The 57,671-nt window shown below is 73.1% G+C and carries 37 protein-coding genes and 1 pseudogene (2 of these 38 running past the window's edge); 24 read left to right on the forward strand and 14 right to left on the reverse strand.

What is annotated here, in order from left to right; all coding sequences use genetic code 11:
- A protein-coding gene (pglW, locus tag ACFYT9_RS13150; protein ID WP_389163044.1) for a BREX system serine/threonine kinase PglW crosses the window boundary here: on the reverse strand, positions 1-2,730 show its 5' portion. Its footprint begins 1,911 nt before the window's first position; only the first 2,730 of its 4,641 coding nucleotides appear in the window; its start codon is at positions 2,728-2,730; its stop codon lies off the left edge, out of view.
- Positions 2,731-2,982: 252 nt separating this feature from the next.
- Between pglW and ACFYT9_RS13155 the strand changes: the two genes are divergently transcribed.
- The 4 genes from ACFYT9_RS13155 to ACFYT9_RS13170 are packed head-to-tail and all read left to right on the forward strand — an operon-like array spanning position 2,983 to position 11,151.
- Positions 2,983-4,536 carry a TIGR02677 family protein gene (locus tag ACFYT9_RS13155; RefSeq protein ID WP_389163361.1) on the forward strand — a complete coding sequence of 518 codons (1,554 nt, stop codon included), beginning with the start codon at positions 2,983-2,985 and terminating at the stop codon, positions 4,534-4,536.
- A complete protein-coding gene (locus tag ACFYT9_RS13160; RefSeq protein ID WP_389163047.1) occupies positions 4,533-5,780 on the forward strand; it encodes a TIGR02678 family protein in 1,248 nt (415 codons plus the stop codon). The genes ACFYT9_RS13155 and ACFYT9_RS13160 overlap by 4 nt, the downstream gene beginning before the upstream one ends.
- Positions 5,777-9,922: a TIGR02680 family protein gene (locus ACFYT9_RS13165; protein WP_389163049.1), complete on the forward strand. Its 4,146-nt coding sequence runs from the start codon at positions 5,777-5,779 to the stop codon at positions 9,920-9,922. The genes ACFYT9_RS13160 and ACFYT9_RS13165 overlap by 4 nt, the downstream gene beginning before the upstream one ends.
- Entirely contained in the window at positions 9,919-11,151 is a 1,233-nt protein-coding gene (locus ACFYT9_RS13170) for a TIGR02679 family protein (protein WP_389163052.1), read from the forward strand. The genes ACFYT9_RS13165 and ACFYT9_RS13170 overlap by 4 nt, the downstream gene beginning before the upstream one ends.
- A 274-nt stretch (positions 11,152-11,425) precedes the next feature.
- On the opposite strand, the gene ACFYT9_RS13175 is transcribed toward ACFYT9_RS13170, so the two are convergent.
- The 3 genes from ACFYT9_RS13175 to ACFYT9_RS13185 all read right to left on the reverse strand — a co-directional run bounded on the left by ACFYT9_RS13175 (position 11,426) and on the right by ACFYT9_RS13185 (position 20,405).
- Positions 11,426-14,770 (reverse strand): ATP-binding protein, encoded by a 3,345-nt coding sequence (locus tag ACFYT9_RS13175; protein ID WP_389163055.1) that lies wholly within the window; start codon positions 14,768-14,770, stop codon positions 11,426-11,428.
- An 89-nt stretch (positions 14,771-14,859) separates the two neighbouring features.
- Positions 14,860-17,802, reverse strand: coding sequence for an FG-GAP repeat domain-containing protein (locus ACFYT9_RS13180; protein WP_389163058.1), 2,943 nt, complete (start codon positions 17,800-17,802; stop codon positions 14,860-14,862).
- A complete protein-coding gene (locus tag ACFYT9_RS13185; RefSeq protein ID WP_389163059.1) occupies positions 17,802-20,405 on the reverse strand; it encodes a S8 family serine peptidase in 2,604 nt (867 codons plus the stop codon). The genes ACFYT9_RS13180 and ACFYT9_RS13185 overlap by 1 nt, the downstream gene beginning before the upstream one ends.
- Before the next feature lie 559 nt (positions 20,406-20,964).
- Between ACFYT9_RS13185 and ACFYT9_RS13190 the strand changes: the two genes are divergently transcribed.
- The 3 genes from ACFYT9_RS13190 to ACFYT9_RS13200 are packed head-to-tail and all read left to right on the forward strand — an operon-like array spanning position 20,965 to position 23,148.
- Positions 20,965-21,429 (forward strand): hypothetical protein, encoded by a 465-nt coding sequence (locus tag ACFYT9_RS13190; RefSeq protein ID WP_389163062.1) that lies wholly within the window; start codon positions 20,965-20,967, stop codon positions 21,427-21,429.
- Between the two features lie 13 nt (positions 21,430-21,442).
- Positions 21,443-22,831 carry a hypothetical protein gene (locus ACFYT9_RS13195; RefSeq protein WP_389163065.1) on the forward strand — a complete coding sequence of 463 codons (1,389 nt, stop codon included), beginning with the start codon at positions 21,443-21,445 and terminating at the stop codon, positions 22,829-22,831.
- Between the two features lie 14 nt (positions 22,832-22,845).
- Positions 22,846-23,148, forward strand: a complete 303-nt coding sequence (locus tag ACFYT9_RS13200) for a hypothetical protein (protein ID WP_389163067.1) — start codon at positions 22,846-22,848, stop codon at positions 23,146-23,148.
- A 151-nt stretch (positions 23,149-23,299) separates the two neighbouring features.
- Here the strand turns inward: ACFYT9_RS13200 and ACFYT9_RS13205 are convergent, their stop codons facing one another.
- Positions 23,300-24,094 carry a MerR family transcriptional regulator gene (locus tag ACFYT9_RS13205; protein WP_389163070.1) on the reverse strand — a complete coding sequence of 265 codons (795 nt, stop codon included), beginning with the start codon at positions 24,092-24,094 and terminating at the stop codon, positions 23,300-23,302.
- Between the two features lie 137 nt (positions 24,095-24,231).
- On the opposite strand from ACFYT9_RS13205, the gene ACFYT9_RS13210 reads away from it, so the two are divergent.
- The 8 genes and pseudogenes from ACFYT9_RS13210 to ACFYT9_RS13245 all read left to right on the forward strand — a co-directional run.
- The gene (locus ACFYT9_RS13210; protein ID WP_389163072.1) at positions 24,232-25,455 is read left to right on the forward strand and encodes an erythromycin esterase family protein; all 1,224 of its coding nucleotides are present in this window, start codon (positions 24,232-24,234) and stop codon (positions 25,453-25,455) included.
- Positions 25,456-25,659: 204 nt separating this feature from the next.
- Positions 25,660-26,166: a hypothetical protein gene (locus ACFYT9_RS13215; RefSeq protein ID WP_389163075.1), complete on the forward strand. Its 507-nt coding sequence runs from the start codon at positions 25,660-25,662 to the stop codon at positions 26,164-26,166.
- 413 nt (positions 26,167-26,579) lie between these two features.
- Positions 26,580-27,689 carry a GHMP kinase gene (locus tag ACFYT9_RS13220; protein WP_389163078.1) on the forward strand — a complete coding sequence of 370 codons (1,110 nt, stop codon included), beginning with the start codon at positions 26,580-26,582 and terminating at the stop codon, positions 27,687-27,689.
- Between the two features lie 5 nt (positions 27,690-27,694).
- The gene (locus ACFYT9_RS13225) at positions 27,695-28,906 is read left to right on the forward strand and encodes a PLP-dependent aminotransferase family protein (protein WP_389163081.1); all 1,212 of its coding nucleotides are present in this window, start codon (positions 27,695-27,697) and stop codon (positions 28,904-28,906) included.
- Between the two features lie 112 nt (positions 28,907-29,018).
- Positions 29,019-29,462, forward strand: a complete 444-nt coding sequence (locus tag ACFYT9_RS13230; RefSeq protein ID WP_376595303.1) for a cell division protein SepF — start codon at positions 29,019-29,021, stop codon at positions 29,460-29,462.
- Positions 29,463-29,985: 523 nt separating this feature from the next.
- On the forward strand, positions 29,986-31,230 hold the full coding sequence (locus ACFYT9_RS13235) for an ATP-binding protein (protein WP_389163363.1): 1,245 nt from the start codon (positions 29,986-29,988) through the stop codon (positions 31,228-31,230).
- A 134-nt stretch (positions 31,231-31,364) separates the two neighbouring features.
- Positions 31,365-31,751 carry a nucleotide pyrophosphohydrolase gene (locus ACFYT9_RS13240; RefSeq protein ID WP_389163366.1) on the forward strand — a complete coding sequence of 129 codons (387 nt, stop codon included), beginning with the start codon at positions 31,365-31,367 and terminating at the stop codon, positions 31,749-31,751.
- Between the two features lie 127 nt (positions 31,752-31,878).
- A pseudogene (locus ACFYT9_RS13245) lies at positions 31,879-32,349 on the forward strand (DUF6099 family protein); the annotation flags it as partial.
- A 542-nt stretch (positions 32,350-32,891) separates the two neighbouring features.
- Here ACFYT9_RS13245 and ACFYT9_RS13250 read toward each other — a convergent pair.
- Entirely contained in the window at positions 32,892-33,104 is a 213-nt protein-coding gene (locus ACFYT9_RS13250; protein WP_389163083.1) for a hypothetical protein, read from the reverse strand.
- A gap of 251 nt (positions 33,105-33,355) precedes the next feature.
- On the opposite strand from ACFYT9_RS13250, the gene ACFYT9_RS13255 reads away from it, so the two are divergent.
- Both ACFYT9_RS13255 and mmuM read left to right on the forward strand, forming a co-directional pair.
- Entirely contained in the window at positions 33,356-34,279 is a 924-nt protein-coding gene (locus tag ACFYT9_RS13255) for an LLM class F420-dependent oxidoreductase (RefSeq protein ID WP_389163086.1), read from the forward strand.
- A 7-nt stretch (positions 34,280-34,286) separates the two neighbouring features.
- Positions 34,287-35,231: a homocysteine S-methyltransferase gene (mmuM, locus tag ACFYT9_RS13260; protein WP_389163369.1), complete on the forward strand. Its 945-nt coding sequence runs from the start codon at positions 34,287-34,289 to the stop codon at positions 35,229-35,231.
- Here the strand turns inward: mmuM and ACFYT9_RS13265 are convergent.
- Positions 35,228-35,752, reverse strand: a complete 525-nt coding sequence (locus tag ACFYT9_RS13265; RefSeq protein WP_389163089.1) for a hypothetical protein — start codon at positions 35,750-35,752, stop codon at positions 35,228-35,230. The genes mmuM and ACFYT9_RS13265 overlap by 4 nt on opposite strands.
- A gap of 10 nt (positions 35,753-35,762) precedes the next feature.
- Here ACFYT9_RS13265 and ACFYT9_RS13270 point away from each other — a divergent pair, with 10 nt between their 5' ends.
- From ACFYT9_RS13270 to ACFYT9_RS13290, 5 genes are all read left to right on the forward strand, one after another.
- Entirely contained in the window at positions 35,763-37,244 is a 1,482-nt protein-coding gene (locus ACFYT9_RS13270) for a 3' terminal RNA ribose 2'-O-methyltransferase Hen1 (protein WP_389163092.1), read from the forward strand.
- 53 nt (positions 37,245-37,297) lie between these two features.
- Positions 37,298-39,889, forward strand: a complete 2,592-nt coding sequence (locus ACFYT9_RS13275; protein ID WP_389163372.1) for a polynucleotide kinase-phosphatase — start codon at positions 37,298-37,300, stop codon at positions 39,887-39,889.
- A 176-nt stretch (positions 39,890-40,065) separates the two neighbouring features.
- A complete protein-coding gene (locus tag ACFYT9_RS13280) occupies positions 40,066-41,298 on the forward strand; it encodes an arginine deiminase (protein ID WP_389163094.1) in 1,233 nt (410 codons plus the stop codon).
- A gap of 178 nt (positions 41,299-41,476) precedes the next feature.
- Positions 41,477-42,490 carry an ornithine carbamoyltransferase gene (argF, locus tag ACFYT9_RS13285; RefSeq protein ID WP_389163096.1) on the forward strand — a complete coding sequence of 338 codons (1,014 nt, stop codon included), beginning with the start codon at positions 41,477-41,479 and terminating at the stop codon, positions 42,488-42,490.
- Positions 42,491-42,602: 112 nt separating this feature from the next.
- On the forward strand, positions 42,603-44,054 hold the full coding sequence (locus ACFYT9_RS13290) for an amino acid permease (RefSeq protein ID WP_389163099.1): 1,452 nt from the start codon (positions 42,603-42,605) through the stop codon (positions 44,052-44,054).
- Here the strand turns inward: ACFYT9_RS13290 and ACFYT9_RS13295 are convergent.
- From ACFYT9_RS13295 to ACFYT9_RS13305, 3 genes are all read right to left on the reverse strand, one after another.
- Entirely contained in the window at positions 44,008-44,490 is a 483-nt protein-coding gene (locus tag ACFYT9_RS13295) for an ATP-binding protein (protein WP_389163102.1), read from the reverse strand. The two genes, ACFYT9_RS13290 and ACFYT9_RS13295, sit on opposite strands and share 47 nt — an antisense overlap.
- Positions 44,491-44,723: 233 nt before the next feature.
- Positions 44,724-45,548, reverse strand: a complete 825-nt coding sequence (locus ACFYT9_RS13300) for a PaaX family transcriptional regulator C-terminal domain-containing protein (RefSeq protein WP_389163105.1) — start codon at positions 45,546-45,548, stop codon at positions 44,724-44,726.
- Positions 45,549-45,552: 4 nt separating this feature from the next.
- Positions 45,553-47,331, reverse strand: a complete 1,779-nt coding sequence (locus tag ACFYT9_RS13305; RefSeq protein ID WP_389163107.1) for an AMP-binding protein — start codon at positions 47,329-47,331, stop codon at positions 45,553-45,555.
- Positions 47,332-47,827: 496 nt separating this feature from the next.
- Here ACFYT9_RS13305 and ACFYT9_RS13310 point away from each other — a divergent pair, with 496 nt between their 5' ends.
- Positions 47,828-49,387: an MFS transporter gene (locus ACFYT9_RS13310; protein ID WP_387270018.1), complete on the forward strand. Its 1,560-nt coding sequence runs from the start codon at positions 47,828-47,830 to the stop codon at positions 49,385-49,387.
- 10 nt (positions 49,388-49,397) lie between these two features.
- Here the strand turns inward: ACFYT9_RS13310 and xdhC are convergent, their stop codons facing one another.
- The 4 genes from xdhC to ACFYT9_RS13330 form a co-directional block, all read right to left on the reverse strand.
- Positions 49,398-50,207, reverse strand: coding sequence for a xanthine dehydrogenase accessory protein XdhC (gene xdhC / locus ACFYT9_RS13315; RefSeq protein ID WP_387270053.1), 810 nt, complete (start codon positions 50,205-50,207; stop codon positions 49,398-49,400).
- A gap of 1 nt (position 50,208) precedes the next feature.
- The gene (gene xdhB / locus ACFYT9_RS13320) at positions 50,209-52,599 is read right to left on the reverse strand and encodes a xanthine dehydrogenase molybdopterin binding subunit (protein ID WP_389163110.1); all 2,391 of its coding nucleotides are present in this window, start codon (positions 52,597-52,599) and stop codon (positions 50,209-50,211) included.
- Complete coding sequence (locus ACFYT9_RS13325; RefSeq protein ID WP_389163112.1) at positions 52,596-54,056, reverse strand: xanthine dehydrogenase small subunit; 1,461 nt, start codon at positions 54,054-54,056, stop codon at positions 52,596-52,598. Before ACFYT9_RS13325 ends, xdhB begins: the two co-directional genes overlap by 4 nt.
- Positions 54,057-54,604: 548 nt before the next feature.
- Complete coding sequence (locus tag ACFYT9_RS13330; protein WP_387270021.1) at positions 54,605-55,996, reverse strand: class II 3-deoxy-7-phosphoheptulonate synthase; 1,392 nt, start codon at positions 55,994-55,996, stop codon at positions 54,605-54,607.
- Between the two features lie 230 nt (positions 55,997-56,226).
- Between ACFYT9_RS13330 and ACFYT9_RS13335 the strand changes: the two genes are divergently transcribed.
- Positions 56,227-57,671, forward strand: partial view of an anthranilate synthase component I family protein gene (locus tag ACFYT9_RS13335; RefSeq protein WP_389163115.1) — the 5' portion only. 109 nt of this gene lie beyond the right edge of the window; only the first 1,445 of its 1,554 coding nucleotides appear in the window; the start codon lies at positions 56,227-56,229; the stop codon falls past the right edge of the window.

Consider the following 57,671-nt stretch of genomic DNA (forward strand, 5'->3'; position numbering starts at 1 on the left):
CTGGACCTCGCTGCGGGTCTTCGCACCCAGACCGGGTGCGTTGAGGAGCTTACGGCGGCTGTAGTCGAGGAGCTCCCCGACCGTCGTGACGCCCAGCCCGTACAGGAACGCCTCGGCGGCAGGGGTGAGGCCGGCGGCCGACAGGTGGGTGTCGCGGGTGACCTCCGCCGCGAGCTGCTCGCGCTGCTGCTCCGCGGTGAGGGGCTCGGCGTCCGCGATGGTGGCCTGGCCGGCGTCGAGGGACGGAGTCTCGGAGGGTTCCGGGTGGCGGGAGCGGTGGCTGGACGGGACGGCCTGCGTGGCGTCCAGGAAGATCTTCTTCCAGGCATCCCGCATCGGCTTCAGCTCGGGGAAGCGCTGGACGGCGTCCCGGTGCAGGGCCTTCTCGAAGAAGGCGACCAGGCCGTCGCGCACCCCGGGTTCGAAGGCGTCCTTCGCGATGATCGGGTGCGGGTGCTTCTTCGGGTCCGTCATCCGGGGCGGTACCGAGCCGTCGCCCCACTTGGGCAGCTCGCCGGAGGCCATCTGATGCAGGGTGACCGCGACCGCGTACCGCTCGGCGTGCGAGTCGTAGGCGGTCCGGGTCAGGGTCCCGATGAACGGGTCGAGGTAGCCCTCGGTGCCGGCCTCGTAGTCCTTCGCCGGATATCCGGCCAGGGAGAAGTCGATGAGGACGAGCTCGCGGGTGCGGTTCGGGCGGATGCGGATGGCGATGTTGTCGGGCTTGATGTCGCGGTGCCAGACGCTCTCGCCCTCCAGGAAGTCGACCGCGCCGAAGAGGTAGTCGCCGTACGCCTCCAGCTGGTCGATCTGGAGCCGGCCGCTCTCGCGCAGCTGGCGGGCGACCGTCTCCTCGCGGCGGCGGGTACGGGGGGTTCCGGACTCCTCGCCCTCGCCGGTCTCCTCCCGCTCGTCGCCCACGTACTCCAGGACGAGCACCGTGCGGTCGGCGATCTTCAAAGGCTCCGGCTCCACGAGACGGATGACGCGGGAGTCGGCGCGCAGGCGCCCCATGACCGCGGCCTCGTGGGCGAGGATCTCGCCCCGGCTGTCGGAGAGCGCCACCTTGAGGACGGCGAGCGGGCGCGTCTTGCGCGCCACGTGGTCCTGGTCGTACACGAGGTAGGCGCGGCTGGTCGAGCCGGTGCCCAGGCGGCGGCGGACCTGCCAGCGGCCGCCCAGTACGTCGCCGGCCACGGCTTCGAGCGGGTCCTTCTCGGGGGCTTCCGGTACCGGGGGCGCGGCGGGGGTCGTGAGGGAGTCCTCGACGAGTTCCAGCATTTCGAGGAACTCGTCGATGCTGGAGAGGCGCTGGCCGGGCCGGTAGGCGGTGGCCGCCTGCACGAGGTCGTCGATGTCCTCCGAGAGGCCGTCCACCAACGAGCTGGGACGCAGGCCCTCACCGGCTTCGAGGCGCGTGAGCAGCTCCGCCTGGCTCGCGGCCGGTGCCTTGCCCGTCACCAGGAGGTAGGTGAGGACGCCGAGGCCGTAGACGTCGAGGTAGACCGGGTCGGCGTTCAGGGCGGTCAGCTCGGGCGCCAGGTACGGGTCGGAGCCCTCCGCCAGGTGCATCGCGGACAGCGCGGTCGGGGCGAACCGGGTCGCCCCTTCCCCGGAGCCCGTGCCACTGCGCTGGGTGGCGATCTGCCAGTCGGAGATCTGCAGGTGCGGGGAGAGCCAGGCCGCGTCCTCGCCGACGGCCTGACCCTCGCGGCCCCGGTTGCGTGGCAGCACGTGGACGGAGCGGGCGGCCAGCGCCCGGTGGTGGATGCGGCTGGAGTGCGCGGAGCGCATCGTCTCGGCGAGCTGGCGGACGAGCGCCATGCGGCCGAGGATGTCGAGCTTCTCCCCGTACTGGAGGAGGTACTCGTCGAGACGCAGGGTGTGCGGGTGGTAGTCGAAGATCAGGGCGGGGCCGGAGGAGTGCCCGGACGGGTCGTACTGCTTGAGCTGGACGACGCCGGGGTGCCGGAAGCGGCGCAGGACCGCGGCCTCGCGCCGGGCGGCGTTCTCCACGGACTGCCGGATCGAGGTGTCCGAACCGCGTTCGCGCAGGTAGATGCGGACGCGGGCCACCTCGGGCAGCTCGGTGTGCTCGGCGAGGTAGTCGGCCCAGGTCTCGCCGGAGTCGAAGGCCTTCCGCTTCAGCTCGTACGGGCCGACCTTGTACTTGGCATCGCTGGGGCGGACGCCGACCCGCTCCAGGGCGGCCTTGATCTCGCGGGAGTCGACGGCGGTGATGCGCCGGCGCTCGTCACGCGGGGGCTGCTGCAGCATCGCGACCAGTTCGGAGACGGTGTAGACGCCGTTCTCGTCATGGGCGGGCAGTCGGATGCGCAGGCCGTCGTCCGTGAAGCAGACGGCTTCGGCGACCCAGACGCGCTTGCCGTTCTGGCCGAGCAGTCCGGCGAGCTCCTTGGCCTTCTTGTTGACAAGGTGCAGCGGGTTGCCGTGCAGGACGCGACGACCGTTGGGCGCGGTCTGGACCCAGGTGCCGTTCTCGCTGGTCACGGAGCCGTGCCAGTTCTTCAGCTCAATCATGCAGACGCCGCCGGGGGCGATGACGAGGAGATCGATCTCGCGGACGTGCCCGGTGTTCGCGGTGAAGGTGAAGTTCGACCAGGCCCGCCACGGATCAGAGTCCGGCAGCTTCTCGCGGATGGCTTCCAGGCCGCGGTGCTCGTGCTCGTACTCGGACTCGGTGACCGTGGTCCACCGGCCTTCCCGCATGTGCGGCCCCCGCTTCGTCGCTGCGTGCTGAAGAGCTGATTGACTCGGCCATCCGGCGGTAGACAAAGCTCTTGGGAGATCCTAACGGTGGGGCCTTGACATCAGGGGGCACCTGCGACGAAGCGGGCAGCGCCCGGGCTTGCGGATGCCGCGAGTGCAGGGCAGGCGCGATCAAGAGCGGTGCGAATCGGTCAAGTACTTAAGTCCCTGCCGATCACGGAGAACGGTCCGGGAGGATTGCAGGCGATGGACATGACTTCTTCCCGGTCGGAGGGCCCTCCGACCGGCTACGGGCCCTTCGCGCATCTCACCGCCCCGAACGTGCTGCTCTACCGCTCGGTGATGCGCGCCTTCCTCGTGGCCAAGGAGCGGTTCGCCGTACACCTGCGGCCCGAGGACGTCTACGCCGGGCTGCCCGCCGCCGTACGGCCCGGCGAGTTGGAGGGTGTCGTCGGCGCACTGGACAAGCTGGTCGAGTGGGGGAACCTGCGCGCCGACCCGGACACCGGGCGGGTCACGGCCGTCGAGGACTTCTACCGCAAGCGGTACATCTACCAGCTCACCCGGGAGGGCGAGGCGGCCGAGGAGGCCCTGTCCGCCTACGATGAGGCGCTCGGGCGGCGGGGTGCGCTCCAGGCCGTCGCGCTGCACGACATCGTCACCCAGCTCCGCGCCCTCCTTGTGCTGGCGGCCGAGGAGGCGCCGGATCCGGCCAAGACGCATCTCGCGCTGGACGGGCTCGCCAGTCGGTTCGGGGCGCTGGCCGACAACGCCCGGGCCTTTATGGGGTCCCTGCAGCGGACCATCGACCTCCACGACGTGGGGGAGGAGGTGTTCCTCGCCTACAAGGACCAGCTCATCCAGTACCTGGAGCGGTTCATCCAGGACCTCATCACCCTCGGCGGCCGCATCGCCCGACTGATCCTGGAGCTGGAGGAGGGTGGCAGCATCGAGGCGCTGCTGTGGGCCGCTGCCGCCCGTGAGGCCGCCGATGCCACCCCGCAGGAGGCCGCATACGCCGAGCAGGCCGCGTACGAGCGGTGGGCCGGCCGGTGGGCCGGGCTGGCGGCCTGGTTCCTCAGCCGGGACGGCCGGGAATCGCAGGCCCGGCTGCTGCGCGGCCGTGCGCTCGGGGCCGTACCCCAGCTGCTGGCCGTCGTACGGTCGCTGAACGAACGCCGAGCCGGGCGTTCCGATCGCTCCGCCGACTTCCGTACGCTCGCCCGCTGGTTCGCCGAGGCCCCCGACGACGCCCGGCACCGGCTTTGGCGCACCGCCTTCGGGCTGTACCCGGCCCGGCACCTCACGGTCGACGCCGAGACGCTGGCCGCCCGTGCCGCGCGTCCCGAGCCCGCGTCCACCCCATGGGCCGACGCCGAGCCGCTGCGCATCAGCCCGCAGCTGCGCCGTACCGGCAGCTACGAGCGGCGCGGCAAGACCCGCAAGGTGGAGGACCGGCAAGAAGCGCGCCGCAGGCTCGCCGAGGTGGCCGTCAAGCAGGCCGCGGAGATCGCGGCCGCGCGGGCCCGGCTCGTCACCGACGGCATCACCCGCCTGTCCGGGCTCGGCGAGCTCGACCCCGTCAGCTTCCGGCTCTTCCTCCAGCTCCTCGGGGACGCCCTGGCCACCTGGCGGCCCGGTATGACGCACACGGTGGCCACCAGCAACGACGGGTCCATGGAGATCCGACTCACCGCCTTGGCCGATGGATCCGCGGCCGAGGTCCGCACGCCGGGCGGCGTCTTCCGCGGCCCTGACCACACCATCGAGATCATCGATCTGGCGGAAGGAGACGACGGACTGTGAGTACTCCGCTCGCCGAAGTGCTGGACGGGCAGCATGCCGCGGAACTGCGCAAGGCCGCCCGCGCTCTGCTGAAGCAGCCTCTGCTGCTCGCCGTCGGCGCGTACGCCGACGAGTTCCGTCTCGTCCGGCGGCACGCCTCCGACCTGCGAGAGTGGTTCGACCGCAACACCGGCTGGTCCCTCCAGGTCGACGCCGAGACCGCCCGGCTGGGCAAGATCCCGGCCCACCTCGCCGATGCCACCCACCCCGCCCGCGAGGCCACGCGCAGCGCCGCCCCCTTCACCCGCCGCCGGTACGTCCTGCTCTGCCTCGCCCTCGCCGCCCTCGAACGCGGCGAGGCGCAGATCGCGCTCGGCCGCCTCGCCGACCAGGTCGTCCTCGACGCCACTGATCCGCAGCTGGCCGCGACGGGTGTCCAGTTCACCCTGGACCGCCGCGACGAGCGCCTCGACCTCGCCGCCGTCGTACGCCTCCTGCTCAGCCTCGGAGTGCTGCGGCGCGTCGCCGGCGACGAAGAGGCGTACGTCAGCGGCGCCGGAGACGTCCTGTACGACGTCGAACGGCGGGTGCTCGCGGGGCTGCTCGCGACCCGACGCGGCCCGTCCACCATCCGGGCCGCCACCCTGGACGAGCGGCTCGTCGGGCTCACCGCCGAAACGGCGCTCGACAGTGACGAACTCCGGTTCCGGGCGATGCGCCGCTCGCTGACCCGCCGACTGCTGGACGACCCCGTGCTCTACTACGACGAACTGACCGACGCCGAGCTGGGCTACCTCACGCGGCAGCGCGGTTTCCTCACCACACGCATCACCGAACTGACGGGCCTGGTGGCCGAGGTCAGGGCCGAAGGCATCGCCATGGTCGACCCCGATGACGACCTCACCGACCTCCGCATGCCGGAATCCGGCACCCACGGTCACGTCACCCTGCTGCTCGCCGAGTACCTCACGAGTGCCGAAGGTCCGGTCGTCTCCACGGCAGACCTTGAACGCCGTGTCGCCGCACTGGCCGCCGAACACGGAGGCTTCTGGGCGAAGTCGGCCCGTGAGCCGGGAGCCGAGGGGGAGCTGGTGGAGCAGGCCGTCAGTCGGCTCGCCGCCCTCGGCCTGGTCTCCCGTACTCCTGACGGGGTGGTGCCACGCCCGGCGCTCGCCCGGTACGCGGTCGGCGAGACCGTCGTACTCGAACCCCGCACAGTCGGCACCGCTCAGGTGCCCGCGCAGCGAAAGGCTCATCAGCGTTGACCCCCCGTGCCGTACTCCCGGTCCCCGCGCGCGCCCGCTGGCAGCCCCTGCGGATCGGTCTCGTCGATCTTTTCCACTACGACGTGGAGGAATTCCACTTCCGCGACGGGCGGCTGCTGCTCCGGGGGAACAACGGCACAGGCAAATCCAAGGTGCTCGCCCTGACCCTGCCCTTCCTCCTGGACGGGGACCTCAGCGCGCGCCGGGTGGAGCCCGACGGAGACGCCGGAAAGAGGATGGAGTGGAATCTGCTGCTCGGCGGAGAGCACCCCCACTCCGAACGGCTCGGCTACACCTGGGTGGAGTTCGGCCGCCGCGACGAGGTGAGCGGCGAGGAGCAGTTCCGTACGCTTCTCTGCGGGCTCAAGGCCGTCAGCGGGCGCGGCGTCGCCCGGCACTGGTGGGCGGTGACCGCCCAGCGGATCGACCACGCACCGGCCGGGGCGGTGTCGGAGGGGTCGCTCAGCCTCCTCGACACCACCGGCACGGTGCTGTCCCGGGACCGGCTCATCGAGGCGGTCGCGGGACACGGAATGGTCTACGACCAGGCCAAGACCTATCGCCGGGCCGTCGACGAGGCGCTCTTCGGGCTCGGGGAGCAGCGCTACGGCGCCCTCGTGGACCTGCTCATCCAGTTGCGCCAGCCCCAACTGTCCAAACGCCCCAACGAAGCCGCCCTCTCCCGCGCGCTCACCGAAGCGCTTCCGCCCATGGACCAGGCCGTCATCGCGGATGTGGCCGAGGCATTCCGCTCCCTGGACGAGGAGAAGGAGGAGCTACGGGCCGCCGGCGCGGCCGAGCGCGCGGCCTCCGCGTTTCTCGACCACTACCGGCGCTATGCCCGCATCGCCTCCCGCCGGCGCGCACGCCTCCCGCGCAGCGAGCACTCGAAGTACGAGCACCTGCTGCGCGACCTCGCCGAGGCACAGGCCGAGAAGGCCGCGGCCGAGGAGGAGCGGGCGGCGGCCGACGAGCGGATCGCCGCGCTCACCGAGACGCAGGCCCGACTGGAGGCCGTCGACGCGGCTCTGCGTGAGGGCCCGGAAATGCGCAGCGCTCATGAACTGGAAAGGGCCGCAAAGGCGTTGGAACGGTGCGGGCAGGACAGCGCACGCGCACGCGCCGACCGGGAGGAGGCCGCGCTGCTGCACACACGGGCGCTCGGGCGCCTCGCGGCGGCGGAGAACCGGTTCCAGGCCGCCGGGCACCGAGTCGAGGACACGCTGCGCCTCGCGCGGGAAACCGCCGAGGCGGCCCGGCTGGACCTGCCCGGGGACGAGGGGCTGACGGCGGCCGAACTGCGCGCCGCTGTGACCGAGGCGACCGACCGCCGACACCGCACCCTCGCGCACGTCGAGGAGCTCGCGGACCGCGCCGAGGCGGCAGCGGCCGAGCGCCGGGCCGCCGCACTGCGGCTCGACGAGACGGAAACCGACCTGGCACACGCCGCCGAGGAACAGGGCGCGGCCGACGAGACGGTGACGGCCGCGGGCCGGGCCCTGGTGGACGCCGTGCGCGAGCACGCGGGCCGGTGCGAGGAGCTCGCGTACGCCGACCCGGTCGGACTGTTGGACGAGCTCCAGGAGTGGACCCGGCACCAGGACGGGCCCTACCCGGCACGCCGGCACGGATCGGACGCGCACAGCGCCACGGCAGCGGTACTCGCCGACCAGGCGGCGCAATCAGCGCAGCGCGGGGCGGCCCTGGCGGCCCGTGCCCGAGACGCGGAACAGGAACTCGCCGAGCTGGAGGCCGGCGGCCGCCGTGGACCGCAGGCTCCCTACACCCGGAACCCCGGTCTGCGCGATCAGGCACCCGGCGCCCCGCTGTGGCGGCTGGTCGACTTCCGCGACGAGGTCGCGGAACGGGAGCGCGCCGGCCTGGAGGCGGCCCTGGAGGCGGCCGGGCTGCTGGACGCGTGGGTGCGCCCCGACAGCGCGGCCCTGACGGCGGACGGTCACGACGTACTCATCGACGCGCGGACGGGTCCGGTCGACGGGCCGTCGCTCGCCGACGTGCTGCGCCCGGCCGTCGACCACGGCGATGCCCAGGCGGCCCACGTGGGTGAGGAGACCGTGGGCCGACTCCTCTCGGCGATCGGCCTGGGCGCGGTCGCCGGGGACGCGGAGGCGGGTGCCGGGCCAGGGGGCACCGAGCCGACAGCGGGCACATGGGCGGCTCCGGACGGCTGCTACCGCGTAGGCGTCCTCATCGGTCGGTGGGCCAAACCTGCGGCCGAGTACATCGGCGCGGGCGCCCGGGAAGCCGCGCGGCGCAGCCGTATCACCACCTTGCGCGCCGAACTCTCCCTTCTCCGTGGAGAGGGGGCAGCCGAGGCCGTGCACGCGCAGGCTCTGGAGACCCGGCGCCGTACGCTCGACGCCGAACTGGCCGCGGTGCCCGACGACGGGCCGCTGACCCGGGCGCACGCCCGCGCGGCGGCTGCCGCCGATACCGCGCGCCGGGCCAGGTCCCGTCGTGAGGGACGGGCCGCCGACGCGCTGGCCGCAGCCGAGCGGTCGGAGCTGGCGAGCGCCGAGCTCCAGGAGACCGCCGCCGATCTGGGGCTGCCCCCGGACCGGCCGGCGCTGGCCGTCGTACGGCAGGCCCTCGTCGAACTCGCGGCCGTCCTGGCCGCACTCTGGCCCGCCCTGCGCGAACGAACCGAAGCGGCACGGCAGGCACAGGAGGAGCGTGACGAAACCGGCCGGGCAGGGGAGCGCACCGCCGAACTCGCCCTGCGCGCGGAGGAGGCCGCCCGCGAGGCGGCAGCCGCGGACGAGCGGCTCACCACGCTGCGCTCGACCGTTGGCGCGGCCGTGGCCGAGCTGGAACGGCGGCTGGCGGAGACCGCGGAGGCCCTGCGCGGCTGCGCTGCCGATCAGTGGTTGTCCCAGGACCGCCGCACGGAGGCGGACCGGCGGGCCAACCGGGCCGAAGGCCGGATCGAACAGCTGGAGAAAGCCGTCACCGAGGCTGCCTCCGCGCGCTCCGAGGCCATCGCCGCGCTCCAGCGCTTCACCGCCACCGGGCTGATCACGGTCGCGCTTCCCGAACTCGCCGTACCGGCCGCCGCCGACGGCCCGTGGGCGGCCACCCCGGCCATCGCCCTCGCCCGTTCCCTCGAAGCGGAGCTGTCGACGACGGACGACTCGGACGGTGCTTGGGAGCGCGTACAGCGGCGTCTGAGTGAGGAGCTCAAAACCCTTCAGGACGCGCTGTCCCGGCACGGCCATACCGCCTCGGCCCGGATGGTCGAGGACGGGATGATCGTCGACATCGTCTACCAGGGCCGCGAACGCGCCGTACCCGAACTCGCCGAGGCGCTGGCGGTCGAGGTCGGCGAACTCACCCGCATCCTCTCCGCGAATGAACGCGAGATTCTCGAAACCCACCTCATCACCGAGGTCGCGGGCACTCTTCAGGAGCTGATCGCGACCGCCGAACGGCACGTGCTCGCCATGAACGCCGAACTGGAGGACCGTCCGACCTCCACCGGCATGACCCTGCGCCTGGTGTGGCGGGCCTCCCGCAAGGCACCTGCCGGCCTTGCCCAGGCCCGTGGCCGACTGCTCCAGACCGCCGACGCCTGGACTCCCGAGGACCGGGCCGCGGTCGGGGAGTTCCTGCAGACGCAGATCGCCCGCCAGCAGACCGAGGACGCGGCCGGCAGCTGGCTGGAACACCTCACGGCGGCGCTCGACTACCGTTCCTGGCACGAGTTCGCCGTCGAGCGGCAGCAGCACGGTCGCTGGGTGCCTGCCACCGGCCCCGCGTCCGGAGGCGAACGCGTCCTGGCGGTCTCCGTGCCCTTGTTCGCCGCGGCCTCCTCGCACTACGCGAGCGCGGCCAGCCCATACGCACCACGACTCGTCACCCTGGACGAGGCGTTCGCGGGCGTCGACGACGACTCGCGCGCCAAGTGCCTCGGCCTCCTGCACGCCTTCGACCTGGATGTGGTCATGACCAGCGAACGGGAATGGGCCTGCTATCCGCAGGTACCGGGCATCGCCATCGCCCAGCTGTCCCGGGTCGACGAGGTGGCCGCCGTTCTGGTCACCCGCTGGGAATGGGACGGCACGGCTCGTACCCGTCACGAGGACCCGGTGCGCACGCCGGACCCGGAGCCCCTGTGGACGTGAACAGGCCTCCGGTCGACGAAGCCCGCCTGCGCCGCCTCCTCGGCGGGCCCGATCTGGCCTGGCTGCTGGAGCGCGTACGCCGTCGGCTGGAGCGCGGACAGTCCCTCACCGGACCCGTCTCCCTGGCCGCGCCGACCCCGGCCCAACGGTCCGCGGCCGAGCGGCTGCTGGGCCGGGCCCCGGGTGATGGCAAGGCGCTGACGGTCCGGCTCGACGCCGTGGACGCCGTGCTGGTCAGATCAGGCGTCAGCCCCGAGGGCCTGACGGTGGCCGTGACGACGCTCACCGGGCCCGTCGTCCCTCTCGAAGAGGTCCGCCGGCGTGAGGACCAGGCCTGGGCGGAGGCCTACGCTCCGCTCACCGGGCTCGCCGGAGAGGTTCCGTCCCTCGAGGAATGGGTCGGCCGGGTACGCGAAGACGGCCTTGTGCGGCGTCTCGCCCGTACGCCTGAGGCCGCCCGACCGCTACTCGATCAGGTGGCTCGCGTCCTGCGGGAACTGCCGGCCGAGCCGTCGCGCTCCCTCTCCGTGTTCGCCGCGGACATCCTGGGCAGCGCCCACGCACTGGACGACGGCACACCCCCGGCGACGCTCTGCCTCTCCGGCATCCGTGCCCTCACGGGACATCCGGACGGGGCGGGCGCAGCCTGGCGACGGGCCGCCTGGGCCTCCGCCGGCCTTCTCCGTGACGACGTCTCTTCCACGGTCCTCACCCTCAACCTCCGGGGGACCCCCGCTCTGGACTGGATGGCCGACATGGGGGAACCGTGCGTACTCACCCTTCGCCAGCTCGCCCACCGTCCGCTCCGGACCACACCGCCGGTGGTCCACATCTGTGAGAATCCGGCCGTCCTGTCGGCCGCGGCCGACACCTACGGCCCGGGTGCCCTCCCGCTGGTCTGCCTCCAGGGCCAGCCGTCGGCTGCCGCCCTGGCCCTCCTGGCGCACCTCCACGAGCTCCGTGCCGAATTCCGCTACCACGGCGACTTCGACTGGGGCGGCCTGCGCATCGCCACGACGCTGCACCAGCACGTGCCGTGGCAGCCATGGCGCTACACAGCCGAGGAATACTGTGCGGCGGTGACCGCTGCCGGTTCTACTCCCCTGCCTCTGACCGGGATGTCGGCGCTGTCGCCATGGGATCCGGATCTGGCGACTGCCCTCGCTGAGCACGGTGTGCGTATAGAGGAGGAGGCTGTTCTGGACCCGTTGCTGGCAGACCTCGGGTAGGACGTGCGGCTGGTGAGACATGCGACGTGCCGAGACCGGGACCGACGCCAGGACCAGTGACGCTCGTTTGACGCACGGACCCTCACGAAGGGCTGTGAATGGTGATCCATGTGGCCTTTGACCTGCTGCTTTGCTGGCCGGCCTCGATTCGTACGTGCTCTCGATGACCCACCACGTGGAGTGCGTCGCGATTCTGGAGCCGGCTGACAAGGGGCGCTGACCTGGCGTTTCTCCGGGGGCTACGTGCCTTGGGTGCGAGATCTTGACGCGTCGGTCAGCTCGGTGAGGTGTCGCCGAGCAGGTCCTGTGCCCAGGTCGCACGTCGGGTTCCCGCCGGGTACGGGAGGGTCTCGGCGGATGCCACGGCTCGGGTCAGTTCGGTGGTGCCTTCCGGGGTTCTGCCGAGGTGGTGCAGGGCCGTTCCCAGGGCGATCCGGGCCTCGACCTCGGCGAGCCGTTCACCCGTGCGTTCGGCTCGGGCCGCCTCGGCCCGCGCCCGTCGCATCGCGATGCCGGGGCGTCCCGACATGAGTTCCGCCCAGGCCACCAGGACCGGCGCGTCGTCGGCGTGGCCGTCCAGGGCCCGCAGGGCCTCGTCCGGGCGGCGCGCGTACAGCGCCAGTTCGGCACGTGCCGTGCGCACCTCGTGCCCCGCCTGCCGGTCGCCGAGCGCGGTGGCGACCACCTCGGCACGGTTCACCACGGCCGCCGCCCGCGCCGCCTCGCCCAGGAACGCCCGCACGCGCGCCATCGTCGCGAGGGCGTGCGGAAGGCACCAGGCGTCGTACGCCTCCGCGCCCGACACGGCCTGCTCGGCCAGGGCCAGGGCCGGCTCGGGTTCTTCGAGCAGGAGACGGAGCTCCGCGAGGTTCGCCCGCTCGAAGGCGGCGGCGATCGGATCGCCGGACTGTTCGGCCAGGGCGAGTGCCCGGCCTCCGATCCGGACGGCCTCGCGCAGGCGGCCGGAGCGCCGCGCGTTCTCGCGCAGGGTCGACAGGACCGAGCCGAGCAGCGTCGGATCCCCGTACGCCTCGGCCGGTGCCAGCGCCTGGTCACCGGCCTCGCGTGCCTGGTCGAGGCGTCCGGCGAGGCCGAGACTCGCGGCCTGCAGGGCGAAGGCGCGGGCCGTCAGCCCCTGCCCCCGTGTCCCCGGGACCTTCCGCGCGGCCGTCAGGGCGTGCCGGGCGGCCTCCGCTCCGGCCGCGTACCGTCCCTGGGTGCAGCGGACGACGGCCAGGGCGAGGCAGTGGGCGGCCGCCGGTTCCGGCGCGGTGCCGGCGGTCACCGGGTGCTCGCGCAGCGTCCGGCGGGCGGCGCCGGGGGCCCGGGTCTTGGCGAGGGCCTCGGCGAGCAGGGCCGCCGTGAGGACCGTGTCGTCGTGGTCGCCGCGGCGCGCGAACTCGGTCAGGGCGAGCCGGAGGGCCTCGGCGGCCTCCTCGAAGTGGCCCATCCTGCGCAGGACGTGGCTGTGCGCGAGCCGTGCGCGGGCGGCGTCGACGTCGAGGCGGGCGACGAGGTCGCGGTAGTAGCGGTCGGCGGTGTCGTTGGCGTACAGCGCGGCGGCGCGTTCGGCGGCGCGGCGCAGGTAGGCGGCCGCGCGGGGGTCGTCCGCGCGCGCGAAGTGCGAGGCGAGGGCGTCGACGGCGTTCGGCCGCCGGCGCAGGACCGCCTGGGCGAAGGCGGTGTGCAGCCGGCGGCGGCGGACCGCGGACAGCTGCTCGTAGCAGGTGAGACGGACGAGGGGATGGCGGAAGGCCACCCCCGCCTCGGGGCGTCCGGCCACGACCACCCGCCGTTCCTCGACGAGCGAGGCGGCGATGGCGCGTTCCAGGGCGTCGGTGGCGGCGGCGCCGGACACCGGGGGGTGCAGCGCGTGTGCGGCGACGTCGAGCAGCTCGGTCAGCGCGGCCTCCCCGCCGGCCACGGAGAGCGCCTCGACGACCCGGCGCGTGTCCGTGTCGAGCCGGAGGAGCCGGTCGGCGACCAGTTCCCGCACGCTGTCGGGGGCAACGTTGTCAGACGGGCCGTCGCAGGGCAGGCCGCGGGCGAGTTCGAGGGCGAACAGAGGGTTGCCGAGGGAGAGTTCCCACACCCGGTGGGCCCGTTCGTCGTCGGGGACCTCGGCGGTCGCGTCGCGCACCACCGCCAGGCACGCCTCCTTGCCGAGCCTCCCCAGCTCCTCGCGCGCCGAGAGCCGCTGGCGCGTGAGCGAGGCGATGACCGAGCGGCGCGCGTCGCCGTCGGGGAGTTCCTCCTCCCGGTACGTCACCAGGAACCGCAGCGCCGTTCCGCGTTCCGCCGCCCGCCGGGCGAGATGGCCGAGGAGCTGGTACGAGCCGGTGTCGGCGGCGTGCAGGTCGTCGAGGACGACCAGCACCGGGCGGACCGCGGCCAGGTCGCCGAGCAGGGCGGTGCTCGCCCGGAACAGCCGGTCCCGCTCCTCCTCCGGGCTCCGTTCGTCCTCCGCCCGCAGACGCCCCAGCGACGGCAGGAACGCCGCCAGCTCGGGGTACTCGGCGCCGACCCGGGCGCGCTCCGCGGCGTCCCGTTCGGCCAGCCAGCCGTCCAGGGCCTCGGCGAACGCCCCGTACGGCGTGTGCCCCTCCGCGTCGTGTCCGCCGCCCCACAGCACGGCCGTGCCGGACCGCGCGGCCCGCCGCGCCGCCTCGCGGGCCAGACTGGTCTTGCCGACGCCGGCCTCGCCGGTGAGCAGGGTCACCGGTGGCCCGGCGGCCGAGAGCAGCCGCTCCAGCACCTCGTCGCGGCCCCGCAGCGGCGCCGCTGCGGGGGCCCGCAGGGGCGCGGGCAGGGACGGAGCGGACAGGGCGGGCGCGGGCGCGTCGGTGAGGGCCAGCCGGTGCAGCCGTTCCGTCTCGGGCCTCGGCCGCACCCCCAGCTCCGTGTCCAGCGCCTCGCGGCACAGGTGGTACTGGCGCACCGCGAGCCTGCGCAGCCCCCGGCGCAGGAACGACTCCATCAGGATCCGGTGGGCGGCCTCCTCGGCCGGGTTCGCCGCGAGCACCCGTTCGACGGTGGAGGCCGCCTCCTGATGCTCGTCCGCCGCGAGCTGGGCCGTCGCGAGCGCGAGCAGCACCAGTTCCCCGAGTCCCGCGAGCCGGTCGCGGCGGGCCGCCGCCCACTGCGCGTAGCGGTCCTCCGGCAGCAGCTCGCCGGTGAAGTGCCGTGCCGCGTCGGCCAGCGCGGCGGTGTCCCCGGAGGCGAGCGCGGCGAGGGCCGTCTCCTCCGCGTGATCGGTGTCGATCCACACGGTCCGCGGATCGAGCAGCAGCAGTGAGCCGTCGGAGACCAGGTACGACGAGGCGGCGCGGGGAGCCAGCTCCGGTTCCAGCGCGTGGCGTGCGGCGTGCAGGGCGACGCGCAGACTGCGCAGCCCGGCCTGCGGATCGGCGTCGGGCCAACAGATGTCCACGGCCTGATCGCGGTGCAGGCGGTGGCCGGGTGTCACGGCGAGCAGCTTGACCAAGGCGCGGGCGCCGGGCCGCGGCCAGCGTTCGGCGGGGGCGGGGCCGTGGTCACGTGTGGCGCGAAAGCCGCCGAAAAGGTGCAGACGGAGCAGTGGAGCGGCGGATTCCCGCCGGTTCGACTGTCGCTCGCTCATGTGGGCGCCACTGTAACCGAGCATGCCGAGGCCCCCCTGGGCGGTGGGCCCAGGGGGGCCTCGGATCAGCGGTTCACGTCAGCGGGAGCTCAGGAGAGCTTGTACGTGGTGACCTGGTGGATGCCGTTGTCGGTGACGAAGTACCCGCCGCCGAACAGCGCGGCGGCACGGTCCCGCCCGTGGTCGTCGCTGTTGAGGGTGAGCATCTCGTCGACGCCGTCGCCGTCGAGGTCGCCCGCGAAGTAGTTGCGGGCGCCCATGAGGCTGCCGATGCTGCCGACGGACGGCGCCCAGGAGTCCTCGGAGTCGAGGATGCTCGGGTCCCAGAGGTACATGCCGGCCTCGGAGCCCGCTCCCAGGAGCTCACGCCCGCCGGGACCGGTCACGAAGCCACCGCCGTACGACTGCGGCGTGACGAACTGCGTCGTGTCGTCGCCGTTCGCCCGGTAGCGCCGGAACGAGGCCGTACCGCCCTCGTACAGCACGCCGTCCTTGGCGAAGTAGCTGTTGTGCGTCCACAGACCGCCCGCGAGCCCGGAGTGGAGCACCTCGCCGGTGCGGCCGTCGCGGATCTCGAAGAAGTTCTGCGGGCTGAGCGCCGTGGTGTCCCACTTGACGGGCGCGCTGACGGCCCACAGGTAGATCACCGCGTGCCCGTCGGCGTACGGGATCTCCTTCGAGGCGAAGACGCCCTCGGTGGGGATGGCGGTGCGGACGCCGCCGACCGCCGTGGCGGGCGCCGTCGGCGCCACGGACCAGCGGACCTTTCCGGTGCCGGCGTGCAGCGCGACCGCGTTCGTCACCGGGGCGTCGAGGTCGTACGCGTTCAGGCTCGCGTACGAGGCGTACACCCGGCCGTCGTTCACCGACGGGTCGGCGAACCGCACGTCGCCGGCCCCGGTGGGAGCGCGGTACGTCCACAGGGCGTGGCCGTCGCCGTGGTAGGCGCGGAGCGCGTCCGTCGGGACGAGGAGGTCCAGCTCGCCGTCGCCGTCGAGGTCGGCCAGCGTCGTCGAGCGGACGAACTGGCCCTCGGGGGCCTCGACGGTGGTGAGCGTGCGGCCCGTCCGCCCGTCGAGGACGACCGTCGCGGTGTCGGCCGCGACCACGATCTCGGTCCGGCCGTCACCGTTCACGTCACCGGTCCTGATGTCGTGGACCGCGCCGGGGACGGTGGCCCGCCACAGCTTCCGCGGCTTGCCGCCGTCGACGAGCGACGGGCCCGAGTAGGCCCACACGCCGTTGGACGAACCGCCCATGATCAGGTCGGCCGCGCCGTCCTTGTTCAGGTCGGCGCTGTCGGCGTAGGCGATGTCGCCCTGCAGCGGGGTGACGTTCTCCGCCTTGCCGTTGCCCAGTTTGAACGTACGGACGTTCTGCGCCTGGTCGACGACGCGCACGTGCGTGCCCCGGGCGTCGGTGAAGACGTCCTGGTACATGGGCGCCGCGGCGACGCCCTTCGACTGCCACCTGACGGCGCCCTTCCCGGAGTACACGGTCAGCGAGGCGTAGCGCAGGCCGCCGCGGTTCTCGGCCTCGTCCATGGCACGGTCGTCCTGGGCGGAGGCGATCAGGGATCCGCCGGCCACCCGCAGTCCCCAGACGCTGGGCGCGTCCTTGCCGTTGGCGGCGTTCCGCTTGATCGTGCTCGACCACAGGACCCGGCCCGCGTCGGTGCCGTCGACGGCGCGGACGGTACTGGCACTGATCCACAGGTTCTCGTCGAGCGAGGACTCCGCGACGGCGTACTCGTCCCCGGCCTTCGCGCCGAGGTCGCCGACCGCGAGGGCGGTGGGCACCACGTTCTCGCGGCTGTCCAGCGTCGAGCGCAGACCGGCCTTCAGGTCGTACGCGGCGACCTCGTAGCGCACGGCGTCGGTGGTGTCCGCCTGCTCGACGGCGACGAGCCGCTTGCGGCCGGTGTCCACCCGCAGCTGACGGGCGTACAGCATGCTGTCGGTCTGCCAGGTCACCGAGCCGTCCGCCGTGTCGAGCACGAGGACGCGGCCCCGGCCCGCGACACCGGCGGCCTTGGCCAGGTTCCAGGACACGGCGACCTTGCCCCTGCCCAGGTCCTGGATGTCGCCCCAGTTGGCGCGCCGGGCCTCGCCGGTGTCGTACGTCCAGGTCTGTGCCGGGGCGAGTGTGCCGTCGGCGGCCGCGGAGAAGCGGATGCCGGTCAGGGTCATGGTGGCGGCGGCCGGGACGCGCGGGTCGCCGCTCATCCGGGGCGCGTCGGCGACCAGCAGGGTCCCGTCGACGATCTTCACCAGGGAGGCGCGGTGGTACAGCTTCGACCACAGCGTCCGGCCGGTCCGTCCGTCGAGGACGGTGACGAACGTGCCGGTGTTCAGCGTCGAGCCCGGGACGGTGAAGGGGCGCGGGTAGGGGTTCGTGCCGACCTGCGCGGAGAACACCAGGTCCGGGCTGCCGTCCCCGGTCAGGTCACCGGTGGAATAGCCGGAGTCGGAGTTGGCCGAGAACGGCGAGACCGCGTTGTAGCCCATCAGGATCTGCGCCGGATACGGCTCCACCCGCCACACCTGGGTCGGCTTGACCTGCCAGTCGGTGAAGAAGGAGCTGCTGGTGCGGGCCCACGTCTCGGCGCCGTCGGCGGCGTGACGCTGCACGTACCCCATGCTGTTGACGGTGAAGTACTCGCCCTTGGTGCCGATCGGCACCGTGGCGCCCATGCCGCGCACGCCCTCCAGCGTGGACTTCGCGGTCATGGTGACCTGGGTGGCCGGGTCGACGGCGCTCGTCGACGCGCCGCCCGTCGCGGTGCCGCCGGCGGCCGTGGCCTCCGGGGAGCCGTCGGCCTCCGGGGCGATCGTGTTGTCGGCGGTGGCGCCCTCGTACGGGTCGAGCGCGGCGCGGGCGGCCAGCGACTCGGCCTCGGTGCTGCTCAGCCTCATCGCCGAGCCGCTGTCGTCGGCGGCGGCCGGGGTCGTCGGGGCGACGCTCAGGCACAGGCCCGCCGCGACCAGGGCGGAGGCGAGCCGGATGCCCCGCCGCGAGAGGTGTGTGCTCATCACTTGGCTCCCTGCGAGAAGCGGACGGCGGTGCCCGCGGTGAGGACGGGCTGGTTGTACGCGTACTGGAGGGCGTCGGCACCCGACTGGTCGGCGATGCCGACGGTGGCGCCCGCTCCCTTGTCCGCCACCGCCTTGTACTGGAGGGTCACCGCGCCGGTGGCCTCCTCGAAGACGATCTCGAAGGTGGAGCGGCCCGGGGTGCCGTCGGCGTAGGCGGCGTCGTTCCAGACGACGGCGAACCTGCGGTTGCCCGTGCTGCCGGTGGTGGCCGTCTGCACGGACGACTTCCTGTCCAGCGTCAGGTCGTCCCACAGCGGGGCGACGATGCCCTTGACGCCGTTCGCGCCGGTCGTCGGCAGGGCGGTGTTGTGGTAGTCGCCGACGCGCGGGGAGAGGAAGTTGAGCAGGCCGTCGGTGGTGACCGAGGCGGAGGTGTACGAGACGCCGTAGTGCTTCACCGGGAAGGGCAGGGTGATCCTGGCGGAGTCCTCGTCACCGGTGAGCGCGACCTTCTTGGAACCGGCGATCCAGGAGTACCCCGCCGGGGCGCAGCTGTTGCCGGTGGCGTCCGTGCGGTTGGGGACCCGGACGTTCTGCTGCAGATCGGCGGTGCCGACGGTCACGGTGCCGTGGTGGACGCCGTTGCACAGGACCGGCGCGGCGGGCCTCACGATCAGGCTGTAGGAGCCCTCGGCGACCTTGGCGAAGTCGTACGCGCCCTTGGCGTCGGTGGTGACGGTGGCGAGCGGCGAGCCGTTCAGCTCGACCGTCGCGCCCGGCAGCGCCTTGCCGGTGACGTCGAGGACGGTCCCGGTGACCCGGTGCGAGGGGGCCGCGGTCAGGGCGACGTCCTGGGTGAGCGGCGTGCCGGTGGTGAGCTGGACGCCGGTGACCGTACGGGGCGCGTAGCCGTAGCCGCTGAGCGCGAAGTCGTACGTGCCGGGGGCGAGGGAGAGACGGTAGGCGCCGTCGGGGCCGGTGCTGACCGAGCGTACGCCGGTGGCGGTGCTCGTGGCCTTGACGGTGACGCCGGAGACGGCGGCGCCGGTGTCCTTGTCGGTGACCTTGCCGGAGACCGTGACGGCGGTGTGCGGGGCCTTCTCGACGGAGGCGAGGATGTCGAGCCTGCCCTCGCCCCAGACGTTGTTCGTGCCGGCGGTGCCGCCGCAGTGGGTGTCGTCGACGTCGCGGGCGCCCTGGTTCAGGAGCGCGCGGGTCGCGTCGATGTCGCCGATGAGCGAGGGGGCCGCCGACCAGAGCAGCGCGACCGCGCCCGCGACGTGCGGCGTCGCCATCGACGTGCCGTTGATGGTGTTGTAGGACGAACCCGGCCACGTGGACCGGATGTTGACGCCGGGAGCCGAGATGTTCGGCTTCATCGAGCCGTCGACGAGGGAGGGACCGAAGCCGGAGAAGTTCGCGATCTTCCCGGAGGCGTCGTACGCGCCGACGCCGTAGGCCGGGGCCTGCGCGCCGGGGGCGCGGGTGGTGGAGCAGGTCCTGCCGTCACCGTCGTTGCCGGCGGCGAAGGCCTCGAAGATGCCCGCGGCGTTCCACGCTTCGACGATGTCCTGGTAGAACGTCGTGTTGCCGCCGCCCCAGGAGTTGTTGACGATGTGCGGCGCGAGGTCCGGGCGCGGGTTCTGGCCGTTGCGGTCGGTCGGCGCGAGGATCCATTGGCCGGCGGCGAGGAGCGACTCGTCCGAGCAGGAGGACGACTCGCAGCCCTTCGCGGCGATCCACCGGGCGTTCGGAGCGACACCGACGCCGTTCGCGCCGACCATCGTGCCCATGGTGTGGGTGCCGTGGCCGTTGTTGTCGCAGGGGACGCCGCCGGTGCCGCACTGGCCGGTCGGGTCGTACCAGTTGTAGTCGTGCGTGAAGCCGCCGTTGCCGTTGTTGCCGCGGTACCCGGCGACCAGGTCCGGGTGGTCGTACTGCACGCCCGAGTCGACGTTGGCGATGACGATGCCCTCGCCGCGGTCGTCGTACCCGTTCCAGACGTCGTCGGCGTTGATGTCGGCGACGCCCCACTCCGGGGTGACGGCAGCGCCGCCGGCGGCGGCCGTGCCGGAGGAGGCCGTGCCGGTGGCGGCGGCCGTGCCGGAGGTGGCCGTACGCGTCGTGGTGATCCGGTCGTCGGCGGCCTCGACGTCGTCGAGCGCGTAGTGCTGCTCCTTGACGATCGAGGCGACGTCCGAGCGCTTCGCGAGCCGCTCCACGAGCTCCTGGCCGCCGCGCACCTTGACGGCGTTGGCGATCCAGTACTCCTCGTGCCCGACCTTCTCCCGGTCGAGGAAGGCCGTCAACGACCGCTGGGAGGCGTCGGCGTGGGCGCGCAGCTCCTTGTACGCGGCCTTGGCCTTCGCCGCGTGCGTCCGCTGCTTCCTGACGTCGGACAGGTCGGCCTGGTCCTTGAGGACGACGAAGAACGACGCCTCACCGCCCTCGTCCACGGCGTCCAGCAGGGCGGCGTCCACCGTGGCGGACGGCGCGGCGTCGGCCGCGACGGCGGGCGGGCCGGCCAGTACGGCTGCGGCGACCAGGGCGGCCGCCGCCCAGGCGGCGGATCCGCGCAGGGGCGATCGTGGCAGGTGCATCGGGATGCTCCTCGGAGAAGGTTCGGGGAGCCCGGACGCTAGACAGCCGCCGTTACTCGGGAATTACAGCCCACCGGCCGGGCCGCCCGGCCTGCGCGGAGGCCAGGGGGCCTCGCGCCGGACCGAGTCGGCCGCCCGGGAAGAGCGCCGGTCGCGTGTCGACGGTGCCGGCCGGCGGCGCACCTGTGCGGACGACTCTCGTGATCGTGTCGCCCGCCCCTCCGAAGCCCCCCGCCGCACAGTTCCGCGTCGGCGCGGGACTGTTTGACGTCGGCCTTCTTCGGGGGAGCGAGGGAGACACCGGCCTCCTTGAAGTCCGGTCCGAGGGTGAGCTTCATCAGCTGGTCCTCGGGGGCGTTCGCCGTACCGGATTTCAGTGCCGCGGCGGGCAGGCCCATGAGGTCGGCGAGTTTGCGGGCTTGGCCGGCCTGGTTCGGTGCGTACTCCAGTGTCGTCGTGGACACGTCGGCCGGCGGCCGTGTCGCCGCAGCCGCTCCCGCCCTCATGTCAAGTATCTTGGCTCGAATAATAGTTCGGAGTGCGGTGAACGGGGGCAACTTTGGCCTGGAACGAGTGGGAGCAACTGAAGGCAGCCGCGGCCGAGCGGCATGCGGCCGCCGCGGCGGATCCCTCGATGCGGCTGAACGAGGCGCCGTCGGGTCCGGGAGGTGCCGGGACGGGCGGAGGGTCGGGTGACGGCTTCCGCGTGAAGCACCAGTCCCTCGACGGCAGTTCGCATCTGCTGATCGAGCTGGCGGGGCTGCTCTACCAGGGGCGCCCGGACGGGGAGCTGTGCACGACGGCGCGGGCGCCTCGCTCGCATGCGGCCGTGGCCGAGAAGGTGGACCGGTTCGCGCGGTTCGCGGACGACCAGTTCCAGGATCTGACCTCGCTGCTCGCGGCGCTGTCGACGCGGCTGCGGGACACCAAGAGCAACTACGTCGCGTACGACGGCGAAGTGGCGGGCGGACTGATGAACGCCCTTCTCGAGACGGGCGTCTACGTTCCGCCCGAGAAGCGGTGAGGGGGAGATATCCGTGGCGTACACCTATCGTGCCGATGTGGAGTTCCTCGAAGGGTGCAATCCGGCGCTCGTCGAGCGGAACGCCGATGAGTTCCGGCGGCTGCGCGACCTGTTGCTGAGCGTCGAGCCGTCGGTGTCCAGGGCGGCCAAGAAGACCGACTGGGTCAGCGAGAACCGCAAGCCCTACGACGACCGGCTGCGCGAGGCGAACGAACTCGTCACCCACCTGTCCGGCGGATACGACAAGGCACAGAGCGCGCTCCTGCACTACGCGCGTGCCCTCGAGATCGCCAAGTCGCACTACTCGGACGGCCTGCGCGCGGAGGCGACGCTGAAGGGCCTGGTCGCGCAGGTGGCCGACGCCGTCACGGAGACGGCACAGCGGGCCGAGCCGATGCGGCAGTGGGAGGACCTGCGCGGTACGACGGGATTCCTGGACTGGATGGCGGAACTGACCGTCGACATCGACGACATCAAGGACGAGGCGAACCGCGCGCACGACGACGCGAGCGCCGCGTTCGGCCGGGCGCAGCGCGCCGAGAAGGAGGCCAGGGACAGCTGTACGGCCTCGCTCGACGCCGCGTACAAGGCGCTGCCCGACTTCCGCGGCGGCGGCTTCGGGGACGCGAAGGACCTGCTCGGGTCGATACCGGCGCTGCGGGCCGAGGCCGCACAGGCCGAGGGCGATCCGCTGGCGAAGCTGGCGGGCAGCGGCCCGAAGGCCGAGTTCACCCGGCCGGTGGGCAAGGACGACGAGTCGGCGGCCCTGCGGGACATCCGACTGCGGCTCACGCAGCTGCCGGAGGCCGAGGACGCGTACTGGTCGACGCCGTCGGACGCCCAGGACCGGCGCGAGTGGATCGCCGCGAACAAGGAGATCATCAAAGCGGCCGCCGAGCGCTCCGGCCTGCCGGCCGACATGGTCGCGGGCATCGCCTGGCAGGAGATCGGCGGGCAATGGGGCTGGATGGACGACGGCGTCGACACGATCCGGCACATCTCGGAAGGCGGCTGGTTGCCCTGGACGCCGGAGAACCTGCCGGTCGACCGGCTCGCCAGCCCGCCCGACGAGACGTCCTTCGGTCCGATCGCGATCCAGGTGCGCCGTGGCGCGGAGGTGCTCGGCTACGACCCGGAGAACCTCACCGAGGGCCAGCGCGACACCATCGAGGCCGCCCTCCAGGACCCCGGTCAGAACATCTTCATCGCGAGCGAGTACCTGAAGATGCTCAAGGAGGAGAGCGGCTTCGCTGACGTACCGGCCGAGGAGATGACCCGCGAGCAGCGCCAGGAGCTGGCCGCCCGCTACAACGGCGGACCCTATTGGCAGAATGAGCAGGCCCAGGGCTACGGCCGGGGCTTCGACCGGAACCTGGACGACGCGAGAGGCGCCATCAAGTGAGTGGGACGGGGCGCGTGTCCGGTGCGGCGCGCGGATCGTGGGCGGCCGTACTCGTCCTGGTGGATCTCCTCGGCTGCTACGTGGGATACGGCGCGCTGTTCATCCGGCCCGAGGGCGACTGGGACTCGGCCGCGATCGACGGGATCGCGGCGGCCGCCGTGTTCCTGTGCGTCCTCGGCGCCGTCGGTCTGCTCCTCTCGGCCGTCCCCGTGCGGCGCGGCACCCTCGCCCGCTGGTGGCTGCTGCCCCCCGCGGTGTTCCTGCTGTTCGGGATCGCGCGCCTGGTCCACATCGAGTACGCCTATCCGGTCTCCTGACGCGCGGTCGAGGGAGACCCGGCGATCTTTCCGCACGGCCCGGCATCGCGTTGCCGGCCCCTTCGTTCTCGGCCGTGGAACGAGGGGGCCTGCGACGGGACGCCGCTCCCGGCGCCGACGCCGGGCTCGGACCCGGGGGCGTCAGGGTTCGTCAGGGTGGGCACGCCCCCGTACCCGTAGGGGCCGTAGGAGTCGTGGGGGTTGAGGTGCGGTCCCGGGGCACGGTGGGGGAGTCGCCCTCCACGGCGAGGCAGTCGGACAGGAGGGCCGCCGCTCTCAGCATCGCCGTGCCCCTGGCCGTGACGCGGTGGCGCCAGTCCTCCAGGGCCGCCTCCAGGGCCTGCGTGTCGCCGGCCGTCCGGACCTGCCGGACGACCGTGGCGATCAGCTTCAGCGGGTGGCGGCCTCGGCGCAGGAAGTGCGCCAGCTCGGCGTCGCGCACGTCGTCGGCGTCGTAGGTGCGGTGGTCGGTGCCGGGACGGCGGCCGGGTACGAGGACGCCCGCCCGTTCCCAGGCGCGGAGGGTCGCCACGCTGACGCCGAGCCGGTGGGCCAGTTCGCCGCTGGTGAAGGGCTGGGTGGTTCGCGGGGCGTGCCAGGCGGAGCCGCGCGCGCGTTTCCTGAGGTGGGCCAGGACCTCGCCCACCGCTTCCAGGGTCCCCCGGTCGCGGAGGAGTTCGGCGTGGCTCCGGTCGACGGCCGCCAGCGCGTCGTCCAGGCGGCCTTCGGTCACCGCCCGCATGATCGTGCCGCCCTCGGCGTACCCATGGGCCGGGACCACGGCGAGGTACGCCCGCAGGGCCGCCGCGTGGCGTTCGGTGTACCGGCGGTACCCGGTCGCGCTGCGCTCGGCCGGCGGCAGGAAACCCTCGCGCTCGTAGTTGCGCACCGTCTGCGGAGAGATGCCGTGCTCCTGGGCGAGATCGACCGGTCGCAGATAGGCCATGTTTGAAACTATAAGGCGGCTCGCTGCCGCATTTAATGGCGCATTCCCGCCACAACCCTCAAACGAATGTTCAGGTATAGCTTCCACCCCACGGAGCCCAAAGGGCCACCCCTTCCAGCCCGAGAAAGGTGGATCGCATGACCGTCACCCTCAAGGACGCCGTCCGGACCGTCGGCGCGGCGAACCTCGTGGAACTGCTCGGGGCCCGGCCACGGGTCCTGGCCCTGGGGGAGCCCACCCACGGCGAGGACGCCCTGCTCGACGTGCGCGACGACCTCTTCCGCCGGCTCGTCGAGGAGGACGGGTACCGGATCGTCGCGCTCGAGAGCGACTGCCTCGCGGGCCTGATCGTCGACGACCACGTCACCACCGGAGCCGGCGACCTCGACGACGTGATGGCCCGCGGATTCAGCCACGGCTTCGGCGCGTCCCCCGCGAATCGCGCGCTGGTGCGCTGGATGCGCGCGTTCAACGAGGGCCGGCCGACGGCGGACCAGGTGCGGTTCGCCGGCTTCGACGGCCCGCTGGAGATGTCCGGCGCCGCCAGCCCCCGGCAGGCCCTCACCGCACTCCACGCCCACCTCGCCGCCCGGTGCGACGCACCGATGCTGCCCTGTACCGCCACCACGCTCGACGGACTCCTCGGCGACGACACCCGCTGGACCGAACCCGCCGCGATGCGCGACCCGTCCCGCTCCGTGGGGCGGACGCCCGACGCCGAGCGCCTGCGGCTGATCGCCGACGACCTGACCGCCCTGCTCGACGCGCAGGCCCATGACCCGGGGGACCCGGCGGAGCGCGAACGGTGGGACCGGGCACGGCTCCACGCCCGTACCGCCGCCGGACTGCTGCGCTACCACTCCTGGACGGCCGACACCTCGCCCGCCCGCCTGGCCGGCATGCTCGCCCTCCGTGCCGCCATGATGGCCGCCAACCTGTTCGCCCTCGCCGAGCGCGGTCCCGTGCTCGCCCACAGCCACAACGCACACCTCCAGCGCGTGCGGGCGACCTTGCGGATGGGCGGGCAGCGGGCCGAGTGGTGGCCCGCCGGGGCGATCGTCGGCTCCCGCCTCGGCGAGGAGTACGCCTTCGTCGCCACCGCCCTCGGCACGATTCGCCACCGCGGGGTGCAGCCCCCGCCGCCGGACACCCTCGAAGGCATCCTCTACGGGCTCCCCGAGGACCGGTACGTGATCGACGTACGCCTCCTGGCCGAGGCCCTCGGGGACGTACCGCCCGCTCCCCGGGAGTCACCCTGGTTCGGCTACGCACCCCTGGATCCGGCAGGGCTGACGGAGCAGGACGCCCTCGTCTTCGTCAGGGACGCCCCCGAGGGCCCGCAGTGGTTGCCCCTGGGGTGACGATCAGAGGCAGGGCGGGCGACCGCAGGAGGGCCGGGGCCTGCCGCGGCCCGTAAGGGTAGGGGCGGCCGCGCCTCGCCGGTCGGTCTAAAAGTGTGTTCTATGCCGGTAGGCGGCGTATGGGAGAGGTTGACGATCGGTCGCCGATCGGGAGTGCTTCGATCCAAGGGAGTGCGCCTCCCGAGGTCTGGCAAGATCGACGGCATGTTCGACTTCGGCATCACGGGCTACGAGCCGGCATGGTTGGAGGGCCGTAGTGACGTCGTGCAGGAGCATGGGCATCGTCTGCGTGCTCTTGCCGGGCGGACGCTCACGCGGGTCTGGATGGTCTGGGACCTCAGGGATGACGAGTGGTTCTGCGACTGCCCGGTGCTGTTCGACTTCGATGGCGAGCAGGTCGAGATCAACCATCACAAGCTGGGCGACCTCTCGCTGACGTGGAGCATGATCGACCCCACCCGCCCGGTCCGGTGGTCCGGCTTCGACCTGCGGTGGCGCCCCGAACCCCTTCCCGGGGTGCAGGCTCTGCGGGGCCTGCCGCTCAAGGGCGTCGAACTGCTCGAATGGACAGGTGGGGATGTCGCTCAGGGAAACGTCGACATCAGCTTCGCCTTCGGGACGGGGCGCGTGACCGTCTTCAACGCACTCGACGAGAACGGGATGAGCTTCGACCCACCCGGTCCGAGCCAGCGGCCCTACCTCCTCCATTGAGCACCAGGAGTTCAGGTAGCGCGCCGGTTCGGGCGGATTCCGTGGTCAGCCGGCGGCTTGTCAGGTCGACCATCGCCGGCTCGCCCACGACTACGAAACCCACCCCCCACCCCCACCGCTCCGAAGCCGTGGTTCAGGGGCCACGGTCGACTTCATGAGCCGACGGCTCACCCGCGCATCCACATCGACCTGGCGCGACCCGATCGGCACACGCGCGATCACCTGATCCAAGCGGCTTCGTCACCCGAATCCTCAAACAGCCCTGCTGGGACGGAACGCTCCTCAGGTGCCGTCTCCGTACCCTTACGCCCCCGCCCTTACGCCCCCGCCCCTACGCCCCTGCTCCTACGCCTTCGTGCCCGTTCCCCACCCCGCCGCCGTAGCCCCCGCACCCCTGTAGCCACAATCTCCCCGTGACCACCAGCACCCCGACCCTGACCTGCGCCCCCACGCCCCCTCTCACCCCCACCGCTACCCCCACCCCCCGCGAGGGCATCGGCACCGGCACCGGTCACGCCTCCTCCCATCACGGTGAACTCCTCCAGGGCTACTTCCGCGGTGACGACGGTCGCCCGTGCGCCGGCCTCGTCACGCTCCCCGTCGCCGCCCCCGGCACCCGGGCCGACTTCATCCCCCGGCCCGGCACCCCGCCAGGTGCCGTGACCGTCGTCCCCGACGGCCGCGCCAAGGCCGCCCGCGCCGTCCGGCTCGCCGTCGCCGTCTGCGCGGCCCGCACCGGCCGGCCCGCCTACGGCGGCACCTTGCGCCTGACCGGCGCCGTTCCGCTCGGACTGGGCATGGGCAGTTCCACCAGCGACGTCCTCGCGGCCGTGCGCGCCGTCGCCGACGCGTACGGGATCCGCCTCGATCCCGGCATCACCGCCCGGCTCGCCGTCCGCGCCGAACGCGCCAGCGACCCGCTCATGCTCGACGCGGACGCCCGGCCCGTCCTCTTCGCCCAGCGCGAGGGCCGCGTCCTCGAAGTCCTCGGACCCGCCCTGCCCCCGCTCCTCGTCGTCGGCTGCCTCCTCGGTGGCGGTGCCCCGGTCGACACCCTGGCCCTGCCCGCGCCCCCGCCCACCGAGGCCGCCCTCCGCGCCTACGGCCTCCTCCGCGACCAGCTCCGCCGAGCCGTCACCGACGGCGACGCCGCGCTTCTCGGCCGGGTCGCCACGGCCAGCGCCCGGCGAGCCCAACACATCCTGCGCCACCCGGAGTTCGATGATCTCGTCGCCCTGGCCCGCCGGACCGGCGCCGTCGGCGTGCAGATCTCCCACAGCGGCTCCGTCGCCGGCGTCCTCCACGACCCCGCCACCCCCGGAGCCGAGGCGCGCGCCGACGCCACCCGCCGAGCCCTCGACACCCATCGCATCCCGTACACCCGCACGTTCGCGGCCGGCGGTGCCACCTCCACAGGCCCCGCCACCGTCGCCGCGGCGATCGACGTCCCCAACTCCGCCCCCACCCAAGGGATTTGGATCACAAGAAAATCCTGGACAGCAGACGGTTGCTCCCTACACTGAACCGCATGCCTTCTGCCGCCACCCCGGTCTCCGCGCCCGCCGCCCCCACGCCCCCCGTCGCCTCCCGGCTGGGCAACGTCGCCACCTCGCCGGTACGCGAGATCCTGGCGCTCACGGCACGGCCCGAGGTCATCTCCTTCGCCGGCGGTCTTCCCGCCCCCGAACTCTTCGACACCGAAGGCATCAAGGCCGCCTACGAGGCCGTCCTGACGGACAGCCCGCGTGCCGCCCTCCAGTACTCCACCACCGAGGGCGACCCCACGCTCCGGGGCGCCGTCGCCGGCCGGCTGACCGCCCGCGGACTGCCCACCGACGCCGAGGACCTGCTCGTCACCACCGGCTCCCAGCAGGCGCTCACCCTCCTCGCGACCGCGCTCCTCGAACCCGGCGGCGTCGTCCTCGTCGAGGACCCCTGTTACCTCGCCGCCCTCCAGACCTTCGGCTTCGCCGGCGCCCGCGTCGTCCCGGTCCCCACCGACGACGAGGGCATCGTCCCCGAGGCCCTCGACGAGATCGCCGCCCGCGAGAAGCCCACCCTGCTCTACCTCATCCCGACCTTCCAGAACCCGACCGGCCGCACCCTCCCCGCCGGGCGCCGCGCCGCCGTCGCCGAGGCCGCCGCCCGGCACGGCTTCTGGATCGCGGAGGACGACCCGTACGGCGAACTCCGCTTCGAGGGCGAACCCGTCGCGAACCTCGCCTGCCACCCCGCCGCCGCCGACCGCACCGCGCTCCTCGGCTCCTTCTCCAAGGTCATGGCCCCGGGTCTGCGCCTCGGCTACCTCCGCGCCCCGGCCGCCCTCCGCCGCGCCTGCGTGATCGCCAAGCAGGCCGCCGACCTGCACACCTCCACCGTCGACCAGGCCGCGGCGGCCCGCTACCTCCGCGACAGCGACCTCGACGCCCACGTCGCCGGCATGCGCTCCGCCTACCGGGCCCGCCGAGACGCCATGCTCGCCGGCCTGCCCGCCGCCCTCCCCGGAGGCAGCCGCTGGAACCGGCCCGAGGGCGGCATGTTCGTCTGGGCCACCCTCCCCGACGGCCACGACGCCACCGCCCTCCTCGCCACCGCCATCGGACACGACGTCGCGTACGTCCCCGGCGCCTCCTTCTTCTCCGGCACCCCCGACCGGGCCTCCCTCCGCCTCTCCTTCACCACCCACGCGCCCGACGAGATCGCCGAGGGGCTGGGCCGCCTGGCCAAGACCTTCGCGTGAGTCCCAGGGACCGACGAGCCCGTCGGGACCGACGAGCCCGTCCCTGACCCGTTCGGCCGTGTCGTTCGTGTCGTTGTTGGGCCGAACGGGTGAGGAGCGGGAGGATGGGGCCATGAGTAGGTACGAGAGGTACGACGTCACCGACGAGCAGTGGGAGGGCCTGGCCCAGGTCCTGCCGCTGCGCGGCCGTGACGAATGGCCGTCCAGGGTCGATCACCGCACGATCCCCGAGCAGTACGAATCCGTCGAACAGCGCCGCATGGTCGTGCTGCGGGTCCAGGTCTTCGCCGACGCCCGCGAGGTCGCCGAGTACCTCATCGCCCAGATCCCGGTCCTGCTCGACCTCACCGGCGCCGACCCGGAAGTGGCCAAGCGCGTTCTCGACTTCAGCAGCGGCGTCGTCTTCGGGCTCGGCAGCGGCATGCACCGCGTCGACCGCAACGTCTTCCTGCTCGCCCCGCCCGGGACCGAGGTCGAGAGCACCGGCGACGGCCCGGCCGGCGAGGAGGACGACGAGCCCGTCGGCGCCCCCCGCGCGAGCGTCCCCCGATCGTAGGAAGGTCATCTCGCCGTAACGGTTCGTCAGCGTCACCCCCGCGTACGTTCCGATCATGGACCTCACCGGCGGCCCCGCCCTCGCCCGCACCCCCGGCCCCCGCACCCCTGACGCCCGCGCGTCCGACACCCGTACGCCCGGCGTACGCACCCCCGACACCCGTACGCCCGACCCTCGTGTCCCTGACACCCGTACCCCTGACGCCCGTACTCCTGACACCCGCGCCCCTGGCACCCGCACCCCCGACCCTCGTCCGTCCGACCGCCGTACCCCAGGTGCTCGCACCCCGCGTCCGGACACCGTCCCTCGTCCCCGCCCGACGCCACCGCCCCCGGGTGAGGGGCCGGACTCACGTGGCGGGGTCGGTACGAAGGCGGGCGCGGGGTCCGGGGCGGTGCCGGGTGCGGCGCCTGGAGCGAGGTTCGGCACGGGGCCGGGTAGGGGATCCGGTACGGGGTCGGGCCGGGGATCCGGTACGGGGGCGGGTACGGGCCCTGCGGGATCCGGATCCCGTACGCCCGCGCTGACTCGTACGCCCGCACCTACCCCTACGCCCGCACCTGCCCCTACGCCCGCACCTGCACCGACCTCTCCAGCCGCCCCCACGCCTCTCGACCGGCGAGCCCGTTCAGGGGTCGAGGAGCAGGCCGTCGCGCGGCCCGTCGTGAGCGAACTACGCCTCTCGGCCTACGCCGGGCTTCGGCGTGCCGTCCACCCGCTCGGTCCGGTCACCCTCTTCGCCGGGCCGAGCGGCAGCGGCAAGTCCACCGTCCTCGGTGCGTACGAGGCGCTCGCCCGGCTCGGCGCGGGGGAATCGCTCGGGGAGGTGTTCCCCGACCCCGCCGCCCATGTCCCCGAGAGCGCGCTGCCCGACGCTCAGGGGCGCCGCGGCTTCCGCATCGGCTGCACGGTCGACGGGCCTGTCGGACCCGTCCGGCTCGATCTCGCCGTCCAGGCCGACCCGGAGCTCCGCATCGTCGGCGAACGCCTCACCCGCCACGGCCGCACCCTCCTCACCACCGCCCTCAGGGATCCGGGACGCAGCACCGTCCAGGCCGCCTGGCTGACGGCAGGCAGCACCCCCGTCACCCGCGCCCCGCTCCCCGACGACCTCCTCGGCACCGCCCTCCTCCCGCTGCGCGTGGCGGGCGCCACCGAGGGCCAGCGCGAGGTGCTCGCCGCCGCCGAGCAGACCGTGGTCGGCCTCCGCTCGCTCTTCCCCTGCGTCCCCGTCCCCGGCAGGATGCGCGCCCCCGTCGTCCCCGGCGAGGGCCGGCTCCTGCGCGACTGCGCCAACCTCGCCGAGGTCCTGCACCGCACCCACACCGCCTGCCCCCGCCGCCACCAGCGGCTGGCGGGCGTCGCCGCGGCGGGCTGCGCCGGTCCCGTCACCGGCATCGGCGTGCGGGAAGTCTCCGACGGCACCGTCCAGGCGGTTCTCGCCCGCGGTGCCCGCCCGGCCACCCCGCTCGAACGCCTCGGTGACGGCGAACTCCGCTACCTCGCACTGGCGTTGACGCTTCTCACCGGCCCGGGCGTCTATGCCATGGACCGGATCGCCGAGGTCCCCGACGCCATGCAGTGCCTCACCCTCCTCACCGACGACCTCGACAGGGGACTCGACTCCCGCCAGGTCACCGCGCTCCTCGGCCTCACCGCGGCCATCGCCGCCGACGGCCACATCCGGCTCGTCGGCTCGGTCGGAGAGAGCGCGGCGGTGCAAGGCCGGCAGACGGCCGGAGTCGCGGTGGTAGACCTGACGTCGTGACGGACACCGAGCACGAGCACAGGCATGAGGGCGGCCGGGGGCGCGAAGGCGACCGCGGGCGCGTGAGCGACCGAGGGGAGGCGAACGCCGACGGAGATACGGGCGCCGACGGAGATGCGGGCGGTGGCGGAGGTATGGGTGATGGCGGGCGCGACGTGGCCGGGCTTCAGCGCCGTCTCGCCGACTTCGCGGCGGCGCGCGACTGGCAGCCCTATCACACGCCCAAGAACCTGGCGGCGGCGCTCAGTGTGGAGGCCGCCGAACTCCTGGAAATCTTCCAGTGGTTGACGCCCGAGCAGGCGGACAAGGTGATGGAGGACCCGGACTCCGCCCACCGGGTCGCGGACGAGGTCGCCGACGTCCTGGCCTACCTCCTCCAGTTCTGCCATGGTCTGGGGATCGACCCGCTGGCCGCCCTGGCCGCCAAGATCGACCGGAACGAGCTCCGCTTCCCTGCCCGTAGACGGGACGGAAAGGGCGAATCGGGCAAGGGTGGCGATGATCGTCACTCTTCGGAGTGATCGCTATCCCTCGATCGAGCTGCCTGTCCACAGATTTCCGAATTCCTCTGGTGCGGGGGCTCAGGCGGCCTCACTCTGGGTAGTGGACTGAAGGGAACAGCAAGTCGCACGAACGGGGGCGGAGTTGATGGAAGCGGAGCGACTCGTCCTGGCCGGCCTGCACGCGCTGGCCGAGAGCGGGACAGCACATGACATCGTGGCGGAGGCATGGCAGGCGCGGGCCCTCGCCCAGGCGATAGGCAGTCACCTCGCGCTCTGCGGACCACTGGAGCTGCGCGGTGAGGCGCGAGGGCTCAGCGAGGCCGGGGAGTACCCGGCGTGGGGCACGGCCGGCCCCCGCGCCGCCCGGCTCACCGAGGTCGGTGACCCGCGCTCGGCGCTCACCGCTCTCGGGGAGCTCCTCGGCGAGGTCGGCATCGCGCTCGTCGGCGTGGCCTCGGTCACCGACGACGAGGGTCTGTACTGGCAGTGCATGGAGGCCATCGACGCGGCCGACGAGGCAGGCGACCGCGTCCGGGGCATGCTCCGGCGCCTCGATGTCCGAGAACAGGGACGGGCCCGCCCTCCCGACCCGCCGCCGGGCCGTGCCGGCCCCCCGCCGGCCATCTCCCACCCCAGGAACCCGACGTCCCGCACGGCCCCCGAGCCCGTGCGGGACCCGGAACCAGGGGTGAGGCTGGGGTCGGGGTCGGGGCCCGGATCAGGGCCGGGGCCCGGATCAGGGCCAGGGTCGGATCCGGGCCCGGGCCCTGACCCAGGGCTGGGATCGGGGCTCGGATCGGGGTCGGGGCTTGGACCAGGGCCTGGACAGGGATCGGATCCTGAGTGGGAGACCGGTGTGGCTCGGCAAGCGGATCGGGACGGGGAACGGGACCGAGACGGGGAGCGGGAGCGGGGACGCGACCGGGCCCGGGACCGGTGACGGTCCCGGGCCCGGGCAGCGGGGGAGGGGAGGGTCAGCGTCGCGGCTCGCCGTCTCCTCCGGCGTGACGGCCCTCATGAAGCCCATGCCCCCCCATGAAGCTCATGACGCCTACGAAGCCCATGACCCTCACCACCCTCGCGAGACTCACGACCCTCGTGGACCTCACGGCCCTCGTCGTCGGCGCGACGGCTGACGGCAGGCTCCGGCTCCGGCTCCTACTCGGGCTCCGCACGCGGCTCCGGCTCCTGCCGGTCGGCCGAGGACTGGAGGTCGGCGTCCAGCTGGGAGAGATCGGCGGAGAGTGCCGCCATCAGCTCCTCCATCTGCTGGAGCAGTCCCTTCGGGGCTCCGGGAGCCTGCTGGGCGGGCACGGACTGTGGCACCTGCTGCTCGGGCAGCGCCTGCTCCGACGCGGCTTCCTGGGACATCGCGGCCTCCTCGCCCCGGGCCCCGGCCGGCGCGGACGGGATCACGGGAGAAGAACGACGCACCGGCTGCTGCCGCCGGCACGCGGGCCGGGCGGTCCGGCTCCGCCCCGGCAAACGACGAGGCCCGGTCACGGTCACTGGCCAGCGGTGACGCGTCCCGCCAGGGGGGACGGATATTCACCCGACCGAGCCGGACGGCACCGCGCGCTGACGCGCGGCTTGACACGCACCCTTCGGTGCAGGATGGAGGTATGGATCTTCGCATCTTCACAGAACCCCAGCAGGGCGCCGACTACGACACCCTCCTCCGGGTCGCCCGCGCCACGGAGGACCTCGGATTCGACGCGTTCTTCCGCTCCGACCACTACCTGCGCATGGGCTCGTCCGACGGGCTGCCCGGGCCGACCGACGCCTGGATCACCCTGGCGGGCCTGGCCCGCGAGACCCAGCGGATCCGCCTCGGCACCCTGATGACCGCCGGCACCTTCCGGCTGCCGGGCGTCCTCGCCATCCAGGTCGCCCAGGTCGACCAGATGTCCGGCGGACGGATCGAACTCGGCCTCGGCGCTGGCTGGTTCGAGGAGGAGCACACCGCCTACGGCATCCCCTTCCCGAAGGAGAAGTTCGGCCGGCTGGAGGAGCAGCTGGCGATCGTCACGGGCCTGTGGGGGACCGAGGTCGGCAAGACCTTCTCCTACGAGGGGAAGCACTACCGCCTCGCCGACTCGCCCGCCCTGCCCAAGCCCGCCCAGAGGAAGATCCCGGTCCTCGTCGGCGGCCACGGGGCGACCCGCACGCCCCGGCTCGCGGCGCGGTACGCGGACGAGTTCAACATCCCGTTCGCGTCCCTGGAGGACACCCGCCGGCAGTTCGGACGCGTCCGGGCCGCCGCCGAGGAGGCCGGCCGGCGCGCCGACGACCTCGTGTACTCCAACGCGCTGGTCGTCTGCGTCGGCAAGGACGACGCCGAGGTGGCGCGCCGGGCCGCCGCCATCGGCCGGGAGGTGGACGAACTCAAGGCCAACGGCCTCGCGGGCTCGCCCGCCGAGGTCGTAGACAAGCTCGGCCGGTACGCGGCGGTCGGCTCCTCCCGGGTCTACCTCCAGGTCCTCGACCTGGACGACCTGGACCACCTGGAGCTGATCTCCGCTCAGGTCGCACCGCAGCTGGGGTGAGATGACGATGGCACCGGCCCGGACGTTCACGCAGGCGCTCGCCGACGGGGTGCTGGTTCTCGACGGCGGGCTCTCCAACCAGCTGGAGGCCCAGGGCTGCGACCTGTCGGACGCGCTCTGGTCGGCGCGGCTGCTGGCCGACGCGCCCGACCGGATCGAGGCGGCCCACGCCGCCTACGTCCGTGCCGGTGCCCAGGTGCTGATCACCTCCAGCTACCAGGCCACCTACGAGGGCTTCGCCCGACGGGGTCTCGGCCGCGAGGCCACGACGGCGCTCCTGCGCCGGAGCGTGTCGCTGGCCCGCGCGGCGGGGCGGGGGGAGGTCTGGGTGGCGGCCTCCGTCGGGCCGTACGGGGCGATGCGGGCCGACGGGAGCGAGTACCGGGGACGGTACGGGCTGTCGGTGCGGGAGCTGGAGCGCTTCCACCGCCCGAGGGTGGCGGCGCTCGCGGAGGCGGGACCGGACGTCCTGGCCCTGGAGACGGTGCCGGACGCCGACGAGGCGGAGGCGCTGCTGCGGGCCGCCGCCGGGTGCGGGGTGCCGGTGTGGCTCTCGTACACGGTGGCGGGCGGCCGCACGAGGGCCGGCCAGGACCTGGCCGACGCCTTCGCGGTGGCGGCCGGGAACGACCAGGTGGTGGCGGTCGGCGTCAACTGCTGCGACCCGGCCGAGGCCGCGGAGGCGGTGGCCGTGGCGGTCGCGGTCGGTGGCAAGCCCGGGCTCGCCTACCCCAACAGCGGGGAGCACTGGGACACCGGTGCCGGCGCCTGGCGGGGCCCGGCGGCCTTCGGCCCGACCGAAGCCGCCGCCCTCGCCGCCACCTGGACCGCGGCCGGCGCCCGCCTCGTCGGCGGCTGCTGCCGCGTCGGACCGGCGACGATCGCCGCCCTCGCCGGAGCGAGGGGACAGGGAGAGGGAGAGGGACGGAGGGGAGGCGACGCGAAGGGCTAGAGCGAAGGGTCCGCGGGCGATCGGGCGTGCGTCCCGGGGGGACACGGGCAGGGGCGGGGCGCGATCGTCGCCTCGTCGACGTGGACGAAACCGGTGCCGTCGTCCGTGCAGCGGAGGGCCAGGGAGAGGCGGAGGGGCCGGTCGGGCGGGGCGGTGGTGAGGGCGAGGGCGGCCTCGAAGAGGTCGTGGCCGTCGGGGCAGGCGAAGACGGGGGAGGGGAGGGGGCGGGCGGGGGTGAGGCGCCAGGGGTAGCCGTACGGGTGGACACCGCCGTCCTCGATGCCGAGCGGCAGGCAGCAGCCTTCGCAGAAGCACTCGTCACCGACGACCTCGAAGCGGTTCCCGTCGCAGGCCGGGCAGACGAGCGGAGTGATCGTGGTCCGCTCGTCGGGGTGGTGGGCGGTGACCGTGCCGCGCAGGAGGGCCGTCAGGTCGTCGTCCGTCGCGCTGTGTCCATGGGACCATCCTCGCAGCAGCCACGGCCCCGAAAATGCCTGGTGGGTGGGGTGGTGCGTGTTCATACTCGGGGGTGTGTTCCTGACGATCAGTACCACCGGCACCCCGGAGCGACCCGCGACCGATCTCGGATTTCTGCTGCACAAGCATCCCGAGCGGGCACAGGCGTTCTCGACCTCGCACGGCACCGCGCACGTGCTCTACCCCGAAGCCACCGCGGAGCATTGCACCGCGGCGCTGCTCCTGGAGGTGGACCCCGTGGCGCTGGTGCGCCGCGGCCAGGGCAAGGGGCGGGGCGGCGCCCCGGACGCGGCCCTCGCGCAGTACGTGAACGACCGTCCCTACGCGGCGTCCTCGCTGCTCGCGGTCGCCCTCGCGCAGGTCTTCAAGACGGCGCTGCACGGGGTCTGCCGGGCCCTGCCCGAGCGGGCGGCGGAGCCGTTGCCGCTGCGGATCGAGGTGCCGGTGCTGCCCGCGCGGGGTGGCGCGGAGCTGGTCCGGGATCTGTTCGGGCCGCTCGGCTGGGCGACGGTGGAGGCCGAACCGGTCGCGCTGGACGCGGAGTTCCCCGAGTGGGGCGACTCGCGGTACGTGCGGCTGGTGCTGGAGGGCGACGGTCTGCGGCTCGCGGACGCGCTGAACCAGCTCTACGTGCTGCTGCCGGTGCTCGACGACGCCAAGCACTACTGGGTGGCGCCCGACGAGGTGGACAAGCTGCTGCGGGCCGGCGAGGGCTGGCTGGCGACGCACCCCCGGCGGGAGCTGATCACCACCCGCTACCTGTCGCGCCGCCGGAGCCTCGCCCGGGAGGCGTCGGAACGGCTGGAGCTGGTCCGGCTGGCCGAGGTCGACGGGCTCGACGTCGACGACGTCGACAACGCAGTGGACGAGACGAGCGACACGGAGGAGCGGCCGGTGCCGCTCGCCGAGCGGAGGCGTACCGCGATCCTGGCCGCGCTGCGGTCGGCCGGTGCCGCCCGAGTGCTCGATCTGGGCTGCGGGCAGGGCCAGTTGGTGCAGGCGCTGCTGAAGGACGTCCGGTTCACGGAGATCGTGGGCGTGGACGTGTCGGTACGGGCGCTGACCGTGGCCGCGCGGCGGATGCGGCTGGACCGGATGGGGGAGCGGCAGGCCGCCAGGGTCTCGCTGACGCAGGGCTCGCTCGCGTACACGGACAAGCGGTTGACCGGGTACGACGCGGCCGTGCTGAGCGAGGTGATCGAGCACCTGGACCTGCCGCGGCTGCCGGCCCTGGAGTTCGCGGTGTTCGGTTCGGCCCGGCCCCGCACGGTCATCGTGACCACCCCGAACGTCGAGTACAACGTCCGCTGGGAGTCGCTGCCCGCCGGGCACGTCCGGCACGGCGACCACCGCTTCGAGTGGACCCGGGCGGAGTTCCGGGAGTGGGCCGAGGGCGTGGCGGGGCGCTACGGGTACGGGGCGGCGTTCGCCCCCGTCGGGCCGGAGGACCCCGAGGTCGGCGCGCCGACGCAGATGGCCGTGTTCACGCGCACGGGAGCGGATGACGACGAGAGGGAGAAGGGGGACCGGGCATGAGTGCGGAGAAGACCGACGTGGCTGATGCGGCCGATGTGGCTGATGCGGCTGACATGAGGGATGTGGCCGAGGTGACCGACGCGGCCGGTGGCGCCGATGTGACCGCCCCCGGCGGGAGGCGGCGGGTGCTGCCCGTCACCGATCTGTCGCTCGTCGTCCTCGTCGGCGCGACCGGCTCCGGCAAGTCGTCGTTCGCGCGGCGGCACTTCAAGCCGACCGAGGTGGTGTCCTCGGACTTCTGCCGGGGGCTCGTCGCGGACGACGAGAACGACCAGTCGGCGTCCCGGGACGCGTTCGACGTGCTGCACTACATCGTGGGCAAGCGGCTCGCGGCAGGCCGGCTGACCGTCGTCGACGCCACCAACGTGCAGCGCGAGGCGCGCCGGAGGCTGGTGGAGCTGGCGCGGGCGCACGACGTGCTGCCGATCGCGATCGTGCTCGACCTTCCCGAGTCGGTCTGCCGGGCGCGGAACGCGCTGCGGGCCGACCGGGCCGGCATGCCCGACCACGTGATCCCCCGTCACCGACGCGAACTGCACCGCGGCCTGAAGGGGCTTGAGCGGGAGGGCTTCCGCAAGGTCCACGTGCTGCGGTCGGCCGAGGAGGTGGACACGACGGAGGTGCGTCTGGAGCGCCGGTTCAACGATCTGCGCCACCTGACCGGCCCGTTCGACATCATCGGAGACATCCACGGCTGCCGGAGCGAGCTGGAGACGCTGCTCGGCCGCCTCGGCTATGTGGACGGCGCACACCCGGAGGGGCGTACGGCGGTCTTCGTCGGCGACCTCGTCGACCGGGGCCCGGACTCGCCGGGCGTGCTGCGCCGGGTGATGGGCATGGTGGCGGCCGGGAACGCGCTCTGCGTGCCGGGCAACCACGAGAACAAGCTGGGGCGCTGGCTGAAGGGCAGGAAGGTCCAGCTGACCCACGGTCTCGCCGAGACCGTCGAGCAGCTGGAGCGCGAGCCCGCCGCGTTCCGCGACGAGGTGGGCACGTTCATCGACGGCCTGGTGAGCCACTACGTCCTGGACGACGGGAAGCTGGTGGTCTGCCACGCGGGCCTGCCCGAGAAGTACCACGGCCGCACGTCGGGCCGGGTCCGCTCGCACGCGCTGTACGGCGACACCACCGGCGAGACCGACGAGTTCGGGCTGCCCGTGCGGTACCCGTGGGCGGAGGAGTACCGGGGCCGGGCGACGGTCGTGTACGGGCACACGCCGGTGCCGACGACGTCCTGGATCAACAACACGATCTGCCTGGACACGGGTGCCGTGTTCGGCGGGCGGATGACCGCGCTGCGCTGGCCGGAGCGCGAGCTCGTCGACGTGCCCGCGGAGAAGGTCTGGTACGAGCCGGCCCGCCCGCTGGCGTCGGAGGCGCCGGGCGGGCACGAGGGCCGGCCGCTCGACCTGGCCGACGTCCACGGGCGGCGGACGGTGGAGACCACGCACATGGGCCGCGTGGCGGTGCGGGAGGAGAACGCGGCGGCGGCCCTGGAGGTCATGAGCCGGTTCGCGGTCGATCCCCGGCTGCTCGCCTACCTGCCGCCGACGATGGCGCCGACGCCGACGGCGGGCGCGGAGGGCTACCTGGAGCATCCGGCGGAGGCGTTCGCCCAGTACCGGGCGGACGGCGTCGGGCGGGTCGTGTGCGAGGAGAAGCACATGGGTTCGCGGGCGGTGGCGCTGGTCTGCCGGGACGCGGACGCGGCCCGGGAGCGGTTCGGCGTGGACGGGCCGACGGGGGCGCTGCACACCCGTACCGGACGTCCCTTCTTCGACGACGCGGCCGCCACCGAGCAGGTCCTCGCCCGGCTGCGGACGGCGATCGGCGCGGCGGGGCTGTGGGAGGAGCTCGACACGGACTGGCTGCTGCTCGACGGCGAGCTGATGCCGTGGTCGCTGAAGTCGGGCGGGCTGCTGCGCCACCAGTACGCGGCGGTCGGCGCGGCTTCCGGCGCCGTCCTCCCGGAGGCCGTACGGGCACTGGAGGCCGCGGTCGCGCGCGGGGTCGAGGGGCTCGACGGCCTGCTGGCCGCGCAGCGGGAACGGGCGGTGGACGCGGGCGCGTTCACCGAGGCGTACCGGCGCTACTGCTGGCCGACGGAGGGCCTGGAGGGGGTGCGCTTCGCGCCGTTCCAGGTGCTGGCGGGGCGCGGGCGGTCGCTCGCGGACGTGCCGCACGACACGCAGCTGGGGTGGCTGGACCGGCTGGTGGAGCACGATCCGACCGGGCTGCTCCAGGTGACGCGGCGGATCGTGGTCGACACCGGCGACGAGGCGTCCGTCCGCGCGGGCACCGACTGGTGGCTGGAGCTGACCGGCGCCGGCGGCGAGGGCATGGTCGTGAAGCCGCTGGCCGCGCTCGTCCGGGACGGTTCGGGCCGCCCGGTGCAGCCGGGCGTGAAGGTGCGGGGCCGGGAGTACCTGCGGATCGTGTACGGCCCCGAGTACACCCGTCCGGAGAACCTGGCGCGGCTGCGGCAGCGCCACCTCGGCCACAAGCGCTCGCTGGCCCTGCGCGAGTACGCGCTCGGGCTGGAGGCGCTGGACCGGCTGGCGGCCGGCGAGCCGCTGTGGCGCGTCCACGAGGCGGTCTTCGCGGTGCTGGCGCTGGAGTCGGAACCGGTGGACCCGAGGCTGTAGCGGCCGGGTGGCCGGGTGGCCGGCCGGGGGCGGGCGGCCAGGGCGGCCCCCGGCCCCCGGCCCTCGACCCCGGCCCTCTGCCTCGGCCCCCGCGAGGGCTACGTCCCGGGCGGTTCAACGGAATTCGGTCGTGCGTGTGTCACGCGGTCGGCGGTCGGCTCCGTCAGGATGGGCGCATGGGATTCCATGTCGACTCCGAGACCGGCCGGCTCCGCCGCGTGATCCTCCACCGCCCCGATCTGGAGCTCAAGCGGCTGACCCCGACCAACAAGGACGCCCTGCTCTTCGACGACGTGCTGTGGGTGCGGCGGGCCCGTCAGGAGCACGACGGGTTCGCGGACGTGCTGCGCGACCGGGGGGTCGAGGTGCACCTCTTCGGCGATCTGCTGCGGGAGGTGCTCGACGTGCCGGTGGCGCGGGCGCTGGTTCTGGACCGGGTCTTCGACGAGAAGGAGTACGGGCCGCTCGCCGCCGACCATCTGCGGGCGGCCTTCGACTCGCTGGACACCGGGGCGCTGGTGGAGGCGCTGGTCGGCGGGATGACGAAGAGGGAGTTCCTCGCCGAGCACCGGGAGCCGACGTCGGTCCGGTTCCACGCGCTGGACCTCGACGACTTCGTGCTCGGTCCGCTGCCGAACCACCTCTTCACCCGGGACACCTCGGCGTGGATCTACGACGGGGTGTCGATCAACGCGATGCGCTGGCCGGCGCGGCAGCGGGAGACGGTCCACTTCGAGGCGATCTACAAGCACCATCCGCTCTTCACGGCCCCGGAGGCGGGGCCGTTCCACCACTGGTCGGAGGGGCAGGCGGACTATCCGTCGACGATCGAGGGCGGAGACGTGCTGGTCATCGGCAACGGCGCGGTGCTGATCGGGATGAGCGAGCGGACCACCCCGCAGGCGGTGGAGATGCTGGCGCGGGGGCTGTTCGCGGCGGGTTCGGCGCGGTCGATCGTGGCCCTGGACATGCCGAAGCGGCGGGCGTTCATGCATCTGGACACGGTGATGACGATGGTGGACGGGGACACGTTCACCCAGTACGCGGGGCTCGGGATGCTGCGCTCGTACACGATCGAGCCGGGGGACGAGGGGCAGGCGCTGCGGGTGACCGACCATCCGCCGGAGCAGATGCACAGCGCGATCGCGGCGGCGCTGGGGCTCCAGGACGTACGGGTGCTGACGGCGACGCAGGACGTGCACGCGGCGGAGCGGGAGCAGTGGGACGACGGCTGCAACGTGCTGGCGGTGGAGCCGGGGGTGGTGGTGGCGTACGAGCGGAACGTGACGACCAACACGCATCTGCGGAAGCGGGGCATCGAGGTGATCGAGATCCCGGGGAGCGAGCTGGGGCGGGGGAGGGGCGGTCCGCGCTGCATGAGCTGCCCGGTGGTGCGGGATCCGGTGTGAGCGGGGGGAGTGCCGGAGGGGCATCGGAGGGGCTGCCGGTGGGAGCGGGGGGACCCTTGGACGTGCTGATCGATGTGAACGGAGGGACACCCGGAGGGCTGTATAAGCATGCTGTGTTATGTATACACTTCCAAGGTCTTTCCGTACCCGCCCCGACCGCATCTCAGGAGCGCCCCCCATGGCCCTTCACCTCTCCGGCCGCCACTTCCTCAAGGAGCTGGACTTCACCGCCGAGGAGTTCCGCGGCCTGGTCGACCTCGCCGCCGAGCTGAAGGCCGCCAAGAAGGCGGGGACCGAGACACAGCGGCTGCGCGGCCGGAGCATCGCCCTGATCTTCGAGAAGACCTCCACCCGCACCCGCTGCGCCTTCGAGGTCGCCGCCGCCGACCAGGGCGCCTCCACCACCTACCTCGACCCCTCCGGCTCCCAGATGGGGCACAAGGAGTCGGTGAAGGACACCGCCCGCGTGCTCGGCCGCATGTTCGACGGCATCGAGTACCGGGGCGACAGCCAGGCCACCGTGGAGGAGCTGGCCGCCTTCGCCGGCGTACCCGTCTTCAACGGTCTGACCGACGACTGGCACCCCACCCAGATGCTCGCCGACGTCCTCACCATGGCCGAGCACACCGAGAAGCCGCTGGACGGCGTCACCTTCGCCTACCTCGGCGACGCCCGCTTCAACATGGGCAACTCCTACCTCGTCACCGGCGCCCTGCTCGGCATGGACGTGCGGATCGTCGCCCCCGAGGCGTACTGGCCGGCCGAGGAGGTCGTCGCCGCCGCCAGTGAGCTCGCCGACCGCAGCGGCGCCACGCTCACCCTCACCGAGTCCGTCGCCGAAGGCGTCCAGGGCGCCGACTTCGTCGTCACCGACGTGTGGGTCTCGATGGGCGAGCCCAAGGAGGTGTGGGACGAGCGGATCGCCGCCCTCGCCCCGTACTCCGTCACCATGGACGTCCTGCGCGCCACCGGGAACCCGGACGTGAAGTTCCTGCACTGCCTGCCCGCCTTCCACGACCTGGGCACCAAGGTCGCCCGCGAGGTCCACGACCGGCACGGGCTGACCGAGCTGGAGGTCTCCGACGAGGTCTTCGAGTCGGAGCACTCCGTCGTCTTCGACGAGGCCGAGAACCGGCTCCACACCATCAAGGCCGTCCTCGTCGCGACCATGGCGGGGCCCGCCGGAGCGTAGGATCGACCTGCTTCAGGGGGGTCCGGGCACATATGCCCGGGCCCCCCTGACGCATGTACGGACACGAACGGCACGACCACGGCCACGAACAGTACGGCCGGCAGGGCCAGAGATGAGAGCGCAGTCCCGCATGTTCTCGCGGATCAAATCCCCCCAGCAGCTGATCGCCGAATCCGGCGGTGACCTCGAAGGCCACAGCCTCAGACGCACCATGGGCCTCTTCCAGCTCGTGTGCTTCGGCGTCGGGGCGATCGTCGGCACCGGCATCTTCGTCGGACTCGCCGACAGCGTCGCCGAGGCGGGACCCGCGGTCGTCGTCTCCTTCGTCCTCGCCGCGATCACCTGTGTCTTCACCGCCTTCTCGTTCGCGGAGCTCGGCGGCGCGATCCCCGTCTCGGGCTCCTCCTACTCCTTCGCCTACGCGAGCCTCGGCGAGCGGGCCGCCTTCCTCGTCGGCTGGTGCCTGCTCCTGGAGTACGGCGTCTCCGTCTCCGCGGTCGCCGTCGGGTGGAGCCAGTACCTCGACGAACTCCTGCACAGCCTCACCGGCCTCCGGCTGCCCGACGCGCTCGCCGCCGGCCCCACCGAGGGCGGGGTGGTGAACCTGCCCGCCGTGGCCGTCATCCTGATGGCCGCGACCCTCCTCGTCCGCGGCGTCCGCGAGAGCGCCCGCGCCACCGCCGCCATGTCGATCCTCAAGATCGGCATCCTGATCGTCTTCTGCGCGATCGGCTTCTCCGCCTTCCAGGCCGGGCACCTCTCGCCGTTCGCCACCGAGGGGATGGGCGGCATCACCGCCGGCGCCTCGGTCGCCTTCTTCTCGTACATCGGCTTCGACGCCATCACCACCGCCGGCGAGGAGGTGAAGAACCCGGGCCGGAACATCCCGCTCGCCATCCTCATCTGCATCGGCGTCGTCACCGTGCTCTACTGCGCGGTCGCCCTCGCCGCTATCGGCGCGCTCGGCGCCGACGAGGTCGCCGGGAAGCCGGCCGCGCTCTCCCTCGTCGTCGACCAGGTCACCAGCTCCTCGATCGGCGGCGGGATCATCGCCTTCGGCGCGGTCGTCGCCATCGCCTCCGTCGTCCTCGCCGTCATGTACGGCCAGACCCGCATCCTGATGGCGATGTCCCGCGACGGCCTGATGCCCCGGGTCCTCGAACGGGTCTCCCCGAAGACCTCCACCCCCGTCGCCAACACCTGGATCGTCGCCGGCGTCTTCGCCGTCCCGGCCGCCTTCGCCCCGCTCGACGTGGTCGTCGGCCTCACCACCATCGGCACCCTCGCGATCATGGCCGTGGTCAACCTCGCGGTGATGGTGCTGCGCCGCCGCGAGCCCGGCCTCGCCCGCTCCTTCAGGGTGCCGCTGTACCCGCTGAGCCCGATCCTCGGCATCGGCTTCTGCCTCTACCTCGTCTGGGGCACCGGCTGGCGCACCTGGCTCGTCTTCGCCTGCTTCCTCGTGGCCGGATCCGTGCTGTACGCCGTCTACGGGCGCCGCCGCTCCCGCCTCGCCCTCACGCCCGCCGAGGGCTCCGCTGGGCGGGCACCCGGGGGAGCGTGAACCAGACCGCCTTGCCGTCCGCGGTCGGGCGGTGGCCGCAGTCGGCGCTGAGCGCCCGGACCAGCAGCAGCCCCCGGCCGTGCTCCTGCCAGGGGTCCACCTCGGCCTCCGGATCCGGGCAGACCAGCCGGCCGGGGCGGGCCGGATCGGGGTCGTGCACCTCGATCTGACAGCCGTCCGGTGCGGCCAGCAGCTCCACGACCAGCTCGATGGGCCCGTCGCCCGAGGTGTGCTCGACCGCGTTGGCCACCAGTTCGGCGGTGAGCAGCTCCGCCGTGTCGCGGTCCGGCCGGTCGGCGACGGCGGTGTCGCCCGCGCCGAGGGCGTCACGGACGAGGGCCCGGGCGATCGGGACGGCGGCGGTCGTACGGGGCAGCCGGATCCGCCGACAGGCTCCTGGTGCGGCGGGCGACGCGCCGCCGGTGACTTCAGGCATGGGAACGGGCTCCCTTGGCCGGGATGGCGGACGGGCGAGGAGGGAACGGAGGCGAGGGGGAACGGAGCGGGCCGACCCGAGACGTCCTGGTTTCCACCATAGAGGGGGGTCGATTCCCGGCCACAGAGGCCCCCCTCCTGACCCGGCGGGACCCAGGTCACCGCCGGGGCGGGACCTTCGGGGGCGGGTGGCCGTGCGCCGTACGCCGTGCGCCGTCGCGAACGACGTACGGCCTACAGGTCCTTCTCCACCGCCCGGACGTGCTCCGCGCCCCGCTCCCACAGCAGCGCGTGCAGCTCCGCGAAGACCTCGGCCGACCGCCGCCCGGGCCACCCGTCGGGCAGCAGCTCGGCCGGGAGCACGGGGTCCGCGTACGGCAGCCGGCGCCAGGCGTCCAGGGTGAGGAGGTAGTCCCGGTAGGCGTCCTCCGCCGGGCGGCCCGGCGCCGCCCGCCAGGCCGCGAGCACCGGCTCGTGACCGGCCAGGAACTCCTCGTGCAGCCGGGCGATCGCCGGCAGGTCCCACCAGCGGGCCACCGCCTCCGCCGTCGCGGTGTACCCCAGGTGCTCGCCCCGGAAGAAGTCCACGTACGCGGAGAGCTCCAGGCGCTCCAGGGCGTTGCGGGTCTCCTCGTACAGCCGGGCCGGAGCGATCCACACGCCCGGCGCCGCCGTCCCGAAACCGAGCCGGCCGAGCCGGGAGCGCAGCAGGTGCCGCTTGTGCCGCTCCTGCTCAGGGACCGAGAAGACGGCGAGGACCCAGCCGTCCGCCAGGGACGGCTCCGTACGGGCGTAGATCCGCCGGTCGCCGTCCTCCAGGAGCCGCCGGGCGTCGTCGGAGAGCGCGTACCCGGCCGAGCCGTCGGGCGTCCGGCGGGCCAGCAGCAGTCCGCGCCGCTTCAGCCGGGACACCGAGGAGCGCACCGACGGCGCGTCCACGCCGACCGCCGCGAGCAGCCGGATCAGCGCGGCGACCGGCATCGGCGTCTCCTCGGACGGTCGGCCGTAGGCGCCGTAGAGCGAGACGATCAGGGAACGGGGGGTGTGCTGCTCGGCCACGTGATCACTTTAGGCCGTGGCGCGCCACCCCGGCGGATCCGGCCCCGTCCGGCTGCGGTCCGGAACCGGGGCCGACGCCGGAGCCGGGGGTAGGGCCGGAGCCGGGGTTGAGGTCGGAGCCGGGGTTGGGGTCGGAGCCGGAACCGGAGCCCGGGCCGGGGCCGGCGTCGCGCAGGCGGTGGCGCTGGAGCTTGCCGGTGGCGGTACGGGGGAGGGCGTCGACGAAGACGACCGCGCGGGGGGACTTGTACGGGGCGAGCCGGGCGCGGACGAAGGCGCGCAGCGCGGCGGAGGTGGCGGCGTCGCGCGGCACCCCCTTCCGCACCACCGCGTAGGCGACGACGGCCTCGCCCCGCACCGGGTCCGGGCGGCCGACGACCGCCGTCTCGACGACGTCCGGATGGGCGAGCAGGACCTCCTCCACCTGGGGGCCGGCGATGGTGTGCCCGGCCGAGATGATCATGTCGTCGGCGCGGGAGACGTAGCGGAACCGGCCGCCGGGCTCGCGGACGTACCGGTCACCGGTGAGGTTCCAGCCGTGCCGGACGTACTCCGTCTGGCGGCCGTCGGCCAGGTAGCGGCAGCCGACCGGCCCGCGGACGGCGAGCAGCCCCTCCCGCCCGTCCGGCACCGGTCGCCCGTCCGGGCCCAGGACGGCGGCCTGCCAGCCGGGCACCGGCCGGCCGGTGGTGCCGGGGCGGCTGTCGGAGTCGGCGGCCGCGACGAAGATGTGCAGCAGCTCGGTGGCGCCGATGCCGTTGATGAGCCGGAGGCCGGTCCGGGCGTACCAGGCGGTCCACACCGCTTCGGGGAGGTTCTCGCCGGCGGAGACGCAGCGCCGCAGCGAGGAGAGGTCGGCGCCGGACCCCGCGTCGAGCAGGCGGAGCATCAGCCGGTAGACGGTGGGGCCGCTGAAGAGCACCGAGACCCGGTGCCGGCCGATCGCCGCGAGCAGCTGCTGGGGCCCGGCCTGGTCGAGGAGGACGGCGCTGGCCCCGGCGCGCAGCGGGAAGAACAGCAGCCCGCCGAGGCCGAAGGTGAAGGCGAGCTGCGGGGAGCCGGCGAAGACGTCGTCCGGGCGGGGCCGCAGGACGTGCGCGGAGAAGGTGTCGGCGACGGCCAGGACGTCCCGGTGGAAGTGGACGCACCCCTTGGGGCGGCCGGTGGTGCCGGAGGTGAAGGCGATCAGGGCCACGTCGTCGGCGGCGGTGTCGGCCGCCCGGTAGGGGCGGGCGGTCCGGCGGGCGGCGCGGGCGAGGAGGTCGTCGGGCTCTTCGCCGCCGTACGGGACGATGGTCAGGCCCGGTATGCCCGCGGCCCGCAGCTCGTCGAGGGCTTCCGCCGCGCAGAGCGCCAGGGAACAGGCGGCCGTCCCGGCGGCGAAGGCGAGTTCGGCGGCCCGCTGCTGGGGCGGGACGGACACGGCGATCCCCCCGGCCTTCACGACCGCGAGCCAGCAGGCGGCGAGCCAGGGGGTGGTCGGCCCGCGCAGCAGCACCCGGTTGCCGGGCCGCAGGCCGAGGTCGCCGGTGAGCACGTGGGCGATCCGGTCCACGTGCGCGCGCAGCTCGCCGTAGCTCCAGACGCCGCCGTCCCCGTCGTGGAAGGCCGGCCGTCCGGCGCCGAACCGCTCCGTCGTGGTGTCGAGGAGTTCGGCGGCGCAGTTGAGCCGTTCGGGGTACGAGAGGCCGGGCAGCCCGAAGACCAGCCGGGGCCACTGGGCGGCGGGCGGCAGCCGCTCCCGGGCGAAGGCGTCGGTGTGTCCGGAGGGGGTCAGCTCCATGGTCCCTGCCCTCCGCCCGCGGCCCTGGGGCCGCCTCCGAGACGTATCGATGGGATGACGGACGTCACCGACCCGAGACGGGGCGGGGTCGTGGCACCGCCAGGTCCGGGCCGGGGACGGCGACCGGGACGCCCGAGGGCGTCGAAGAGAGCCCACATGCCCGCATTCTCACCCGAACCGGACGGAAGCACCCTGCGAACGGTGGCGGGGCGTCGCCGGGCCATGGGAGCACGGGGTGCGGCGTCGGGCTTTCGGGGGTACGGTGCCGGGCTTCACGCGTACGGTGCCGGGCTTCAGGAACGCGGAACTTCGCGCCCCGCGCGGTGAGCCGTACGCGCCGAACTGGGCCCCGCCCGGCGCCCGATGACGTCCGAGGGCGACGGGAGCGGCCGGCGCTTGATCGACTGGTCGCCGACGAGGGCCGGGCTTAGGGTCGAAAGGTGGACCGACCGGCCCACGGCTCCTGCGGTGAGGGCGCTTGCGCCATGAACGAATCATGAGTAGCACACCGAAGCCGAAGACTCCGGCGGTGGACCCGACTTCCGGCGGCTCGGGCGACGGCAAGGGCATCGCGCTCTTCGTCATCGCCTCCTGCCAGCTGATGGTCGTCCTCGACATCACCATCGTCAACATCGCGCTTCCGGACATCCAGCGCTCCCTGGACTTCTCGACCACGAGCCTGGCCTGGGTGGTCAACGCCTACACGCTGACCTTCGGCGGCCTCCTGCTGCTGGGCGGCCGCGCCGGCGACATCCTCGGCAGGCGGAGGGTCTTCATCTTCGGCGTCCTGCTCTTCGGACTCGCCTCCCTGCTCTGCGGTCTGGCCCAGAGCGAGTGGCAACTCCTCGCGGCCCGGGCCCTCCAGGGCGTCGGCGGCGCCATCTCCTCGCCGACCTCCCTGGCCCTCATCACCTCCAACTTCGACGAAGGCCCCGAGCGCAACCGCGCCTTCGGGGTGTTCGCGGGAGTCTCGGCCGGCGGCGGCGCCATCGGACTCGTCGCCGGCGGCATGCTGGTGGAGTGGCTCGACTGGCGCTGGATCTTCTTCGTCAACGTGCCGATCGCCCTGGTCATCGCACTACTGACGCCACGTCATGTCAAGGAGTCCGAGCGTCATCCCGGCCACTTCGACCTCACGGGCGCGCTCACGGCCACGCTCGGCATGGTCGCCCTCGTGTACGGCTTCATCCGTGCCGCCCAGGAGGGCTGGCGCGATGTGCTCACGATCGGCTCGTTCGTCGCGGCGGTGGTGCTCCTCACGGCGTTCATCCTCGTCGAGCGCCGCTCGCAACAGCCCATCACGCCCCTGCACATGTTCGCCGACCGCAATCGCTCGGGCACCTACGCGATCATGCTCTGTCTCGCGGCGGCCATCTTCGGGATGTTCTTCTTCCTGACCCTCTTCGTCCAACAGGTGCTGGACTTCAGCCCGTTGCGGACCGGCCTCGCCTTCCTGCCGGTCAGCGCGATCATCGCGGTGGGCGCGGGCCTGACCTCCAACCTGCTGCCCCGCTACGGTCCGAAGCCCTTCATGGTGACGGGTTCGCTCCTCGCCGCGGCGGGACTGGCCTGGCTGACCCTCACCGACGTGCACTCGACCTACAGCGGCAGCATCCTCGGTCCGATCCTGGTCTTCGGCCTCGGCATGGGTCTGATGTTCGTCTCGCTGACGATCATGGCGCTGTCCAACGTCGAACAGCGCGAGGCCGGCGCCGCGTCCGGCATCCTCAACGCGACCCAGCAGGTCGGCGGTTCGCTGGGCCTCTCGATCCTGGTCACCGTCTTCGGCACGTACAGCCGGAACGAGGCCGATGTGCAGGTGCCCGCCTTCCTCTCCCAGGCGGGCCCCCTGGAGAAGGCCGAGTTCGCCCGCACCGGCGAACTCCCGCCGCCCTACGCCGACCAGGTCCTCACCTCCGGCGTCTCGGCGGGCTTCGTCACGGCGGCGATCTTCGCCGTGGTCGCCGCCCTGATCGCCCTCTTCGTCATCGAGACCCGCGCCTCCGACCTCGAACGCCTCAAGGGCGGCGGGGTGATGCCGGGTGGCGGCGGATAGCGACGACGCCTCAGTCACCCTCCCGCTCGAAGGCACGGAGCAGGTCCGCCGCGATGCTCACCGCGATCGTGGCGGGCTCCTTGCCGGTGATCTCGCGGATGCCGACCGGGGTCTTGATCCGGTCGATGGCGGTGTCCTCATGCCCGCCCTCGGTGGTCAGACGGTGCCGGAAGCGGGACCACTTGGCGGCCGAGCCGATCAGCCCGATCGAACCCAGACCGTCGGTGCGCAGCGCGGCGTCGCACAGGGCGGCGTCCTCCGCGTGGTCGTGAGTCATGATCAGGACGTGTGTCCCGGACGGGAGTTCCGCGAGCACCTGCTCGGGAAGGAGCGGCGTGTGGTGCACGTGGATCTGCGCCACCGCGTCCGCGAGGACTCCGAGCCGTTCGTCGGTGAGCATGTCGGGGCGGCTGTCCACCAGATGCAGATCGAGATCGTGGCGGGCCAGGATGCGGGCCAGTTCGAGACCGACGTGCCCGACACCGAAGACGGCGACCGCCTGGACCACCGGAAGCGGTTCGAGCAGGACCGAGACGGCGCCGCCGCAGCACTGGACTCCGTGCGGACCGGTGACCTTGTCGTTCAGGGCGAACTCGATGAGTTCCGGCTCCGCCCCCGGCATGCCGTTCAGCTCGCGCGAGCGGTCGATCGCCACGGCCTCGATGTTTCCGCCGCCGATCGAGCCCCAGGTCTCGGTCCGACCCACGACGAGCTTCGCGCCGGCCCGCCGGGGCGCGTGGCCGCGCACGGTCGCGACGGTCACCAGCACGCCGGGTTCCCGGCGTGCCCGCAACCGCGCGACCGCGGAGACCCAGGTCATGTCAGGCATGGCTCAGAGCGCCGGTGCCGAGAGGGCTCCCGTCTCCGTCGCGCCGCGCTCCGCCCCCGCGGGCGGCCTCGATCGCCCAGTACACGGCCTCCGGGGTGGCGGGGGAGGCGAGTTCCACGCTGACGCCGTCCGGCCCGAACGCCGCGGCGGCCTGGCGCAGGGCCTCCCGCACCGAGAACGCGAGCATCAGCGGGGGCTCGCCCACCGCCTTGGAGCCGTAGACCGCGCCCTCCTCGGTGGCCCGCTCCATCAGCCGGACGTGGAACTCCTCGGGCATCTCCGAGAAGCTCGGCAGCTTGTACGTGCTCGCCGCCTGCGTCAGCAGCCGGCCCCGGTGCGGTCCCTCGCCGGTGTCCCACCGCAGGTCCTCCAGCGTGAGCCACCCCGCGCCCTGCACGAAGCCGCCCTCGACCTGGCCGATGTCGATCAGCGGGGAGAGGCTGTCGCCGACGTCGTGCACGATGTCGACCCGCCGGATGCGGTACGCGCCGGTGAAGCCGTCCACCTCCACCTCGGTCGCGGCGACTCCGTAGGAGAAGTACTTGAACGGGGAGCCCCGGAAGGTCTTCGCGTCCCAGTGCAGGCCCTCGGTCCGGTAGAAGCCGGCCGCCGACAGCTGGACCCGCTGGAAGTACGCGGTGCGCACCAGCTCGTCCCAGGCCAGCTCCTCCTCGCCGCCCAGGACGCGGGCGACGCCGTCCACGATCCGTACGTCCGAGGCACTCGCCCCCAGCCGGGTTCCGGCGACCTGGAGCAGCCGCTCGCGCAACTGCTCGCAGGCGTTCTTCACCGCTCCGCCGTTGAGGTCCGCGCCGGCGCTCGCGGCGGTGGCGGAGGTGTTGGGGACCTTGTCGGTACGGGTCGGGGCCAGCCGCACCTTGTGCAGCGGGATGCCCAGGGTGGTCGCGGCCACCTGGAGCATCTTGGTGTGCAGGCCCTGGCCCATCTCGGTGCCGCCGTGGTTGATCAGGACCGAGCCGTCCTTGTAGATCAGCACCAGCGCGCCGCCCTGGTTGAAGGCGGTGAGGTTGAACGAGATACCGAACTTGATCCCGGTGACCGCGAGCGCCCGCTTGGTGTGCGGGTGGGCGGTGTTGAAGGCCGCGATCGCGTGCTGCCGCTCGGCGACACCGGCGTCGTCCTTGACCTGCCGCCAGAGGGCGGAGATGCGTTCGGCCTGGGTGACGGGCTGGCCGTACGGGGTGGTCTGGCCCTGGCCCGGCCGGTAGAAGTTCCGCTCCCGCAGTTCCATCGGGTCCAGGCCGAGCAGGGGCGCGCACCGGCCGAGGATGTCCTCGATGACCAGCATGCCCTGGGGGCCGCCGAAGCCGCGGAAGGCGGTGTTGGAGACCTTGTGGGTGCGGGCGACCCGGCCGGCGACGCGCGCGTGGGGGATCCAGTAGGTGTTGTCGATGTGGCAGAGCGCCCGGGCGACCACCGGTTCGGACAGGTCCAGGCTCCAGCCGCCGTCGGCGGTCAGGGTCGCGTCCAGGGCCTGGATGCGGCCCTGGGCGTCGAAGCCGATCTTCCACTCGGCGTGGAAGCCGTGGCGCTTGCCCGACATGGTCAGGTCCTGGGTCCGGTTGAGCCGGACCCGGACCGGGCGGCCGGTCAGCCGGGCGCCGAGCGCGGCGACGGCCGCGAAGCCGTGCGGCTGCATCTCCTTGCCGCCGAAGCCGCCGCCCATGCGCAGGCACTGCACGGTGACCTCGTGGCTGTGCAGGCCGAGCACGTGCGCGACGATCTCCTGCGTCTCCGAGGGGTGCTGGGTGCTGCTCTGGACGAACAGCTGGCCGTTCTCGTCGACGAGCGCCAGGGCGGCGTGCGTCTCCAGGTAGAAGTGCTCCTGGTCGGAGAAGGTGAACGTGCCGGTGAACACATGGGCGGAGTCGGCGAATCCGGCGTCGATGTCACCGGTCGTCATCACGGGGCGGGCGCCGTGGAAGCTCTCGGCCGCGATGGCGTCCCGCAGCGAGATCAGCGAGGGCAGCTCGTCGAGCTCCACCTCGACGGCCGCCGCGCCGAGCCGGGCCGCCTCCAGGGTCTCGCCCAGCACCCAGGCGACCGCGTGGCCGTGGAACATGACCTCGTCGGGGAAGAGCGGTTCGTCGTGCTTCATGCCGGCGTCGTTGACTCCGGGCACGTCCGCCCCGGTCAGCACGCGGACCACCCCGGGCACGGCGAGCGCGTGCTCGGTGCGCAGCGCGGTGATCCGGCCGTGTGCCGTCATGGCCTGCACCGGATAGGCGTGCAGGACGTCCTTGGTGCGGTGGACCAGGTCGTCGGTGTACAGCGCGGCCCCGGTGACGTGCAGGCCGGCGCTCTCGTGCGGCATCGGGACGCCGACGACGGGCTTGCTGGGGCGTTCGGACAGATGACTCATGACGACACCGCCTCGGTGGTCTGTGCGTACAGCTTCAGCAGGCTCCGGCCGAGCATCGCGGCACGGTACGCGGCGCTGGCACGATGGTCGTCCATCGGCGTCCCCTGGGCCGAGAGCACCTCGGCCGCCGCCTCGACGGTCCGTGCCGTCCACGGCCGTCCCTCCAGGGCCGCCTCGGCGGCCAGGGCGCGGATCGGGGTCGCGGCGACCCCTCCGAGACCGATGCGCGCCGTCCGGACGACGCCGTCCTGGACGTCGAGGGCGAAGGCGACGGCCACGCTGGAGATGTCGTCGAAGCGCCGCTTGGCGATCTTGTGGAAGGCGGTGACCGGCGCCAGGGGCAGCGGGACGCGCACCGCACGGATCAGCTCACCGGGGCGGCGCACGCTCTGCCGGTACCCGGTGAAGTAGTCGGCCAGCGGGACCATGCGCTCGCCGTCGGCGCCGGCGAGCACCACCGACGCCTCCAGGGCCAGCAGCACCGGCGGGCTGTCGCCGATGGGGGAGCCCGTGCCCAGATTGCCGCCCAGGGTGGCGCTGTTGCGGATGAGCCGGGAGGCGAACTGCGGGAACAGTCCGGCCAGCAGCGGGACCCGGCCGTCGAGGCGCCGCTCGATCTCGGTGAGGGTCAGCCCCGCCCCGATCTCGATGTGGTCCGGCTCGACGCGCAGCTCCCGCAGTTCCGGCAGGCGGTCGACCGCGACGACGCAGCTCGCCCGGCGGGACCGGATGTTCACCTCGACGCCCCAGTCGGTGCCGCCGGCCACCACCACCGCGTCGGGCCGCTCGCGCAGCGCGCGCAGTGCCCCGTCGAGCGTGTCCGGCCGCAGGAAGGTGCTGCCGTCGCGGGTGTACGCGGTGGCCGCCGGCGCGGGCGGCGCCTGCTCACGGCGCTGCGCCAGCCGGTCGCCCTCCTCGGGCGCGCCGACCGCGAACGCGGCGTCGCGGATGGGGCGGTAGCCAGTGCAGCGGCACAGGTTCCCGCTGAGGGCGTGCAGATCGAAGCCGTTGGGCCCGTGCTCGGGGTCCCCGGCCGACGGGTGCCCGGTCGCGCAGCGCTCGGGCCGGTAGTACTCGGCCGCCATGCTGCAGACGAACCCCGGTGTGCAGTAGCCGCACTGGGAGCCGCCGCGCACGGCCATCTCCTCCTGTACGGGGTGCAGCACGGGCGGCGCGCCGCCCTCGCCCCCGGTGGCGAGCCCTTCGGAGGTGACGACCTCCTGCCCGTCGAGCGCCAGGGCCGGCACCAGGCAGGCGTTGACCGCCACCCAGTCCGTGGGCCTGCTCACCCCCGGGCGGGCCACGAGCACCGAACACGCCCCGCACTCGCCCTCGGCACAGCCTTCCTTGGTCCCGGTGAGCCCGCGCTCACGCAGGAAGTCCAGCACCGTGGTGTGGGGCGAAGCCGGTTCGATCGGCGTCTCTTTCCCGTTGACCGTGATGCGTGGCGTCACCATGTTGTTCCCTCGTCTCGGAGCACGGTGGTTGTGATCGTCCCAGTCGCCATGTGCAGGAGCTTTCTCTTTCGGCGGCGCAGCTCAGGAAACCGGCAGTAGGCGGGCGCGCGAGGGGCGCCGGCGGCCGGTGAAGAAGAAAACGAGAAGACCCGGTGCCGGGATCCGGCACACGGGAAAAGGGGACGGCCGCGTCAGCAGCCGTGCGCTACACGACCCGGAGTCCAGGCGGTCTCGTGAGCGAGGCGGGGCGTCGCGGAGAGGGTGGACATCATCCGGACTTCGCCTCCTTTCAGAACTCTCACCGACCAGTGCGCGCTCGAAGCTACGTCGCCGCAGGTCCCACGGTCAAGAGCCGTCGAGGACGGCAAGGGACGGCGGCGCCCTTCCGCCCTGGCGTGTCGCGCGGGGCGGAAGGGCGCGGAGTCGGCTCCGGAGGGTCGGATGCCCCGGGAGGACCCGGTGGGCGCGACGCGGGGACGGCGCGGGCCCCCTCCTGGCCCTAGGTGTATTGACCCGCAGCGTTGTTGACGCGGCTGATGGGCGGGTGGTCAGGCCGGTGCGATGACCGGATCCGGCGCGGCTGCCACGCGCCGATCGCGGTACCACTCGGCGATCACGAAGGCCAGGTCGAGGGCTTGCGAGGGGTTGAGGCGGGGATCGCAGGCGGACTCGTACCGGTGGGAGAGCATCCCTGGGGCGATGGTGTGGCTGCCGCCCAGGCATTCGGTCACGTCCTCGCCGGTCAGCTCCAGGTGGACGCCGCCGGGATGGGTGCCCAGGGAGTGGTGGACCTCGAAGAAGCCCTTCAGCTCGTCGGCGATGGTGTCGAGCCGCCGGGTCTTGCGCCCGTCCTCGCCGATGAAGGTGTTGCCGTGCATGGGATCGCTCACCCAGCAGACCGGGGCTCCCTCGGACGCCACCTTCTCCACCAGGAGCGGCAGCGTGTCGCGGATCCGCTCGGCGCCCATACGGACCACGAAGGTCAACCGCCCCGGCTCCCGGTCCGGGTCGAGCAGTTCCACGTACCGGAGCACTTCGTCCGGCGTGGTGCCCGGACCCAGCTTCACCGCGACCGGGTTGGCGATCCGGGTGAGGAACTCCACGTGCGGACCGTCGGGGCGGCGGGTGCGCTCGCCGATCCAGAGCAGGTGCCCGCTGGTGGCGTAGGTGCGGCCGCTCTCCGGGTCAGTACGGATGAGGGCGCGCTCGTAGTCGAGCAGCAGGCCCTCGTGACTGACGTGGAAGTCGGCGCCGGCGAGTGCCCGGGTGTCGCCGCCGCAGGCGCGCAGGAAGTTCAGGGCCCGGGTGATCTCGTCGGCCACCCGCTCGTAGCGGCGGCCCCCGGGGGTGGCGGCGACGAACGAGCGGTTCCAGTCGTGGACCTGCGCGAGATCGGCGAAGCCACCCTTGGCCAGGGCTCGCACCAGGTTGAGGGTGGCCGCCGACGTCTCGTACATCCGCCCCAGCCGTGCCGGGTCGGGGGTGCGCTCCCGGGCGGTGAAGCCGGGGGCGTTGACCGCGTCGCCGCGGTAGGAGGGCAGCTCGACGTCTCCGCGCCGCTCGACGGGGAGGGATCGGGGCTTGGCGTACTGGCCCGCCATCCGGCCCACCTTGACCACCGGCAGGGCGGACGCGTGGGACAGGACCACCGCCATCCGCAGCAGGGTGCGCAGCTTGCCCTCGACGGACTCCTGGGTGACGCCCGCGAAGGTCTCGGCGCAGTCGCCGCCCTGGAGAAGCAGCGCCTCGCCCCGGGCGACGGTGCCGAGCCGTTCGCGCAAGCGGTCGCACTCCGCGGGGAAGACCAGCGGCGGCTCTCCGGCCAGCCGCTCGGTCACCTCGCGGAGCCGTGCCGCATCGGGCCAGTCGGGCTGCTGGTCGTCAGCTCCGGCGCGGGCCCGACGCTCCGGGTGCTCCGTGCCGGCTCCGTGCCGTTCCATGCTGTCCACATTTTCCTCCCCTGAACCGTGGCGATATCAGCCCAGTTCCTTCGAGGTTTTCCCGTCAAGGCTGAATCGAATTGGTCCGGTTCGCCGCCCCGCTCTTGGTCCGGATGCTCCCCGCCGGGCTCGATCCGTTGTTTTCTGGCACGGACCGGCGGTTCTCCGGAATCTTTCCCGGGGAACCGCGGAAAAGCGTGAACGGCGAGAAGAGCGAGGAAGATCTGACGATGACGAGCAGCGCACCGGTCCGTGTCCGTGTCACGGCGTCGGACGTACCACCGCACGATCCGCTCGACCTGTACGAGGAACTGCGCGGCATCCACCCGGCCGAGGAGCTCTTCCTCTTCGAGAACGCCTCCGGCACCGGCCGCGACCCCGACCGGGCCGTCGTCGGCTGCGGGCGGCTCCTCGACATCCGGGTCTCGGGCGGCACCGGTCCCTCCGTCCGGATCCGGGTGGAGGGCGAACCACTGCTCGTCGAAGCGCTGTCGGCGAAGGCCGGCGAACTGGGCCTTCGGCGCGACGCCGCCACGGCCCCCGCCGGACGCGGATCGCTCGCGGAGTTCACCGCCGGCGAACCCGGCGCCCTGTGGGCCTTCCTGGAAGCCGCCCGGAGCGGACTGTGTCACGTCGACACCGAACTACCGCCGCACCAGTACACGTTCGGCTTCCTCACCACACTCGCCTACGAGTCCACCTGGTACATGGAGGAGCTGGGGGAACGCACCAAGCCCGCCCGCGGCCCCGACCTCACCCTCACCCTCTTCCGCGAGACCGTCTGGTACGACCGGGCCGCCGGGACGGTGACCCGGCTGCGCGGTGAGAGCACCGCCTTCTCGCCGCCCCGGCCCGCGGGCTCTCCGGACGCCCCGGAACTGGAGGAGGCGGCCCGGCGGGCCGCGTCGCGGAAGCCGGTGACGGAGGCCCCGGACGTGCCGCCGCCGCTCTCGGTGCGGGACTCCGTGGAGCGGGACACCTTCCTGCGGTGGGCGGATCGCTGCCTGGAGCACATCCGGGTCGGCGACATCTACCAGATCCAGGTCGGGCACCGCATGGACGTGCGCACCGAAGCCGCGCCGTCGGACGTGTACCGGCGGCTGCGCGCCCGCAACCCCTCGCCGTACATGTATCTGGTGCCCCGTGCGGAGAGGCTGCTCATCGGTGCGAGTCCGGAGCTCTTCTTCCGGCTGGAGGACGACCGGATCACCATGCGTCCCATCGCCGGCACCGCCCCCCGGAGCGCCGACGAGGCCGAGAACGAGCGGCGCGTGAAGGAGATGCGGGAGTCCACCAAGGAACAGGCGGAGCACATCATGCTGGTCGACCTGTGCCGCAACGACATCGGGCGGGTCTCGCGGGCCGGCACGCTTCCCGTGGACAGCCTCATGGAGGTGGAATCCTATTCGCACGTCTTCCACCTGGTGTCCACGGTCTCCGGCCGGGCGGCCGAGGGCGTCACCCCCTGGGAGGTGGTGCGCGCGACCTTCCCCGCGGGCACGATGACCGGCGCGCCGAAGATCCGTGCCATGCAGATCGCCGACACCCTCGAACACGAACCGCGCGGCGCGTACGCGGGTGCCGTCGGACTCCTCGACGTGCGGGGGTGGAGCGAACTCGCCCTGTGCATCCGGACGGTGGAGTACGACGGGGTCGGCACGTACTCCACCCAGAG

Origin of the sequence: Streptomyces sp. NPDC004435 (assembly GCF_042873895.1) — a bacterium.
Classification (GTDB): Bacteria; Actinomycetota; Actinomycetes; order Streptomycetales; family Streptomycetaceae; genus Streptomyces.

Coding starts and splice junctions, on each gene's coding strand:
- ACFYT9_RS13155 (WP_389163361.1), top strand. CDS start 2,983: ATGACTTCTTCCCGGTCGGAGGGCCCTCCGACCGGCTACGGGCCCTTC.
- ACFYT9_RS13175 (WP_389163055.1), bottom strand. CDS start 14,770: ATGAGCGAGCGACAGTCGAACCGGCGGGAATCCGCCGCTCCACTGCTC.
- ACFYT9_RS13180 (WP_389163058.1), bottom strand. CDS start 17,802: ATGAGCACACACCTCTCGCGGCGGGGCATCCGGCTCGCCTCCGCCCTG.
- ACFYT9_RS13185 (WP_389163059.1), bottom strand. CDS start 20,405: ATGCACCTGCCACGATCGCCCCTGCGCGGATCCGCCGCCTGGGCGGCG.
- ACFYT9_RS13205 (WP_389163070.1), bottom strand. CDS start 24,094: ATGGCCTATCTGCGACCGGTCGATCTCGCCCAGGAGCACGGCATCTCT.
- ACFYT9_RS13210 (WP_389163072.1), top strand. CDS start 24,232: ATGACCGTCACCCTCAAGGACGCCGTCCGGACCGTCGGCGCGGCGAAC.
- ACFYT9_RS13215 (WP_389163075.1), top strand. CDS start 25,660: ATGTTCGACTTCGGCATCACGGGCTACGAGCCGGCATGGTTGGAGGGC.
- ACFYT9_RS13225 (WP_389163081.1), top strand. CDS start 27,695: ATGCCTTCTGCCGCCACCCCGGTCTCCGCGCCCGCCGCCCCCACGCCC.
- ACFYT9_RS13230 (WP_376595303.1), top strand. CDS start 29,019: ATGAGTAGGTACGAGAGGTACGACGTCACCGACGAGCAGTGGGAGGGC.
- ACFYT9_RS13240 (WP_389163366.1), top strand. CDS start 31,365: ATGGGTGATGGCGGGCGCGACGTGGCCGGGCTTCAGCGCCGTCTCGCC.
- ACFYT9_RS13250 (WP_389163083.1), bottom strand. CDS start 33,104: ATGTCCCAGGAAGCCGCGTCGGAGCAGGCGCTGCCCGAGCAGCAGGTG.
- ACFYT9_RS13255 (WP_389163086.1), top strand. CDS start 33,356: ATGGATCTTCGCATCTTCACAGAACCCCAGCAGGGCGCCGACTACGAC.
- mmuM (WP_389163369.1), top strand. CDS start 34,287: ATGGCACCGGCCCGGACGTTCACGCAGGCGCTCGCCGACGGGGTGCTG.
- ACFYT9_RS13265 (WP_389163089.1), bottom strand. CDS start 35,752: ATGAACACGCACCACCCCACCCACCAGGCATTTTCGGGGCCGTGGCTG.
- ACFYT9_RS13275 (WP_389163372.1), top strand. CDS start 37,298: ATGAGGGATGTGGCCGAGGTGACCGACGCGGCCGGTGGCGCCGATGTG.
- ACFYT9_RS13280 (WP_389163094.1), top strand. CDS start 40,066: ATGGGATTCCATGTCGACTCCGAGACCGGCCGGCTCCGCCGCGTGATC.
- argF (WP_389163096.1), top strand. CDS start 41,477: ATGGCCCTTCACCTCTCCGGCCGCCACTTCCTCAAGGAGCTGGACTTC.
- ACFYT9_RS13290 (WP_389163099.1), top strand. CDS start 42,603: ATGAGAGCGCAGTCCCGCATGTTCTCGCGGATCAAATCCCCCCAGCAG.
- ACFYT9_RS13295 (WP_389163102.1), bottom strand. CDS start 44,490: ATGCCTGAAGTCACCGGCGGCGCGTCGCCCGCCGCACCAGGAGCCTGT.
- ACFYT9_RS13305 (WP_389163107.1), bottom strand. CDS start 47,331: ATGGAGCTGACCCCCTCCGGACACACCGACGCCTTCGCCCGGGAGCGG.
- ACFYT9_RS13310 (WP_387270018.1), top strand. CDS start 47,828: ATGAGTAGCACACCGAAGCCGAAGACTCCGGCGGTGGACCCGACTTCC.
- xdhC (WP_387270053.1), bottom strand. CDS start 50,207: ATGACCTGGGTCTCCGCGGTCGCGCGGTTGCGGGCACGCCGGGAACCC.
- xdhB (WP_389163110.1), bottom strand. CDS start 52,599: ATGAGTCATCTGTCCGAACGCCCCAGCAAGCCCGTCGTCGGCGTCCCG.
- ACFYT9_RS13325 (WP_389163112.1), bottom strand. CDS start 54,056: ATGGTGACGCCACGCATCACGGTCAACGGGAAAGAGACGCCGATCGAA.
- ACFYT9_RS13330 (WP_387270021.1), bottom strand. CDS start 55,996: ATGGAACGGCACGGAGCCGGCACGGAGCACCCGGAGCGTCGGGCCCGC.